We start from the raw sequence: 54743 nt of genomic DNA, 5'->3' as shown, positions 1-54743 counted from the left end.
AAACCAGCGATTTGGATACAGCCCCGTCACACCGGCGAGCAAGAAGGGCGTGATTACATACGCGACGAAGCCGATGCACTGATTGATGTTCGGCCTCACGTCGAACGCGCGTGCCATCCAGCGGACAAAGAAACCCATGATCACGGTGCCGGCGATGATGGTGAGGTACAGCAGCAAGCAGAGTTGCAACGCACTGCTGAAGTTGAGCCGCACCCGTTCCGCCTCTACCAGGCTCCATCCCACGAACGTGACACCGATGAACAGACACACAGCTGGAACAAGTGCCAGCAATAGCAGGTGCATAAGATAGTGAAGACTGTGGGCGTCTTCCTTTTGACGAATAGTTTCCCAGGCTCGGTCGGGGCGGGTGAATAAGCTGATGAATTCTGGCGTCATGGGGCCTCCTAATGCCGGTGCTTGAGCGCAGCGCTTGCTGGTATAGACGCTCAAGCGCGACAGGGATTCAAAACCACGATGCCGCAGGCAAAAGCGGGCCGACGCGGAGGCCACCGCGTCGGCCCGTTTCGAGGCTCGATCTAGCGAACGTAGATCGGTCCTACTCCCATGCCCCACATGATCACCGATAGCGCCAGAATGGCTACCAGGACGACCAGGCCGACGGCTAACACTGAGCTTGAGAACAGGAAACCCTCATCCGAGGGGATGCTCATGAACGTGGGCAAGCCGACATAGAGCAGATACGTCGTATAACAGATGGCTGCAGTGCCGACGATCATGCCGAGCCAGATATGAGGATAGAGTGCGGCTAGGCCCCCAACGAACAGCGGCGTAGCCGTGTAGGCGGCGAACACGACGCACTGCACGAGCGTCGGGTTGGCGTCGTAGGTGCGCGACATCCAATGGATGAATCCGCCCATGACCGCCACGCCTGCGAGCATCGCCAGGTAGGAGAGTATGGTCAGTGGCAGTGCGCTGCCTTCGGTGAGCTTGACCGCTTCGCCACCACCGATACTCCAGCCGACCTGGGTCGTCCCGATGAATGCCGAAATGGCAGGAATCGCCGCGAGTGCTGCCACTTCTCCAAGGTGGAGGCGGCCCACCCTGCGTTCCTCTCCTGTAATTTCCTGCCATTCTTGGCCCGGGTGCGCAAAGAGTCCCCAAACGTGATTGATCATGCCAGCGTCTCCTCAGTTTTGGAGGGTCGCTTCGCCTGGCGTTCCGTCGGTTGGACGGGCGTGCGACCTTAAGTCGCAGTATAGGGAGGCAGCGGCACGGCGCATCAGGGTGATTAGAGTAATTGGGAGCTAGTGTCTCAACGGTAATAGCGCTGCAGAATTTCCATCGCCAGATTGATTGACTGGATGCGAGTCGTACTGCCGCCACGGTCGGGATGATGAATGCTCACTAGCTGCCGATACCGGCGCTTGATCGCCTGCAAGCTGAGCGTTCGCTCTTCCTGATCAAGCTCGAACAGCTCCAGAGCCGCACGTTTTTGCTCCGGGTCCCAATTATCGTTCGGTGCGTGGGCATACTCGCCACGCATCCGAGCCCAGAAACTCGCCAGCAAACGTTCCACTTCTGCCTCGTCGGTATCTCGAAGGTTCGTCATGTCGAGGTAGTAATCGCGCAGCGGGTCCTTTTCGACAATGCCGCTGACCCCCGGTACGTAGGGTTGCAGCTGCACACATAACGGAGAAATCTGCACGGTGTGGGTCATCTCGCCCCAGAGTTGATCTCGCAAGCGGTACAGGGCGTTGAAGACAAGGAAATGGGTGCGGAACAGAACCAGCTTGTCGAGCAGCGGCAGGTTGGGGATGTGCGTGCTATGGCGGGCCTTGAGCTGCTGGATCAATGCGTATTCGCTACAGCCCTCGGGCTGCTCGCGCAGCATCACGAATATCTGCTCGGCCAAGTCCATTTCGGGTTCGAGATCGTCATTCATACCGGCAAGCCTAGCATAGCGCCAGCATCATGAAAGGCTGGATGGATGGGCTGGGGTGCAAGCACCGTTTACGCGTAAAATGCGCGCCTTTCGCATTTCACCGGACTCCTGACATGGGCAATCTCTCGGTCAACCAGAACAAACTGCAGAAGCGACTGCGCCGCCTTGCCGGCGAGGCGGTCACCGATTTCAACATGATCGAGGATGGCGATAAGGTCATGGTCTGCCTGTCCGGCGGCAAGGACAGCTATACGATGCTTGACGTACTGCTGTACCTGCAGAAGGTCGCACCGATCAAATTCGAAATCGTTGCCGTGAACATGGATCAGAAACAGCCAGGTTTTCCAGAGCACGTACTTCCCGAGTATTTGAAAGCCATCGGTGTCGAGTACCACATCGTCGAGAAGGACACCTACTCGGTGGTCAAAGAAAAGATCCCGGAAGGCAAGACCACCTGTTCGCTGTGCTCGCGTTTGCGTCGCGGCACGCTTTACACCTTCGCTGATGAAATCGGCGCGACCAAAATGGCGCTGGGACACCATCGCGACGACATTCTCGAAACGTTTTTCCTCAACATGTTCTACGGCGGCACCCTCAAAGCCATGCCGCCCAAGCTGCTTTCAGATGACGGCCGCAACGTGGTGATTCGCCCGTTGGCCTATTGCAGCGAGGCGGATATCGAAGCCTATGCGGTCATGAAGGAATTCCCGATCATCCCGTGCAACCTCTGCGGATCGCAGGAAAACCTGCAGCGCCAGGTCGTCAAGGAAATGTTGCAGGAGTGGGAGCGCAAATCGCCGGGCCGCGTGGAGATCATGTTCCGTGCTCTGCAGAATGTGGTGCCGTCACAACTGGCTGACCGTAACCTTTTCGACTTCACCAGCTTGCGTATCGATAACGACGCGACGCCGCGCTTCCTGGATGTGATGAGCCTGTAATCCTCCGAGGGCTGGTGGGCTGACGCGGAAAGGCGCCGGTCCACTCCGCTGCGACGGCCGGCTCCGGCTTTACCGTTTATAAACCACGTACCACGTCGGTGTGCCTTTGTTGGGTGTCTAAACGACTGAAGCTATCGCCTCGATGCGGTAATTGGTTGTTGCTGGCGCCCGGCGCGCTGCGGTAAGGTTCGGTCAACTAACGGAGTCAATCATGTCGTACAGCCTCGATCTTCATGCCCTCGCGAGAACCGGTGCCCAGCGCGCCAAGTTGTTGCGTGCGTCGTTGATCGCTGCTGCTGATTATTACTTCTATGGGTATTGGTTTAGCCAAAGGCGCGCCTGATACCCCACAGGCGGCCTAGCAAGCAGGGTCGCCACCAGACAGTTTTCGAACCCCCGGTCGGCCACCCGACCGGGGGTTTTTCTTTTTTGGCCTGAGAAGGCTCGCATACCGAGGGCAGCACCATGTACAACCACAGCACCGCTTACCGCACCTACCGCTATGACTGGCGATTTAGCCGCTTCCCTGCAGCCGCATCCAAACACTTAGACCGAACACATCGCTAGCGCCGGCGCGGCCATAGACGCCGCGTCGGCCAAAGGACCGCCAGTCATGAATGCACCTCTCAACGCCTCCGCTACAACCTGCAACCCTGCTTCCGCTCTGCCCAGACGTAGCGCCCATCCGCTACCGAGCCCCGCTTTATTGCGCCAGCGCCTGCCTCTCTGCGCATCGCTTGCCGAGCGTGTCAGAGACGATCGGCAAGCCATTCGCGCCGTACTCAACGGTGGCGACCCGCGCCTGCTCGTGGTGGTGGGTCCCTGTTCACTGCACGATCCAGCCTCGGCGCTGGAGTTCGCTGAGCGCTTGGCTGAGTTGTCTCCCCAGGTCAGCGATCAACTGCTGCTGGTGATGCGTGCCTACGTTGAAAAACCGCGTACAACGGTCGGTTGGAAGGGGCTGGTTTACGATCCGCATCTTGACGGCAGCGGTGACATGGCCGAAGGGTTGCACGTATCGCGTCGGTTGATGCTGGATATATTGTCGCGCGGTCTGCCGATCGCTACCGAGCTCCTCCAGCCTTTGGCGGTGGGCTACTTCGATGATCTATTGGGCTGGGCAGCAATCGGAGCGCGGACCAGCGAATCACAGATTCATCGCGAGATGGTCAGCGGGCTCGATCTGCCGGTGGGTTTCAAGAACGGCACCGATGGCAGTTTCGGCATCGCGTGCGATGCAATGCGGTCAGCGGCACACCCGCATCAGCACTTTGGTATCGATGACCTGGGGCATTCAGCGCTGCTAAGCACCAGCGGTAATCCTGACACCCATCTGGTGTTGAGAGGCGGGCACGTCGGGCCGAACTACGACGAGAGCAGCGTTGCCCAGGCTCGGGAAACGCTGCTGCGACAGGGTCTTGCCGCGCGCATCATGGTCGATTGCAGCCATGCAAACAGCGGCAAAAATCCACTGCGCCAGCCTGCGGTGCTGCAGAGCGTGATCAGTCAGCGACTGGCCGGCGACACCTGTTTGCGCGGTGTGATGCTTGAAAGTCACCTATTCGAGGGTTGCCAGGCGCTGACCGGCGATCTGCGCTATGGCGTATCCATTACTGACAGCTGTCTTGGCTGGAACTCCACGGAGCAGATGCTGCTGCTCGCGGCGGAAACGCTGCGCAGCTGAAGCTTGCTGGCCCGGCCGCGACGGTCGGGCTTGCGACGGCAGTTTGCCAAGGGCACCCTGTGCCGCTCGTTTCGATTGATGATTCAGGACCTGCATGCGCGACTACCAATGGCTGCACGAATACTGCCTAAATCGTTTCGGTTCGGCGGCTGCACTTGAGAGCCGGCTACCACGTCCCAGCAGTCCCGATCAGCTTCGTGCCATCCCGGATGACCGCTACCTTTCTCTGATCAGCCTCAGAATCTTCCGGGCGGGGCTCAAGCACAGCCTGGTCGACGCCAAGTGGCCCGTATTCGAAGAAGTATTCTTCCGTTTCGATCCGGAAAAGGTGGTGCTGATGGGCGGGGAGCATATCGAGCGGCTGATGCAGGACGCGCGCATCATTCGCCACTTGGGCAAGCTCAAGAGCGTGCCACGCAATGCGCAGTTCGTGCTCGATGTGGCGAAGGAGAAGGGGAGATTCGGCAACCTGATCGCTGACTGGCCGGTAACGGATATCGTCGGCCTATGGCGTTACTTGTCAAAACAGGGTTGTCAGCTCGGCGGGCTATCGGCGCCACGTTTGCTGCGCATGGCGGGCAAGGACACCTTTATTCCCAGCAACGATGTTGTCGCTGCGCTCAAGGCGCAGAAGGTGGTTGACAAAGTCCCGAGCAGCCAGCGCGATCAGGCCGTTGTCCAGGCGCTATTCAATGATTGGCATGGCCAGAGCGGCCGTCCGATGTGTCAGCTTTCCGCAATGCTTGCTTTCACGGTGAACCACTGAACGCGGTCGCATCAAGGCCGACAATCATAGTTAGCCATACGAATCTTGGCGCTGAGGTAGCGAAGGAGGACATATGAACGAGCCGATGATGCGAGTTGCTGATGCGTTGTGCCGGGCTGACCGAGTGCTGGTTATCACCGGTGCTGGGCTTTCGGCGGACTCGGGGCTGCCTACTTATCGAGGCGTTGGCGGTTTGTACAACCGCCCTACCGAAGATGGGGTGCCAATCGAGACAGCATTGTCGGGACCCATGTTGCGCGTCGATCCTGCGCTGTGCTGGAAGTATCTAGCGGAAATTGACCGTGCCTGTGTTGCAGCTGAGCCCAACAGTGCGCATCGGGCTATTGCTGAGTTGCAGCGACACAAGCCAGGCTGCTGGGTATTGACGCAGAACATCGACGGTTTTCACCAAGCGGCAGGAAGCCCCCCCGAGCGGCTAATCGAGATTCACGGCACTCTTTCTCCGCTGTTCTGCATGGGGTGCGGTCGCGCAAGCGAGGATCGATTTGAGTATCTTTCGCGACCTTTACCGCCGCGCTGTGATGCATGCGGCGGCGTGATGCGGCCATCGGTCGTGCTGTTTGAAGAAATGTTGCCGGAGTCGGCGCTGCACAGGTTGCGAGCTCAACTAACACAAGGCTTTGACGCTGCGATCGCCATCGGCACATCGGCTAGCTTCGGCTACATCGTCGAGCCAATCCAGAGGGTGCGCCAGGCCGGCGGGTTCACAGCACAAATCGACCCCGCTGCCGGAGAGTTGTCGCTGTTGGTCGATGTTCATATTGCCGAGGGCGCGTCAGACGTTTTGCCGCAGCTAATCCGTCACATTTTTCCTAATTGAATTTGCCCATCAATCAATCAGGAGGCATAGTCTCGGCACTTTCGGCTTCTGACATGACTGTGCCATGCACAAGCGCCTCGCATCCTTGTTGCCTTTCGCTTTGGTTTCGCTGCTGACCGCTTGCGCCTCGCAGCCGGAGCAGGCGGAAACGCCACACCCGCTACAGGGCTTTCAGTTCGACCTTCGCACCGATTCAGTCGAACTGGATGGTGAACCCCAGCTGACCACTGACGAGCCGAGCGAGCAGCCGTTTCGATCGCTCGCGGACGGCCAGAGTTATGAACTACCCGCGCTGGCAGATAGCGTCGTCGAGCGTGGCTTCACACTGGTTGGTACCCCGTACCGCTACGGTGGCAACTCCACGAAAACAGGATTCGACTGCAGTGGCTTTGTCAGTTTCCTGTTCCGCAAGGAAGCCGGCATCGAGCTGCCACGCTCGACCCACGAAATGATCAATCTGGATGCACCGAAGATCCAACGCAGCGATCTCGAGCCTGGGGATGTCCTGTTCTTCAACAATCGCGGCCGCGGGCGTGTCAGTCACGCGGGTATCTATATTGGCGACGACCAGTTCATCCATTCCTCAAGCAGCCGTAGCGGCGGTGTGCGTGTGGATAGCTTGGATGACAAATACTGGCGCTCCAGCTTCATGCAAGCCAAGCGTGTCTTGGCTCTCGCTCACAACTCAAGTGCCAGACATCAGTGAATGTCGAAATAGCCCGGCGCTGGGCTTGCATCCAATAGCGCATGCCGGCAGAGTGATGGCTCATATGTCTGGACTGCTTTGCCATGCCTCTTCTGGCTCGATCCACAGCCATACTGCTGGCCGCCCTGGTGCTCGCCGCTTGTTCCAGCCCAGCGCCAGTCCAGCCTGTGGTCGTCGCGCCTTCGCCATCGCCCCAACAGTTTCCTGGCGCAGCCGAGGAAGTGCTCTTCACAGCTCTGGGGCTGGTCGGTACACCGTATCGCTACGGCGGTAACACTCCCGAAGGTGGCTTCGATTGCAGTGGGCTGATCAATTATGTCTACCGAGGCGCGGCCGGTGTCGCTTTGCCGCGTACGACTCGGGAGATGAACGCCATGCGAGGCGCGTCCATAAAGCGTGATGCGCTGAAAGCGGGCGATCTTCTGTTCTTCGCCACGAGCGGCGGTCGCCGTGTCAGTCACGCAGCCATCTATGTGGGCGAAGGGCGTTTCGTCCATGCGCCCTCGACCGGCGGAACGGTGCGCCTGGACAGCCTTTCGAATACTTACTGGCAGAAAAACTACCTCAGCGCCAAACGCGTACTCGACAATGAGCGTCTCGCTCAAAACCCGTAACGGATGCATGCTGGCTAGAGCCGCCCCTGGCAGGAGCTATCGATACCTCCTCTATACCCAGCCCCATCTTTCGGCGGGGGCGCTGCGACTGGAGCCGTTGGATGAAGCCTCTCCTGCGTTTGCCCGATCCGCCTGAAGCCTGCGAACTCTGCCGGCGGCAGGCGCCGCTGACCCGGCACCATCTGATTCCCAAGGCGTTGCACGGCAAGAGCTATGTGCGAAAACGCTTCGGGCGAGAAGAGCGGATCACCGCAACACTCTGGGTCTGTCGGCCTTGCCACAATCAGATTCATCGCCTGTTCAGCGAGAAGGAGCTGGCGCTCAATTTCAATAACCGCGACGCTTTGTTGGCCGATCCTCGCCTGCAAACGTTCGTCGACTGGCTGTCGACCAAGCCGGCCGGGTTCGTGCCTCGTCACTAGTTTTAACGAGACGTAGCTAATCCGGCGGAATAATTCGAAATACTCTCCGGTTTGACATTTGTCAGGTGTCGGATTGTCGCAGTTTAGCTATGATCGGCGCCCCAACTTCTCGGGTGCGCGCCCGCGCACATACCGTCCCTCCTTATGCGTTAGGTGTCCCATGGCTGAAATACTTCAGTACGTGCTGATCGGTCTTGCCGTGGCCGCTCTGCTCGGTGTCGTTCTGGAAGAATTAACCCACATCAACAAAGCGAAGGTCACGTTGTTCTTCGGAACCTTGGCCTGGATGCTGTTATTCGTATTTTCGCCACAGGGCGCGGAGCGAGATCTGGTACTGGCCAGTCTCAACGAGAACATCGCGGAGATCGCCGGGTTGTGGATCTTCCTTGTGGCTGCGATGACATTCGTCGCCTATCTGAACAAGAAGGGCCTCATTGAGAACCTGATTTATCTTGTACTGCCCAGCCGGATAAGCGAGCGGGCATTGATGTTTCTTACTGCCACGTTCTGCTTCGTGTTCTCGTCGCTGGCAGACAACATCACCGCGACGCTGGTGTCCATCACCCTGATCATGTCGCTTAAGCTCAGCGCCGAAAAAACGATCAAATATGCGGCGCTGGTGGTTTTTGCCGTCAACTCGGGTGGGGTGGCGCTGATTACCGGTGACGTAACCACGCTGATGATCTTTCTTGCCGGAAAAGTGCAGATTGTTCAGTTACTGCTGTTAGCGCTTCCCGCGTTCCTGGCAGTCATGCTTCTCGCAGCGATGCTTTCGTTCGGCATGAGCGGGCAGGTCGTGGTGGAAAGCCATCGCACCGATGTTCGTCGGGTCGACATTGCCATTGCGCTGATATTCCTCGGCACAATCCTGTCCACCATCGTGGGCAACTTCTTCTTCCAGATTCCGCCCGTTCTGACTTTCCTGACCGGTCTGTCGATCATGTTCCTGGTGGCTCGATTCTTCAGCGATGACATTGAAACCGATCCGATTCTGGAGTACGTCCGTCAGGTCGAGTTCGAAACCTTACTGTTTTTCCTCGGGATCCTGCTGCTGGTTGGCATGCTCAAGGAAATCCATGTGCTGGACGGGCTGGTACGTATATACGATCAGGTCCCTGCAGTTGGCGCCAACTATCTGATGGGTCTCTTGTCTGCCGCGATCGACAACGTACCCCTGACGGCTGCGCTGCTCAAATCCGGACTCGAGATGGGTATTGCCGAGTGGATGGTGCTGACCTATGCCGTAGGCGTTGGTGGTTCGCTGCTCGTCATCGGCTCTGCTGCGGGTATCGTCGCCATGAGCAAGGTGCCGGGGCTGACTTTTGGCAGCTATCTAAGGTACAGCCTCTATCTGTTCGTTGCCTTCAACCTAGGCTTCGCCGGGGTGTATCTGATCGGTCTGGCGGTGGCAGGCGCGTTGGGCTGAGTCGCGAAGGCAGGCGGCACCCTATGCCCTGGGGTGCCGCCGCGCTTACCAATGAAGGTTGAAGTGCGATCCGAGCACGAACTGGTCATCGAGCAGATCCCAGCGCTCGACACAGACCTTCTTGTCGGCACCAGGGTGCAGCTTCATACGATTGAACGAATTCGGCGACGTGCCGCGTACGCGTGACGAGAGCGTGGTCCCCGCCTGAACCATCCAGATCTCACGCGAGAGCTCGGTGTACTGCTTGGACAAGGGCAGCACATAGGGCAGATGGATGTGGCCGCCCATCACCAGGTCCAATCCATCATCGGCCCAGCGGTGCAAGGCGGTCTCTGCGTTGTGTTGCAGGTTGCTCAGGTCGCTCAGCACCATCGCGCCAAATGGCTGATGAGCCACAACGATACGTACCTTGTCGGGATCGCTCTGCTTGAGTCTTCGCGAAACGGCTTCAACCTGTTCGTCCGTCACCAGCCCATCCTTGTGCCTTCTTGGGTGGGTGGTGTTGAGGCCGATCACCAGAACCTCGTCGTTCTCGAAAGTCGGCTCGAGGTCGTTGCCAAAGTGGCGCCGATAGTTGCGGTAGGGCATCAGAAAGCGAGCGAACACGTTATACAGCGGGATGTCATGATTACCCGGTATGACGAGCGCTTCCGGGATGCCGTGGCCGTGCAGGCGCTGGACGAACGCTTGGGCGTCGGCGAATTGTCCGGCCTTGGCGCGCTGCGTGATATCGCCTGAAAATATCAGCAGATCCGCGCCGTGCTCGCGCACGTGCTCCTCCATTGCGTGCACGACGGCGGCTTGCTCAGTACCGAAGTGGGTGTCGGAAATCTGCACGATGCTGGTCATTGGCGGTTGTCTTCTCGTCTGGATGGCTGAGTGACGGGCATTGTTACATTCGAAGCCGATCAGCGGTGGGCGTTCCGGTAAATCGCGAGCAAAGGCTTCGAAAGCTGTTGCCGCTTTGGTCGTGATCGCTTTCGGTTGCGCTGTGCTGGGCCTTGAACTACCCTCCGCGCTGCTTCAGGTGCCCCTGGCATACAGCCAGCTGGGTGAAACAGGGAAGCCGGTTCATTCGATGAAGACTCCGGCGCTGCCCCCGCAACGGTAGGTGAGACAGGGTACCGCTGATTGCCACTGTGCCAAAGGCATGGGAAGGCTGCGGCCCGGGATGCAAGACATCCGCTCGCAAGCCCGGAGACCGGCCTGTCGCATTCCACGGCAGTGCGGCGGGCGCTGATCGGGGTGCGGCTGCTTGCCCCCGCGCTCCTTTCTCAACCTCCGTATTGCCCTTATCGACTGATGTCGTGCGGCGGGCACGACGGAGACCTGACCTTGATCTGCAAGACCTTCAACACCTCAGCGGCGTGTCTGCTGCTTGGTTATGCTTCGCTTTCCCATGCCCAGGCGGTCCAGCCGCTGAGCCTCGATGAAGAGGTGGTCACGGCCACGCGTACCGAGCAGATGCTCAGCCCTATCGCCTCCACAAGCGTCATCACTCGCGAACAGATTGTACGCAGCCAGATTCGAAGCGTTCCCGAGCTGTTGCGTGGCCTCGCCGGCGTCAACATCGCTTCCAATGGCGGCCGCGGCAAAACGTCTGCTGTTTATGTGCGAGGGACCAGCAGCCAGCATCTGTTGGTTCTGGTCGACGGGGTGAAGATCGGTTCGGCTACATCAGGCGGCGCATCGCTGGAGAACATTCCAGTCGAGCAGATCGAGCGTATCGAATTGGTCCGCGGCCCGCGCTCCAGCCTGTACGGCTCGGAAGCGGTGAGTGGGGTCATGCAGATCTTCACTCGGCGAGGCGAAGGTGCCGGATTCAAACCTTATTTCTCCACGGGCGCGGGCAGCCGTTCCAGCTTTGACGGGACCGCTGGCATTTCCGGGAGTCAGGGTGCCGGGTGGTTCAATCTCGGCGTGGCGAGTGCTTCCACTGACGGCATCAACTCGCGGGCTTACCGGCCCGCGGCGCCACGCGCTTACGAACCCGATGCCGATGGCTATCGCGAGTTATCAGGCGCATTGCGTGGTGGTTATCGCCTCGACAACGGGCTGCAACTGGACGGCAGTTGGCTGTATGTCGATACACACAGCGACTACGACTCCCGATCCACTTCAGGCGCAACTGGCCGCTTCGCCTACAGCGACGGTAGTCAGCAGGTCATCAGCGCAAGGGCACGGTTCACGCCGCTCGATCCTTGGCTGGTAACGCTGCAGGCCGGCCACAGCGAAGACAACACAGATAACTTCCGCGACGGTCGCTTCTATTCACGTTTCGACACCAAGCGCGACTCCTTCGGTTGGCAGAACGACTTCGACGTGGCCGACGATCAGCTGCTCACCCTTGGATTCGACTATCAGGAAGACCGCATCGACGTCACGGACGACTATGCAGTAAACGCACGCGACAACAAGGGCGCCTACCTGCAGTATCAGGGCCGCTTCGGCCGTCATGGCGTGTTGGCTGGCCTGCGCCGGGATAACAACGAGCAGTTCGGTAACCATGACACTGGCAATCTCGGTTGGAGTTACGATCTGCGAGATAATCTCGTGTTGAGCGCGTCCTATGGCACCGCCTTCAAAGCGCCCACTTTTAACGACCTCTACGCGCCGGACACGGGGTTCACGGCTGGCAATCCCGACCTGGAGCCGGAAGAGTCGCAAAGCTATGAGCTGGGCCTGAAGGGCGAGCAATCGTGGGGTGGGTGGAGCCTCAACGCATTCGAGAACCAGATCGAAGAAATGATCATCTGGGCGGGCAACAGCCCCATGCAGCCGCAAAATGTCCAGGTTGCGCGTATCCGCGGTATCGAAGGCGTCGTCGAAACTGAGCTCATGGGCTGGGATGTCGTCACATCGATGACCTTCCTCGATCCGCAGGACCGCAGCAAGGCCAATCACGGGAATCTACTGCCACGGCGCGCCAAACGTTCGCTCAATGTCGGGCTGGACCGCGCCATCGGCCGTTTTGCTGTCGGCACTACGCTATACGCAGCCAGCGAGCGCTTTGACAAACCCAGCAATACCGAAGCCGAGCGCTTACCGGGCTACACGCTGGTAGACCTGCGCGGGGAATACCGGCTTGATAATGCCTGGCGACTGCAAGCGAAGCTGAGCAACCTGTTCGACCGCAATTACGAAACCGCTCAAACCTATGAACAGCCTGGTCGGGCGATCCATTTCACGGTTCGCTACCAAGCCCTTTGATGTCCCTTCGCCCAAGGAGAACACCGATGATCAACGTCTCCCCAAGAGCCCAACTGGCTGTCGGCATAGCACTGTCGGTGCTGATGGCAATGACCCGCGGTCAGCATTTCGCTTCGGTGAACCTGCCAAGCGCATCCTGGGCGGTGTTTTTCCTGGCAGGCGTGCTGCTGGCGCCGCGCTGGGTGTTCCCGGCTTTGTTTGTCGAAGCGTCGCTGCTGGATTTCGCCGCGATCGAATGGCAGGGGGTCAGCAGCTATTGTCTATCACCCGCGTACTGGATGCTGGTGCCGGCCTACGGGGCCCTGTGGTTCGGAGGGCGCGTTTACGCACGGTTGCATCGGGACCAACTGACGAGCCTGGCGCTGCTTGCAGGCTGCATGATGCTGAGTGCGTTCGTATGCTATTTATTTTCCGGCGGTGGTTTCCTGTTTTTCTCCGGCCGGTATCCAGATCCGAGCCTGGCGCAGCTTTCCGAGCGCATCGGCACCTACTATCCGCAGTATCTCACCAACCTGACGCTGTATGTCGGTATCGCCGCGTGTGTCTATATCAGGCTGCGCGCATGGACCGTAGGGCGTGAGGGGGCTCGCGCATGAGCGAGTCCAATGAGCGCGACGCCCGTCATAAGGCACGCATGCAGCGTAAGAAGGCTGTGGTTGATGAGAAGATTGCCGAAGCGCAGGACGAGTACGGCCTGTTACTTCTGCACACCGGCAACGGCAAAGGCAAGAGCAGTTCCGCATTCGGCATGGTTGCTCGAGCGCTCGGCCACGGCATGAAGGTGGGTGTTGTGCAGTTCATCAAGGGCGCAGCCAGCACAGGTGAGGAGCGCTTCTTTCGCCGCTTTTCCGATGAGGTCAGCTATCACGTGATGGGGGAGGGGTTCACCTGGGAAACCCAAGACCGCCAGCGTGACATCGCCAAAGCGAAGCAAGCGTGGGGCGTCGCTGCGCAGCTGTTGGCCGATCCTGAGATTGGTCTGGTAGTGCTGGACGAGCTCAATATCGCGCTCAAGTACGGCTATCTGGAGCTCGACCCGGTTCTGGCCGACATCGAATCCCGACCGCTCTTGCAGCATGTGGTCGTCACCGGCCGCGGCGCTCCGCCGGGCTTGATCGAAGCGGCAGACACGGTGACAGAAATGTCCCTGGTCAAACATGCCTTCAAGGCTGGCGTGAAAGCGCAGAAGGGAATCGAGTATTAATGTCTGCGATTGATTCACATGGTGCTGCTGAGACCGTCGAGCGCACTGAAACGCCGCATCACTGCCCAGCGCTGCTGATTGCCGCGCCCGCGTCGGGCCAGGGTAAAACGACCGTGACCGCTGGCTTGGCTCGACTGCACACACGCCAAGGCAAGCGGGTGCGCGTGTTCAAATGCGGGCCTGACTTCCTCGATCCCATGGTGCTGGCCCGGGCCAGCGGCAACCCGGTTTATCAACTCGATCTGTGGATGGTTGGCGAGTCCGAAAGCCGCCGGATGCTTTGGGAAGCGGCGCGCGAGGCTGATCTGATCCTCATTGAAGGCGTGATGGGGCTGTTCGATGGCACACCCTCAGCCGCTGATCTGGCGCGCCAGTTTGGTGTGCCGGTACTGGCTGTAGTCGACGGCTCGTCCATGGCGCAGACCTTCGGGGCGCTCGCTCACGGATTGGCCAGTTATCAGCCGGATCTGCCGTTTGCCGGTGTGTTGGCAAACCGGGTCGGTAGCAGCCGACACGGCGAAATCCTTCGGGACAGCCTACCGGCACACCTGGGGTGGTTTGGTGCGTTGCCGCGCGGTGAATCGGTGGGCCTGCCCAGCCGTCACCTGGGCCTCGTGCAGGCGCAGGAACTGGCAGATCTGGATGCCCGACTCGATGCGGCTGCAGATGCCTTGGCGGCGAGCGCTGAATATGCGCTGCCGGCTGCGGTCAGCTTCGCGCCAGCGGCATCCGAGACGCTGCCGAAACTATTGAAAGGGGTGCGCATCGGGGTGGCGCGTGACGCCGCCTTCTCCTTTGTCTATCAGGCCAACCTCGACCTGCTGCAAGCGCTCGGTGCGGAGCTGCTGTTTTTCTCGCCGCTGCGATTTTCCCGTCTGCCCGCCATAGACAGCCTGTACCTGCCTGGTGGTTACCCTGAGTTGCATCTGCGGGCGTTGAGCCGTAACCGCACGATGGCCGAGGCAATACGGGGCCACCACGAGGCGGGCAAACCGACGCTCGCCGAGTGCGGCGGCATGCTCTACCTGCTCGACGGTCTGACCGGCCAGGACGGGGTACGAGAAAGCATGCTTGGTCTGCTGCCTGGCGAAGCGCAAATGCAGAAGCGGTTTACCGCAATGGCGCTGCAGGAAGTGCAGTTGCCAGAAGGGCGTCTGCGCGGCCACACCTTCCATCACTCCTCGCTCGAATCGCCGATGCAGCCGCTGGCGCGGGGTGAGTGTCCGAACTATAAGCGGACGGCAGAGGCTGTTTACCGGCAGGGGCGCCTTACGGCTTCCTATATACATTTCTACTTGCCGTCCGATCCCCGCGCGGCTGCGGCGATGCTCTGCCCATGAGCGAATTTGCCTTTACCGACGAGCAACGTGCTGGTGTCTATAGAGCGATTGGTGAACGACGCGATATGCGCCATTTCAGCGGAGGCGAGGTCGCAGCCGAATTGCTGGCGCGCCTGCTCGAGGCTGCGCATCAGGCGCCCAGTGTTGGCTTGATGCAGCCTTGGCGGTTTCTCCGTATCAGCCGTCCCGAATTGCGCAGCGCCGTTGCCGAGCTGGTCGAGGAGGAGCGACTCCGGACTGCCGCAGCGCTGGGCGAGCGGGGCGACGCATTCATGAAGCTGAAGGTTGAAGGCATTCAGGACTGCGCCGAATTGCTGGTCGTCGCGTTGATGGATGGCCGAGATGCACATGTGTTCGGCCGTCGCACGCTGCCGGAAATGGACCTCGCTTCGGCCGCCTGTGCGATCCAGAATCTCTGGCTGGCAGCTCGGGCAGAGGGGCTGGGCATGGGCTGGGTATCATTGTTCGATCCTCAGGCGCTGGCCGATCTGCTGCAGATGCCCAACGGGGCCAAACCGGTTGCCGTGATCTGCCTCGGCCCGGTGGTCGAGTTCTACCCTGCACCCATGCTAGCGCTTGAAGGTTGGACCGAGCCGCGACCGCTGTCCGAGTTGCTGTTCGATAACACCTGGGGGCACCGGTCGTGAGCGTCGCGCTGAGTTGCCTGGCTGGGGTAGCGCTTGACGCGGTGCTTGGTGAGCCTCGTCGCGGTCACCCGCTGGTTGCGTTCGGCGAGCTGGCCGACCGGCTTGAGCGACATTTCAACGGGCCCGACGGCCGCGGTTGGCGCAGCCATGGCGTAACTGCCTGGTGCCTCGCAGTGCTGCCGCTGACGGGGGCGGCGTGGCTACTCGGCTCGTTACCGGGCATTGGCTGGCTGGTTGAGATCTGTTTGCTGTACATGGCGCTTGGGTTGCGCAGCCTTGGGGACCATGTGCTGCCGGTCGCCTGTGCTCTGCGCCGGGGTGACCTGCCCGAAGCGCGCCGGCGCGTTGGTTTCATCGTCAGCCGCGATACGCGCGAACTGGACGAGCAGGGCGTCGCCCGAGCGACGACCGAGTCGGTCCTGGAGAATGGTAGCGATGCGGTATTTGCCGCGCTGTTCTGGTTCGTTGTGGCGGGCGCGCCTGGAGTGGTGCTGTACCGACTGAGCAATACGCTTGATGCCATGTGGGGCTACCGCAATGAGCGCTTCGAACGATTCGGCTGGGCTGCGGCGCGTATCGATGATGTGCTGAATTTCATTCCCGCCAGGCTGGTTGCGCTGACGTATGCGCTATCAGGCCAGACGCGCCGTGCCTGGCATTGCTGGCGCACGCAGGCCCCGCTATGGGACAGCCCCAACGCCGGGCCTGTAATGGCTGCCGGTGCGGGCGCATTGGGCGTGGCGCTGGGTGGTCCGGCTGTCTACAACGGCGAGCTACATGACAGACCCATTCTTGGCGAAGGCGAAGCGCCTCAGGCTCGAGATATCGAGCGCGCGCTGGATCTGGTCTGGGCGGGGGTCGGTCTGTGGTTGTCGGCACTGTTGCTGGGGAGCTGGTTGAATGCTTGAGCACGGTGGACGGCTCCGTAGCGCGGCCGAGCATTTCGATATCCCGCTGCAGGATTGGCTGGATCTCTCCACAGGCATCGCTCCCTACGGTTTCGATCTGCCAGCCATTCCTGCCGAAGCCTGGCTGCGCCTGCCGGAAGCCGAAGACGAACTGGAGGACGCGGCACGAGCCTATTTCGGTGCCACCTCGCTGCTGCCAGTGGCTGGCTCCCAGGCCGCGATCCAGATGTTGCCGCGCTTGCGCAGAACCCTTCAGGTGGGAATCGTGTCGCCCTGTTATGCGGAGCACGCAGAGGCATGGCGCCGTGAAGGGCACCGCCTTAGCGAATTCAGCGAAGGCAGCGTGCCGCGGGCCATCGATGGGCTCGACGTGCTGGTGGTGGTCAACCCGAATAATCCTACGGGACGACGGCTGCCACCGGAACAGCTGCTTCACTGGCATCACCGTCTCGCCGAACGCGGCGGCTGGCTGATCGTCGACGAAGCCTTCATGGATCCAACCCCGATGCACAGCCTGGCCCCGCACAGCCATTTGCCAGGTCTGATTGTGCTGCGTTCGTTTGGCAAGTTTTTCGGCATGGCCGGAGCCCGGCTGGGCTTCGTGCTGGCGGAACCGAGCTTGCTGTCTGTGCTGAGTGATGCGCTTGGGCCATGGCCGATTGCCGGGCCGTCACGTTTCATAGGTACGGTACTGCTTGCTGATCATGAGGGGCAGCGTCGACAACGCGAGCGATTGCGAGTCGATAGTGCGCGTCTGGAGCAGCTCCTGTCGGAGCACGGGTTGCCACCCACCGGCGGCTGCGGGCTTTTCCATTGGGTTGTGACGGAGGATGCGACCATGCTTCGTGAGTTTCTGGCCTGCCAGGGCATCCTGGTGCGCCGCTTTCTCTATCCGCCAAGCGTGCGCTTCGGGCTGCCCGCGGACGAAGCGGGATGGGCTCGGCTGACGCGTGCCCTGACTCACTATCAGGCGTTGCGCACATGAGCACCTTGATGGTCCAGGGGACGACGTCAGACGCTGGCAAGAGCACGCTGGTGACCGCACTTTGTCGCTGGTTCAAGCGCCGGGGCGTTACCGTCGTGCCGTTCAAACCGCAGAATATGGCGCTTAACAGCGCGGTTACTGCCGACGGCGGCGAGATTGGCCGTGCCCAAGCAGTGCAGGCCCAGGCTGCAGGCTTGGCGCCACAGACTGACATGAATCCCATCCTGCTCAAGCCCAACAGCGATGTGGGCGCTCAAGTGATCATTCATGGACGCGCCGTCGGCAACATGGACGCAGCGGCCTATCACGACTACAAACGCGTGGCGATGGACGCGGTGCTGGCCTCGCACCGGCGCCTGAGCGATGCCTATCAGGTTGTAATGGTCGAAGGCGCGGGCTCGCCCGCCGAGATCAATCTGCGCGCCAATGACATCGCCAATATGGGTTTTGCCGAAAAAGCCGACTGCCCGGTGATCCTCATTGCAGATATCGACAAGGGCGGTGTGTTCGCGCACCTGGTCGGCACGCTGGAATTGCTCAGCCCAAGCGAGCAGGCGCGCGTCAAAGGCTTCGTAATCAACCGCTTTCGTGGCGATATTTCGCTGCTGCAGCCGGGTCTAGATTGGCTTGAACAGCGCACGGGAAAACCCGTTCTCGGTGTGCTGCCGTACCTTACGGACTTTCATCTCGAAGCAGAGGACGCCGTAGATGCGCGCCAATCGGCGAAGAGCGCGCAGACTCTGAAAGTGGTGGTGCCGGTCTTGCCGCGTATCAGCAATCACACCGATTTCGACCCGCTGCGTTTGCATCCACAGGTTGATCTGCGCTTTATCGGGCCCAGGCAAGCTGTCCCGCCGGCGGATCTGATTGTCCTTCCGGGATCGAAAAGCGTTCGTGCAGACCTAGCATGGCTGCGTGAGCAAAGCTGGGAACCGGCGATCCAGCGGCATCTGCGCTACGGTGGCAAGTTACTGGGAATCTGTGGAGGACTGCAGATGCTTGGCGACAGCATTGACGACCCGCTGGGTCTGGAAGGGCCGGCTGGGCAGAGCGTCGGGCTGGGATTATTGCGATTCACTACCACGCTGGCTGCGCACAAGCAGCTGCGGAACGTCCATGGTCGGCTGGGGATCGATGACGTCGAGATCAGTGGTTATGAGATTCACGCTGGCATTAGTGACGGACCGGCCCTGGAACGTGCTGCTGTACGGCTCGACGATGGCCGCCGTGACGGGGCGATAAGCGAGGATGGTCAGGTGCTCGGTACCTACCTTCACGGTCTTTTCGAAACTCCAGGTGCCTGCGAGTCGCTATTGCGCTGGGCAGGGCTGGAGAGGGTCCAGCGGGTCGATTATCAGGCATTGCGTGAACGCGATATCGAGCGACTGGCAGATCTGGTGGACAGCCATCTGGACGTCTCGCAGCTGCTGGCGCTATGCGGGCTGTCAAAGGAAGCGGGCATATGATCGAACTGATTCTCGGCGGGGCGCGGTCCGGCAAGAGCCGGTTGGCTGAGCGGCTTGCCGTCGATAGCGGTCTCGCCGTGATCTATATCGCCACCAGTCAGCCCCTGGACGGCGAAATGGGCGAGCGCATCGCCCACCACCGTGCTCGGCGCCCCGCTACCTGGGCGTTGATCGAGGAACCGCTGGCGCTTGCCTCTGTACTGCGAGAACACGCCCGTGCCGATCGCTGCATACTGGTGGACTGCCTGACGCTATGGCTGACCAATCTGCTGATGCTGGACGACCAGGCTCGCCTGATTGAAGAGCGCGATGCCTTGCTTGAATGCCTCGAAGAACTGCAGGGGCGAGTCCTGTTGGTGAGTAATGAGACCGGGTTAGGCGTGGTGCCGCTGGGTGAGTTGACCCGCCGTTATGTCGATGAAACAGGCCTGTTGCACCAGGCCCTCGCCGAGCATTGTCATCGGGTGGTACTCACCGTGGCGGGTTTGCCAATGACCCTGAAAGGAGCGGCACTGTGAGCAAACAATGGTGGCTGGAGCCCTGTCGTACGCCAGACGAGGAGGCGCGCCAGGCCGTACTTCAGCGCGATGCCCGTTTGACCAAACCGGAGGGTGCGCTGGGGCGTATCGAAGCGGTCGTGCCACAGCTGGCGGCTCTGCAGGGGCGTGATCGGCCGGCGGTGGAGCAGATCTGGATTGCGATTTTTGCCGGAGATCACGGCGTTGCCGCTGAAGGTGTCTCGGCCTTTCCGCAATCGGTCACCGGCCAGATGCTTGCCAATTTCATTAACGGCGGCGCAGCGATCAGTGTACTCGCCAAGGAGCTGAAGGCGACCTTGGAGGTGATTGATCTGGGAACAGTGGTTCCGTTGTCGCTGCCCCGGGTGCGCCATCTTTCGCTGGGGCCGGGCACCGCTAATTTCACCCACGAAGCGGCCATGAGTGCCGAGACTTGCGAGCTCTCGATGCAGGCTGGGCGCGACAGTGTGCAGCGGGCCTTGCAGCAACGGAGCGAGCTGTTCATTGGCGGCGAAATGGGCATCGGCAATACCACCACTGCGGCGGCGCTGGCCTGCGCCTTGCTCGCCTGCGCGCCTCATGATCTGGCAGGGCCGGGCACTGGCTTGGACGCGGCCGGTGTTGCACACAAGCGTGCAGTCATCGAGCGCGCATTGGCGCTGCACGCGGGATCGCACGATACCTTCGGTTGGATGCAACGGGTCGGTGGTTTCGAACTGGCTGCGCTCACTGGCGCTTACATCGCCTGCGCACAGCACGGCATCCCCGCGCTGGTCGACGGTTTCATCTGCAGTGTGGCGGCGCTGTGCGCAGTGCGTCTGAACCCGCCCTGTCGTGACTGGCTGCTGTTCGCCCACCGCTCGGCTGAGCCGGGCCACTCCGCTGTTCACGCAGCATTGGAGGCACGGCCGCTTTTGGATCTTGGCCTACGGCTGGGCGAAGGCAGTGGTGCGGCGCTTGCGGTTCCGCTGCTCCGGCTGGCCTGCGCACTTCATAACGGCATGGCGACCTTCGACGAAGCCGCAGTCGCGGCGAAGCAGGCATGAGCGTGCAGCTGGAGTTGCTGCGTCATGGTGAGACCGAATCCGGTGGCGGTTTTCGTGGGCGGCTGGATGATGCCCTCACCGCCAAGGGTTGGCAGCAGTTGCGTGCAACCGTTGTCGACGCCGGGCCGTGGGACCGAATCATCAGTTCACCCCTGCGCCGCTGCGCGGATTTTGCGGCTGAGCTCGCCGAACAACGTTCCATTGAGCTAGAACTCGAACCTGACCTGCGTGAACTGGACTTCGGCGACTGGGAAGGGCGCACTGCTGCGGATCTAATGATCGATCAGAGCGAAGCCCTAGGCCGCTTCTGGAACGATCCGTACAGCTTCACTCCGCCTAATGCCGAGCCCGTCGCAGCCTTCGAGGATCGTGTGCTGGCTGCAATCGAGAGGCTGACGGATCGATGTGCGGGCGAACGCGTACTGCTCATCACCCACGGCGGTGTGATGCGGCTATTGCTGGCGCAGGCGCGCGGGCTGCCACGCGAATGTTTGTTGCAGGTCCAGGTCAATCATGGCGAGTTGTTCGGGCTGAGAACTGGTTTTGCTGATGCCACCCTCTGGCTGGAAGAACGATGCAGCCCTTTTTGATTGCGCTGCAGTTTTTGACCTGCCTCCCGGTACGCCTACGTAGCATGCCTGAGCCGCAGCAGATCGGCAGGTCCTTGCTCTATTACCCGCTGGTGGGGTTGCTGCTGGGCAGCATGCTCTGGGTGCTGGGGATGGTACTTGGCGATGCGGCCCCGCCGCTGACGGCCGCGCTAGTGTTAGCCGCGTGGGTCGGGCTGACCGGTGCGCTGCACCTCGACGGCCTGGCCGATAGCGCGGACGCCTGGCTGGGCGGCTTCGGCGATAGGGAACGAACCCTGGCGATCATGAAAGACCCGAGCAGCGGTCCGGTTGCAGTCGCCGTGCTGGTGTTGTTGCTATTGCTGAAGTTCGCCGCGATATGGACGCTGCTTGAACGAGACAACCTGCTGCTAATACTGGCGGTACCGCTACTTGGGCGAAGCGCAATGTTGGGGTTGTTTCTCACCACGCCCTATGTGCGACCGGGCGGCTTGGGACAGGCCTTGGCCGAATATTTGCCGAGATCGGAAGCTCGGGTGATGCTGGGACTGATCGCACTCGCTGGCGTGCTGATGGGGCCCAGTGGTTGGGTTGCGCTGGCGACCGCGGCGGGTGTCGGGATGCTGGTGCGCCGTAGCCTGGTTCAGCGTCTGGGCGGTACCACGGGCGATACGGCCGGTGCGTTGCTGGAACTGGTGGAGTGTGGGGTGCTGGTCGGCCTGGCCCTGCTGGTCTAGCGCGGCAGCTCAGCCCAGCAGTGCGACGGCCTTGATCTGAGCCCAGAGCGCTTTACCCTTGGTAACGTTCAGCTGGTCGGCAGAGCGCCGCGTAATTCGAGCCAGCAGGGGCGTGCCTTGTGCGTCCAGACGAACCAGGACATGGGCCGGCGTATCGGCGGAGGCCACTTCATCGACCCGCACCGGTAGCAGGTTGCTGATGCTGGTGCCTTGTGCACGTTCCAGCGTCAGGCTTACATCCCGTGCATGGACGCGAAAGCGCAGCCGGTGACCAATGGCTTCGCTCCTTTGCGCCACCAGTACATTGCCGCCTTGAAACGATAAGCGGGTGAGGTGGTAATCCGTGTCGTGCCCGGCGATCTCCGATTCGATGACCACGCCTGCATCGTCTTCGAATGCAATAGGCAGATCCAGACGCGAAAGCGTTTCGTGCAGTGTGCCCTGCGCGACGACGCGGCCTTCCTCAAGAAGGACCAGGTGATCGGCCAGTCGCGCCACTTCGTCCGGAGCATGACTGACATATAGGACAGGGATATCCAGCTCATCATGCAGACGTTCGAGGTAAGGCAGGATTTCCTGTTTGCGCTTCACATCCAGAGCCGCCAGAGGCTCGTCCATCAGCAGCAGGCGTGGGCTCGTAAGCAGGGCGCGCGCGATCCCGACCCGCTGGCGTTCACCACCGGAAAGTCGCCCCGGCAAGCGCTCCAGAAGATGTTCGATACCAAGCAGCTCGACAGCTTGGCCCCAGGCAACACGTCGATCCTGTGTCGGGATGCGCTTCATGCCGAATTCGAGGTTGCCCCTGACCGACAAATGGGCGAACAGATTGGCGTCCTGGAACACGTAGCCTATTGCGCGCCGGTGCGGTGGCATGAACCACTGGCGGCTCGAGTCTTGCCAACATTCGCCGTTTACCACCAGCGCTCCGGTACTGCTGCGTTCGAGTCCGGCAATGCAGCGCAGACAACTGGTCTTGCCCGAGCCTGAGGGGCCGAACAGGGCGGTAACACCTCGCCCAGGTAGTTCGACATCCAGGTCCAACGTGAAGCCTGGATGGGCCAGATGCAGCCGTGCGTGAATGCCGCTCGTGTTGGTGCTCATCCGCGCCACCCCTGTCGTAAAGGACTCGCATAGAGCGTGAGCAGTACCAGAAAGGAGAACAGCAGCATCCCGCTGGCAAGCCAATGTGCCTGGGTGTATTCCAAGGCTTCGACGTGATCGTAGATCTGTACGGACAACACGCGCGTTCTCTCGGGAATGTTTCCGCCGATCATCAGTACTACACCGAACTCACCCACCGTATGCGCGAAGCCGAGAATGCTGGCCGTCACGAAGCCAGGCCGTGCCAGCGGCAACGCGACGGTGAAGAAGGCGTCCAGCGGACCCGCTCGCAAGGTCATTGCCGCTTCGAGGGGCCGTTCGCCTATCGCTTCGAAGGCATTCTGCAGCGGTTGCACGACGAAGGGCATCGAGTAGAAAACCGATCCGACAACCAGGCCGGCAAAGGTGAAGGGCAATACACCCAGGCCGAGTGATTGAGTCAGCTGCCCAACGGGACCATTGGGGCCCATTACTACCAGCAAATAGAAGCCGAGGACACTGGGGGGGAGCACAAGAGGCAGCGCTACCACCGCGCCAATCGGCCCCTTCAAGCGCGAGCGGGTCCGCGCCAACCACCAAGCGATGGGCGTTCCGAGTAGCAGCAGCAGAACGGTTGTGATGCTGGCGAGTTTGAGCGTCAGCCAGATGGCCGAAATGCTGGCGTCATCCAAGTCGGGCATTCCCATTGCCTACTGATGGTAACCGTAGGCGCGCATCACTTCGGTTGCCTCAGCGCTTCGGAGGTAATCGAGCAATGCTTGCGCTGCTGGGTTGTTGCGCCCCTTGTTCAGCAGCAACGCGTCCTGGCGGATCGGTGGATGATAAGTAGCAGGCACTACCCAGCCCGACCCCTGTTGAATCACGCCATCTTTGGCGACTTGGGAGAGAGCGACAAAGCCGAGATCGGCGTTACCGCTCGCGACGAACTGATGGGTTTGCGCAATATTTTCACCCTGTACCAATTCGTCCTTTACCGAGTCCGCCAGGCCAAGCTTTGTCAACGTCGCCATCGCCGCGGCGCCATAGGGTGCGGTGTTAGGGTTAGCGATGGCCAGGTGGCGAAACGGCTTGTCGTCCAGCACCTTAGCCTGGCCATTGATGTAATCCTCCTTGGCTGACCACAACACCAGCGTGCCAATGGCGTAGGTGAAGCGGCTTCCAGCCACGCCCAGCCCTTCACGTTCCAGTTTGGCTGGGATCTGTTCATCCGCCGCCAGCAGTACCGAGAACGGCGCGCCGTTACGGATCTGTGCGTAGAGTTTTCCGGTCGAGCCAAAGGCCAGCAGCACCTTATGGCCGGTGTCGCGTTCGAACCGTTCGGCGATGACGCGCATCGGAGCGGTGAAATTCGACGCGACCGCAACCTGAACTTCGCTGGCAAGGCCGATCAAAGGTGTGAGTGCGGCCAGCACCGCTAAGAGGGATGTACAGATGCGGTTCATCATGTTTCTCAATCCACTGCGATGATTACGTGCGAGGCCTTGATCAGTGCCGTACAGGACTGGCCGACGACCAGTCCGAGCGCCTCGGTGCTTTCGTTTGTGATCACCGCACCTAGGGTACGATTGCCTGGAAGCAGCAGTTTGACGTCGCAGCTGACTGCACCGGGCGTGATCGCGCCTATCGTTCCGGTCAGACGGTTGCGAGCGCTGATCTTCACGTTCGGGTCAGGCGACAGTAGGACGAAGCTGGCCTTGACCAGGGCCATTGCGATCTTGCCCGTCGCTAGCTGTAGCTCGTCGATGCTCTCATTGGTCAGGGTCGCGGTCATGGTCTGCCCATCACCGATATCGAGGCTGACACTGCCGTTCACCGCGCCTCTTTCGACCTCGGTGATGCGGCCCCGAAACTGATTGCGCGCACTGGTTTTCATGGCGATCGCCCGAAGCAGTTTGTCGATGTCTTCAAATCCATCTATGCCCTTTGAGACCTGGGCCAGGAAGCGTTCGTACTCGTGTCGCATGCGTTGCCAGACATGCAGCATTTCGCGACCAAAGTCAGTCAGTTGCGTTCCGCCGCCCTTCGCACCGCCAGCGTTGCGCATCACCAGTGGCCGTTCGGAGAGGTTGTTCATCGTATCCACCGCATCCCACGCAGCCTTGTAGCTGAGTTTGATGGCCTTGGCGGCGCGGCTGATGGACCCGGTCGCCTCGATCTGTTCGAGTAGTTCGATGCGTTTGCCGCCGAGATAGCCTTTCTCGCCACGGTTGAACCAAAGCTGGCCATCAATGCGCAACGGCTGGGTTTGTTTTGATTCGTTCATTTTGGCTCCGCGTAGATGCCTACATTCTGGCAATCGTTATATAGATTTGTATATAGCGTTTTGCGTGAGGCTTTAGTGATGAGCGAAGCCGTTGCTCCGAGCGCAGCTGAGGGAGTAGCGTTGCTTCGATTTCTCTGGAGGTTCGTCATGAAACAGAATGGGTTGCCGCTTCACTCGCACTGCTTTTGCTGGCTGGGCCCGTAGCGGCCGAGCAGTGCCCAGCGTTACTGCAGCATGAGCTCCCTGCGCTGAGATCGAAGGAAACCATTGATCTGTGCGAGGCGTTTCAGGGCAAGGCCTTGGTGGTGGTCAACACCGCCAGCTTTTGTGGCTTCGCCCCGCAGTTCAAGGGGCTGGAGGCGTTGTATCAGCGCTACAAGGGCGACGGGCTGGTGATCCTTGGCGTGCCGTCCGATGACTTCTTTCAGGAGTCTGACGATGCGGCTGAAACGGCGGAGGTCTGCTACGTCAATTACGGGGTCACGTTTCCCATGGCGGAGACGCAGCCTGTGCGGGGTAGCAACGCAATACCGCTATTTCGAGAACTGGCCGAGCAAGCCGGCGGCGCACCTCGCTGGAATTTCTATAAGTATGTGGTCGATCGCAACGGCAAGGTAGTCGACTATTTTTCGAGTAAAGTCGAGCCGGACGATCCGGAGCTGATAGCTGCAGTAGAAAAGGCGTTAGCCAAGTAGCGGAAGGGGTGCCCCGACCGGTCGGTCGGGGCGGGGTGCATCAGAAGCGGTAGGTCATGGCAGCGCCAAAACCGTGAGCGCTGTTCTCGTAGGTAGCGTTGTAGGTGTCTTGATCGATTTTAGTGTCTTCTTCCCACAGATACGAGTAAGCCAGGTCGACCGTCATATCGTCGTTCGGATTCCAGGCGAGGCCAAAGCTAACGGCCGTCCGGTCACCAGTGGGGATGCGTGGCGAACGATGAGTGTTGTTGGTGGGGCTTTGGTCGAGAGCTACACCGGTACGCAAGGTCCACTGCTTGTTCAGCTTGTACGCTGCTCCCAAGGCATAAGACCACGTGTCATGCCAATCCTGCTCTTCTTCGATTGTGCCGAATGCAGCAGATGCCGGTCCTGCAGCAACACCTTCATTTTCCACGATGATCGACTCGAGTCGGCTCCAGCGCGTGAGCATGGCTCCGCCGTAGATCGTCCACTGATCATTCAGATCATGGGTGATGGACATGTCAATTGATTCTGGCGTCTCTAAATCGAGTGAGGCATCGTATTGGCCATACGCTCCGACGGACCCGAGGATAAGATCGTTGCCCGATACACGCGTATCGCCTTCAAGTGTGTAATCCACTTTCGACCGATAGGTCACTCCCGCGCGGGTATGAGGGGTAAACTCATAGAGCATGCCGATATTGAAGCCCAGCGCAGTATCGTCGCCCTTGATCTTCACTCGGCTATCGGCTGTTGCGCCAGGTGTAAAGGGAGGTACTGCACTTTCCAGCTTCCCATCGATCCGGTTGATGGTGGGACCGAAGCCGACAGATAGCTTTTCATTAAAGCGATAGCTGACGGTGGGCTGAACCGTGATGACACGAACTTCACTATAGTCGCCTTCATAACGACCCGAGAAGCCGCTTTCGTAGTCAGTAATAAGGCCAAAAGGCACGTAAACACCTACACCAACGGCCCACTTGTCGTCCAAGGGTTTAACGTAATAGCCCATCGGGACGGCGGTGAACGGAACCATATCGCCGTCATTCGTACCGGCTGCACCGCTAGCATTCGTGATATCGGTTTTGGCATTGATCGCTGCCATTCCGAAGCTGGCCTGCTCTCGCTCGAGGCGGGACATACCAGCAGGGTTGCCGAATAGAGTTGTGGCGTCATCGGCAGAAGAGGAGCGACCGGCGAATGAGGTGCCCATGCCGCTGATGCTTTGTTCGTTAAGCGCGAAGCCGGCAGCCATGGCCTGAGTTGAAAGGGCGCCTACGGCTACTACAATCGCGGTCTTCAACCATGTTTTTTTCATTGTTGTACTCCAGGGGAAAAAGCGGCTCGGACCCTACCAAGCTCCTCTGATTTCTCGCAAACGAAAGAGTGCAATTTTTCGTAAAGCACGACGACCGGCGCCGATAAGAAGTCGAAAAGCCGATAAAAAACCTGTCGCGCTATTCTTGACCAGGCAGTCGGAGATGGCGCTATCATGCAACGGGTCGATGAGGGTCAGTAATCCACTCGCTCCAGGAGCCTGCGTAAAGTTTAGCCAAGGGGTAGCCTGCGAGGCACAAAGCGAAGAGGTTATGACAAGCCGTCACACCCGAGCCGCAGTAGGCCACCAGGGTATCCGGAGTTTGACCTTCCGACTGTTCGTTAAATCGCGCGCGCAGCTTATCAGGAGCAAGGAAGCGTCCATTAGCATCCAGGTTTTCGGTAAACGGCACGCAGCGAGCGCCCGGGATGTGCCCCGCGACGGGGTCGATGGGTTCCTGCTCACCGAGAAATCGAGGCAAAGCACGGGCGTCTAGTAGCGTCAGGCCGGGCTGACCTAAACGTGCAATGAGTTGCTGGGCTGAGATCAGCAGGTCGTTATCTGGCGTGCCGTCGAACTGGCCGGGCAGATAGTCAGTCACCCCATTGGTTACGGCGCCTCCGGCATCCCGCCAGGCTTTCAACCCGCCGTCCAGAAGATATACGCCGTTGCGCTTACCGAGCCATGTCAGTAGCCACCACGCCCGTGCGGCAAACGCACCGGGGCCGTCGTCGTAGAGTATGACTTCGCTGTCGTCGTTCAAGCCCGCGGCGCGAAGGCGCTCAAGCAACCGCTCCGGTTGCGGCAGTGGATGTCGTCCTGTTTGGCCGGGTGCCACCGGGCCCGAGAGATCTTTTTCCAGGTCCATAAACAGTGCCCCGGGGATATGGCCTTGCTGGTAGCTACGACTTCCGTAACCTGGGTCTTCGAGTGCGAACCGACAATCGAAGATACGCACATTCGGCTGCGCCAGTCGTGCGGTCAGTTGGGTGGTATCAATTAGTTGAGCAAGCGGCATGGCAGGGCTCCCTTCGGATTTCGGTAGGAAATTATCACGCGACGTCGACGGTGCCGATCAATGCGCTGCGAATGCCGAGACGCGATATATACTGCGCGACTGTTCGCTCGCTTGCGGATGAAAATCGACCAACAAGGAGGGCCTAGTGGCCATCGAAACTCAATGGGTGCTAGATGATGCGCATTTGGCCCGTCTGTGTGCCGAGTGGCGCCAGCTGCCTTACGTAGCGGTGGATACAGAGTTCATGCGGGTCGATACCTTCTACCCGATCGCGGCCTTGCTGCAAGTGGGCGACGGCCGGTGCGCCTATCTGATTGACCCATTGTTGATCACCGATTGGACTGCGTTTGCCAGTCTGCTTACCGACCAGTCGGTGGTGAAGGTCTTACATGCCTGCAGCGAAGATCTGGAGGTGCTCTGGCGGCTGACCGGTAGCCTGCCGATGCCGTTGTTCGATACGCAACTTGCTGCTGGCTATCTGAATATTGGCTTCTCGATGGGCTATTCGCGCCTGGTGCAGAGCGTGCTGAACATTGAATTGCCCAAAGGTGAGACGCGTTCCGACTGGCTGCAGCGACCCTTGAGCGAGATGCAGGTGCGCTACGCCGCTGAAGATGCGCAGCATCTTGCCGAACTCTACGAAGCACTCGTGCCCAAGCTGTCTGATGAGAAGCGGGCCTGGGTCATTGAAGACGGCGCCGAGCTGGTTGCCAATCTTCAGCGGGAAACCGATCCTGATGAAGCGTACCGTGAGGTCAAGCAGGCCTGGCGTTTGAAGCCGCGTCAGCTTGCGGTTTTACGCACGTTGACGGCCTGGCGGGAGCGGCAGGCGAGAGCACGTAATCAGCCTCGCAACCGCGTATTGCGTGAGCACAGCCTTTGGCCAATGGCGCGTACGCAGCCAACTGATCTCGCGGGCCTGGCGCGTATCGACGACATGCATCCGCGTACAGTGCGTCAGGATGGTGAGACCTTGATCGAGCTGATTCGCACCGCTGCCGCTACACCTGAGCAGGACTGGCCGGAGCCATTACCAGAGCCATTGCCGCTCGAAGCATCGACACAGCTCAAGAAATTGCGTTCTGTCGGGCAGAAGCAGGCCCAAATCATGGACATTGCCCCGGAACTGATGCTGCGCAAGAAAGTACTCGAAGCTCTTTTGAGGTCCGGATATCCCGATGGTCCCTATGAGCTGCCTGATACGCTGCGAGGTTGGCGTCGCGAACGCATGGGGCAGGCCCTACTCGACGTGCTGGAAGAGAAATCATGAAACGCATCTGTTCGATCTTTAGAAGCCCGCGCAAAAACGGAATGTACCTCTACGTCGAGCGCAGTGACGCGCTGGCCAGGGTTCCTGAAGCCCTGCTTGCGGCGTTCGGTCCGCCGCAGCTCGCCTTTGACATCATCCTGACGCCTGAGCGCAAGCTGGCGCAGGAGGACATCGCTACGGTCCTGGAAAACCTTGAGAAACAGGGTTACCACCTGCAGATGCCACCGCCTGAGGACGACTATATCGAGCACCTGCCCGAGGAGTTGCTGCGTCGCAACGACCCGGTTTGAGTTACGGGCGGTCAGTGCCCGGCGGTCGATCACCGACTGCGACGATGCTTTAAACTCCACCGCGCTTGGCCAGTTTTGTGGCTATGGCTAGACTCCTGAATTACTTCGAGACAGCTCTTTCATGGCGGCAAAAGTCGAACCCTTCTGGATGCGCAAGACGCTGGCCGAGCTGGACTCGGCCGAGTGGGAGTCGCTTTGCGATGGTTGCGGCTTGTGCTGCCTGCAAAAGCTTGAGGATGAAGAGGATGGCAGCGTTTACTACACCCGTATCGCCTGCAAGTTGCTCGATCTGAAAAGCTGCCGCTGCACCGATTATCCCAATCGCCGCGCCAGCGTCCCGGACTGCGTGCAACTGACCGCGGCGGATGCCGCTCAATTCAAATGGTTGCCGCCTACCTGTGGGTATCGTCTCGTGGCGGAAGGCAAGGATCTGCCGCTTTGGCATCATCTGGTATGTGGCGATCCAGACGCCGTGCATGCCGAGCGTATCTCCCAGTCGGGCCGAATGATCGCTGAGGGTTCTGTGGCTGATGATGACTGGGAAGATCATTTGATTTTCCGAGCCGGTTGAATCTACCTCAGCCCCCACCGTCATAGGTCTGAACCCAATTCGGAGCCGCACGATGTCCCGCCTTCAGTTACCGCTGCTAGTCGTCCTGTTGCTTTCGTTCATCGCACCACTTCAGGCGGCCAAGCGGGTTGATCTCGACTACACCGTCAAGTTCGTTCCCAATGAGGACGTGGCTGAGGTTGAGCTCATGCTGGAGGACGGGAGTGCAGTTCAATTCCTGGACCTGAATCTGGGTCGTCACGGACGTTACAGCGATTTCAAAACGGATGCCGAAAGTGACTGGGTCGAGGAGGGTAATCGTGGTGTCTGGCGGCCTGCGCCTGGCGAAGCGCGGTTGAGCTATCGGGTCAAGATCAGCCATCAACGCAAAAACGGTCGCTTCGATGCTCGTATGACGGACGACTGGGCGTTACTGCGCGGTGACGATCTGGTGCCTGCCGGTCGCCTGGCTCAGCAGGACGGGGTAAGGCTTGTGTCCAGGCTACAGTTCGAGCTTCCGGCAGGCTGGAAAAGTGTCGAGACAGGCTGGCCGCGTATCGGCAAGAATCGTTTCCGCGTCGATAATCCAGAGCGCCTGTTCGACCGTCCGACCGGATGGATAGTCGCTGGCAAGCTTGGCAGCCGTCGGGCTCGGCTTGGTGAAACCGACGTTACGGTTTCAGGGCCGTTGCACGAAGGTGTACGCAGGATGGATATCCTGACATTGCTGACGTTCGTCTGGCCTGAGATGCAGAACGTGTTTCCGCGGGACCCTGAAAAGCTCTTGATTGTGGGTGCCGGCGATCCGATGTGGCGGGGCGGGCTCTCTGGGCCGAACTCCTTTTTCATGCACGCCGACCGGCCCCTGGTCAGTGAGAATGGCACCAGCTCCTTGCTGCATGAGCTTGTTCATGTGTTCAGCCGAATCTCAGATGCAGACCGCAGTGATTGGATCAGCGAGGGCTTGGCCGAGTATTACGCGATCGAATTGATGCGGCGCGCTGGTGGCATGAGCGAGGACCGCTACCAGGCAGTTCGTGAACACCTGAGCGAATGGAGCCGCAAGGTCGACAGCTTGCGAACCGAACGATCCAGCGGCCCGATAACCGCCAGGGCTGTGTTGCTTTTGCAGGAGCTCGACCGTGAGATACGCCAGCGCAGCGAGGGGCGCCACTCGCTTGATGACGTTGCCCGCGGTCTGATGCGTCTGGATCGGGTGACCACTGATGATTTCATCAATATCACCGAAACCATGTTGGGTGGGGATTCGGAAGTGCTGGATAGTCGGCTGCTGCGCTAGTCCTTCAAGACGGTGCGCTTCAGTTAAATGATTGTATTCGCGCAAGGGGTTGTAGATGAGCTTGATTGATCTTCGTAGTGATACGGTGACTCAGCCGACGCCAGGCATGCGCGAGGCCATGCTGACAGCTGTCACGGGCGATGATGTTTATGGTGAGGACCCGACCGTCCGTGAACTGGAGCAGAAGCTGGCGGAACAGCTCGGTTTGCAGGCCGGATTGTTTGTGCCCAGCGGCACCATGAGCAACCTGCTGGCGCTAATGGCGCACTGTGATCGGGGTGATGAGTACATTGCAGGTCAGCTGGCGCACGCCTACAAGTACGAAGCGGGCGGCGCTGCGGTGCTCGGGTCGATCCAGCCGCAGCCTATCGAGATGGAGGCTGATGGGTCACTGGACCTGCAGCGCGTCGCGGCGGCGATCAAGCCGGACGACTTCCACTTCGCGCGTACCCGCCTGCTGGCGCTGGAAAACACCATGCACGGTAAAGTCTTACCGCTTGCCTATCTGGCTGAGGCCAGAGCGTTCACCCATGAGCGTGGACTTGCGCTTCATCTGGATGGGGCCCGATTGTTCAACGCGGTGGTCAAGTTGGGCTGTTCCGCCGAAGACATCGGTCGCCATTTCGATTCGGTATCTGTGTGTCTGTCCAAGGGCCTGGGTGCGCCAGTCGGTTCGGTGCTCTGCGGTGACGAGTCCTTTATCGCCAAGGCACGGCGGTTGCGCAAAATGGTCGGCGGTGGCATGCGTCAGGCTGGAGTGCTGGCGGCGGCGGGCCTCTACGCGCTTGATCATCAGGTACGGCGCCTTGCCGACGATCACCAGCGTGCCCTTGATATCGCCAAGGGCCTGGAATCGCTTGGCTATCGCGTCGAGCCCGTTCAGACCAACATGGTCTACCTCGATATCGGAGATCGCGCGGCATCACTCAAAGCGTTCTGTGCTGAGCGCGGCATTCTCCTGACGGCAGCGCCTCGGTTGCGGTTGGTGACGCATCTGGACGTAATGCCAGAGCATGTCGATCCGATTCTGGAAAGCTTCTCCGCTTTTTTGAAAGCATAGGTTCGAATCGCTGTCGAATAGCTTGATTCAATCTTATTTATCCTCTATGCGCGCGGCACAGGGCCGATATAATGCGGCCCTTTGCCGGCTATCCGTTTGGATAGCTGTGAACCGGCTCCCGGTGCCGCCTCGCCGCGTCGTTTTGCAGCCGTTCGGCCGCAGTCCTCTGGAAGAGATCTATGAAAAGCGCAGAAATCCGTGAAGCCTTCCTCCGCTTCTTCGAAGAGAAGGGCCACGCTCGTGTGGCCTCCAGTTCGCTGATTCCCGCGAACGATCCCACCCTGTTGTTCACAAACGCCGGCATGAATCAGTTCAAGGACTGCTTTCTCGGGCTGGAGAAGCGCGCCTATACGCGTGCCACTACGAGCCAGAAATGCGTACGCGCCGGCGGCAAACACAACGATCTGGAGAACGTCGGCTACACTGCGCGGCACCATACTTTTTTTGAAATGCTCGGCAATTTCAGCTTTGGCGATTATTTCAAGCGCGACGCGATCACCTTCGCCTGGGAATTCCTAACGTCCGATAAATGGCTGAACCTGCCGAAAGAAAAGCTCTGGGTCACCGTTTACGCCAGCGATGACGAAGCCTATGAGATCTGGACAAAGGACGTGGGCGTGCCGGCCGAGCGCATGGTTCGCATCGGCGACAACAAGGGGGCGCCTTATGCCTCTGATAACTTCTGGGCAATGGGTGATACCGGGCCTTGCGGCCCATGCACCGAAATCTTTTTCGATCACGGCGAACATATCTGGGGCGGCCCACCGGGTTCGCCAGAAGAAGATGGCGACCGTTACATCGAGATCTGGAACAACGTATTCATGCAGTTCAATCGCACCGCCGACGGTGTGATGCATCCGCTGCCGGCTCCGAGTGTCGACACCGGAATGGGGCTGGAACGTATCAGTGCTGTGCTCCAGCACGTCAACTCGAATTACGAGATCGACCTTTTCCAGAGTCTTCTGAACGCCGCTGCCCAGGCCATCGGCTGCAGCAACGAGGGGCAGGCTTCGCTCAAGGTTGTCGCTGACCATATCCGTTCCTGCGGCTTCCTGATTGCCGATGGCGTGACGCCGTCCAATGAAGGCCGTGGCTATGTGCTGCGCCGTATCGTTCGTCGTGCTTGCCGTCATGGCAACAAGCTTGGCGCCAAGGGTAGTTTCTTCTACCGGATCGTCGCGGCGTTGGTCGCAGAGATGGGTGACGCCTTCCCGGAATTGAAAGCTCAGCAGGCTCACATCGAGCGGGTGCTCAAGGCCGAAGAAGAGCAGTTCGCGAAGACGTTGGAGCAGGGGCTCAAGATTCTCGAACAGGATCTGGCTGACCTGCAGGGCTCCGTGATTCCAGGCGAAGTCATCTTCAAGCTTTATGACACCTATGGTTTTCCGGTCGACCTGACTGGCGACATTGCTCGCGAACGTGAATTGACGCTCGACGAAGAAGGGTTCGAGCGCGAGATGGAAGCGCAGCGTGAGCGGGCACGTTCGGCCAGTGCCTTTGGTATGGATTACAACAATCTGGTCAAGGTCGAGGGCGAGACCCGCTTCACCGGCTATTTGGGTACTTCCGGCAGCGGCAAGGTGCTGGCGCTGTTCAAGGAAGGCATGGCCGTGCAGAGCCTGTCGGCTGGCGAGGAGGGCGTGGTCGTGCTTGACCAGACTCCGTTCTACGCCGAGTCCGGTGGGCAGGTGGGCGATTGCGGTTACCTTTCGGCGGACGGTCTGCGCTTCGATGTGCGTGACACCAGCAAGGCTGGCGGTGCGTTCCTGCACCACGGCATTCTGGACAGCGGCAGCCTGCAGGTTGGCGCGGCCGTCGAAGCCACGGTCGATGCCTCGGTGCGTCAGTCCACTGCGCTGAACCACTCTGCGACTCACCTCCTGCACGCGGCGTTGCGGCAGATCCTCGGAGAACACGTCAGTCAGAAAGGATCACTGGTCGACAGCCAGCGGCTACGCTTCGATTTCAGTCATTTCGAGGCGATCAAGCCTGAGCAGCTCAAGGCCCTCGAAGACAAGGTCAACGCCGAAATCCGCGGCAACACGGCGGTCGAGATTGAGGAAACCGACATCGAAACGGCGAAGAGCAAAGGCGCCATGGCCTTGTTCGGCGAAAAGTATGGTGATCAGGTGCGCGTGTTGACCATGGGCGATGGGTTCTCTGTCGAGCTGTGTGGCGGGACACATGTCAAGCGTACCGGCGATATCGGTCTGTTCAAGATCGTCAGTGAGGGCGGCGTAGCGGCTGGTGTTCGACGTATCGAGGCGGTCACTGGCGAGCAGGCGCTTGTCTATCTGAACAAGGCCGAGGAACAGCTTAAAGAGGCTGCCGGCCTCGTAAAAGCTACCCGCGAAAACCTGCTCGACAAGCTGGGCGCGGTGATCGAGCGCAATCGCCAACTGGAGAAAGAGCTCGAGCAGCTCAAGGCAAAAGCTGCCAGTGCTACCGGTGACGATCTTGCTGGCTCCGCTGTTGAAGTGAACGGGGTAAAAACCCTGGCCGCGCGCGTGGACGGATTGGATGGCAAGGCGATGCTGGCGCTGGCCGATCAGCTGAAGAACAAGCTTGGAAACGGCGTCGTTCTGCTTGGCGGCGTGCTGGACGAAAAAGTTGTGCTTGTAGCGGGTGTCACACAGGATCTTACCGGTCGTTTCAAGGCTGGTGAGTTGATGAAGCAGGCCGCTGCGATCGTTGGTGGTAAAGGCGGTGGCAGGCCGGATATGGCTCAGGGTGGCGGCATCGACGCGGCTCGTCTGGACGAGGCGCTTGCTATTGCCCAGCGTTTCGTAGAGCAGAGCGCGTAGCTGGGGCGCTCGGGATCGACACATCGCGTTTAAGCCGGTAGTTGCAACCGGACTTACTCGTGAGTTGCGTGCGGATCCTGGGTGAGTCTTGCGGTGCTGGAAGAATGATTAAGAAGCGCCCGTGACGGGCTTAGGCGGCTATAGATGGCTTTGATCGTACAGAAGTTTGGTGGCACCTCTGTGGGCTCGGTAGAGCGCATCGAGCAAGTGGCGGCAAAGGTCAAGAGATTCCGCGATAACGGGGACGATATCGTGGTGGTGGTATCGGCTATGAGCGGTGAGACAAATCGCCTTATCGATCTCGCCAAACAGATCAGCGACCAGCCAGTTACCCGTGAGTTGGACGTAATGGTCTCGACGGGCGAACAGGTCACCATCGCACTGCTGGCCATGGCATTGATAAAGATTGGTGTGCCAGCCGTGTCCTATACCGGCGGCCAGGTTCGCATCCTGACTGACAGCGCTCACACCAAGGCGCGCATCCTGCAAATTGATTCGCAGCAGATCAACAAGGAATTGAAGGCCGGGCGGGTCGTTGTAGTCGCCGGATTCCAGGGTGTCGACGAAGACGGCAACATCACTACGCTCGGTCGGGGCGGCTCGGACACCACGGGTGTGGCGCTCGCTGCTGCGCTGAAGGCTGACGAGTGCCAGATCTATACAGATGTCGATGGCGTTTACACCACCGATCCTCGCGTCGTTTCCAAAGCGCAGCGCCTGGACAAGATCACGTTCGAAGAGATGCTCGAGATGGCAAGTCTCGGCTCGAAGGTGCTGCAGATCCGTGCCGTGGAGTTCGCTGGCAAATACAGTGTCCCGTTGCGCGTATTACATAGCTTTCAGGAGGGTCCGGGAACCCTCATTACCCTAGATGAAGAGGAATCCATGGAACAGCCCATCATATCCGGCATCGCTTTCAATCGTGACGAAGCCAAGCTGACCATTCGTGGCGTGCCGGATACCCCAGGGGTGGCCTTCAAGATTCTCGGCCCGGTCAGCGCGGCGAATGTCGAAGTGGACATGATCGTGCAGAACGTGGCTCACGATAACACCACCGATTTCACCTTCACCGTTCACCGCAATGACTACCAAAATGCGTTGCAGGTGCTCGAGGGCATCGCCCGCGACATGGGCGCTCGTGAAGTCATTGGTGATACCAATATCGCCAAGGTATCGATCGTTGGCGTAGGTATGCGTTCCCACGCAGGCGTGGCCAGTCGTATGTTCGAAGCGCTGGCGAAGGAAAACATCAATATTCAGATGATTTCTACATCCGAGATCAAAGTGTCCGTGGTCATCGAGGAAAAATACCTTGAGCTAGCCGTCCGGGCGCTGCACACCGCTTTCGAGCTAGATGCACCGGCTGGCAAGGGAGAATAGCTTCGCTGCAGCCCGACGGATTCGCGCCTTCCGTCGATTTCGCTGGGGCCCAAGGAACTTTAGAGTCGTTTTTGCTGGTCAATAGCTGGTGAAAAGGCTCTAGATCGATGTTTCACGGAACATTATCCGTTTTTATCTTTGCAGACTGTTTACTGAATTGAATCCGTTTTAAGGAGAAAGGAATGCTGATTCTGACTCGCCGGGTCGGAGAGACCCTGATGGTGGGTGACGATGTGACTGTCACTGTGCTGGGTGTCAAAGGAAATCAAGTGCGCATTGGAGTGAACGCACCCAAAGAGGTTGCTGTCCATCGCGAGGAGATCTACCAGCGGATCCAGAAAGAAAAAGATCAAGAACCAAGCCATTAATATTTATGTGATTTTTGGCTTTGCAAGCGGGGCGAACATGGGTATCATGCGCCCCGTGTTGCGGAGAGGTGGCCGAGTGGCCGAAGGCGCTCCCCTGCTAAGGGAGTACATCTCAAAAGGGTGTCGGGGGTTCGAATCCCCCCCTCTCCGCCATTTTGCATCGTTCGTTTGTGAGTTGGTTTTGCGTTGCGGTTCGATAGTAAATCATTGAGCTAAAAGAGCTTGACCAGCAAATCCACAAACTTATAATGCGCACCCTCAGCGCACTCATAGCTCAGCTGGATAGAGTACTCGGCTACGAACCGAGCGGTCGGAGGTTCGAATCCTCCTGAGTGCGCCACATTGACGGACCACAGCGATGTGGTACGTTTTATAACCAGCGGTGATCTGGTATATCAAGCACTTTTGCACTCATAGCTCAGCTGGATAGAGTACTCGGCTACGAACCGAGCGGTCGGAGGTTCGAATCCTCCTGAGTGCACCAATTAAAAAGGGTCTGCAGCAATGCAGGCCCTTTTTGCTTTTTGCGGCATTATTTTTTGCCTCGAACGCAGCCGTTTTCGTCGAAGTTGATGGTCCGGGTCCGGCCTTGTTTGCCGTTGTAACGGTAGCGCACCTGACCGTCGCGGCTGGTTACTGTGTCGGGCGTGCCGAACGTGCTTTCGATATCCTTGCGGGTCATGCCTGAGCGAACCTGTTGCTTGATCAAGGCGTCTCGCCTTGCGCTCCCGGTTATGCGGTTGCCGCATCCATCGTCTGGTGCGCCCACGACGGTAAGTGTTCTAACTGTCTCGTTGTTGCGTGGCTTGCGCGGTGTCGCTGGATTGGCCAGGGGCACCGCTTTGCCGGAACCGGGGGTAGGGTTCTTCGCGTTCTGGGTGCGAGCGGTTTGATCGATGGCGCAGCCTTGCTGGGTGAAGGTAAGGTTGCCTTCGGCATCGCTGCAGCGATAGATCGTGGTCGCCAGCGTTGGTGTGGTTGAGAGTATTAGCGCGCAGCAGCTTCCTGCTAAAAGTCTGTTCATGGTCGTCCTCCTTGACGATTGGGCATCCCCAGCCTAGCGAATGATTTCTTTGCTCGCAGTGGTGTCTTCCTGCAACGTGAAAGCGTCGACATCGTAGGCGAATAACTCTGACGCTTCTCGCAAGCTTTTGTATTAGCTGCATTTCGCGGTCGTGCTTCGCGGTTGTGATGGTATTATCGCGTGGTCTGCCCGTTCGGGCTTCTGGATCCCTCTCATGGATTTGCCCAGTAGTCGTATACAAATTTCGTTAGCCAATCACGTATTCAATGATTGATCCCCTGGCGAGCTCCGACCGCTGGGGTGGAGTGCGCCATGACCGAAGTAGAAGCAAAAAAGCCGCAGGAAAGTCTCCAGGATCGTCTGGCGCAAGTCGTCGAGTTGCTCCATCGCCATAGGATCGTTGAAGATCTGGCGCATCGTCAAAGCCAGGACGGGCACCATCAGGATCTGGTTGATAATCTGGTGCATCGCCAGAACCTCGTCGAACTACAGCGCAAGCTGGAAGCCCTGCACCCTGCCGATATCGCTCATATCCTCGAAGCATTGCCTCTCGATGACCGCCTGACGGTCTGGCAGCTGGTCAAATCGGATCGAGATGGCGACATCCTGCTCGAAGTTTCCGACGCGGTCCGCGAAACGCTGATTGCCGACATGGACGATCACGAGCTGCTTGCCGCGGCTAAGGAAATGAACGCCGACGAGCTGGCGGACCTGGCGGCCGAGTTGCCCCGTGACGTCGTACACGAACTGATGGAGACGCTCGACGCGCAGCAGCGTGAGCGTGTCCGCTCAGCGTTGTCCTACGAGGAGGATCAGGTTGGCGCCCTGATGGACTTTGAGATGGTCACGATTCGCGAGGATGTCAGCCTCGAGGTCGTGCTGCGCTACCTGCGTCGGTTGAAGGAGCTGCCGGGTCATACCGATAAGTTGTTCGTCGTCGACTATGACGGCGTACTTAAAGGTGTACTTCCCATCAAGCGGCTATTGGTGAATGACCCGGAGCGTCACGTTGCCGAGGTGATGGCCAGTGACCCGGTGACATTTCATCCGGACGAGGATGCCTATGAGGCTGCGCAGGCATTCGAGCGCTACGACCTGGTTTCGACGCCGGTTGTGGACAAGGGAGGCAAGCTCATCGGCCGACTGACTATCGATGAGATGGTCGACCTGATCCGTGAAGAGAGCGAGAGCGAAGTACTCAACATGGCGGGCCTACGCGAAGAAGAAGATATCTTCGCCTCGGTCTGGAAATCGCTGCGCAACCGTTGGGCCTGGCTCGCAATTAATCTCGTCACGGCTTTTGTGGCATCGCGTGTCATAGGACTGTTCGACGGCTCTATCGAAAAGTTGGTTGCGTTGGCCGCGCTGATGCCGATAGTTGCGGGAATAGGTGGCAACTCCGGCAATCAAACCATCACGATGATTGTCCGGGCGATGGCGCTTGACCAGATGGGGGCGGGCACAAGTGCTCGTTTGCTGCGCAAGGAAGCGGGAGTAGGTCTGCTGAACGGCCTGATATGGGGTGGGGTTATTGGTATCGTAGTGTATTGGCTCTATGGGAGCTGGTCGCTAGGTGTAGTGATGACTGCAGCGATGACTCTGAATCTTTTGTTAGCGGCTTTGATGGGCGTCCTGATTCCGGTGACTTTGGCGCGAATGGGTCGAGACCCGGCGATGGGTGCCAGCGTCATGATTACGGCTGTAACCGACAGCGGTGGTTTCTTCATCTTTCTCGGGTTGGCGACTATTTTTCTCCTCTGATTCCTTCCGTCTGCGTCGACCTGACGTTTGCCTTGCGCCTGTTGTTCGGGCTACTGTTCGGAGGCTTCGCGCTAGCGAAGCCTCCGAATCGAAGCGAATAACAAGCGGCCCGAGCTGCTGATTGAAAGGGAATCCCGATGACCCCCAGCGAACTCCTGCTCGAAGGCGTCGAACTTATGCTGTTCGGCTTAGGTTCCGTTTTTATCTTCCTCGTTTTGTTGATTGTCTGCATTCGCCTGATGTCTTCCATGATTGGCCGCTTCGACAATGCGCCAACTGCTCAGCCGGCCCTCAGCCAGGCCGCTGATGCCGAAATGGACGCAGATATCGTTGCGGCGATCCAGGCCGCTATTCATCAGCACCGCGCTCGTCGTGGTTGATCTATAACAGGGAGTTCTCGCCATGACCTCTGCCAAACAGCCGCTCGGCATTACCGATGTGGTGCTTCGTGATGCTCACCAATCCATTTTGGCCACTCGCGTGCGGCTCGAAGACATGCTCCCCATCGCAAGCAAGCTGGATCAGGTCGGGTTCTGGTCTGTCGAGTCCTGGGGTGGCGCGACCTTCGATGCATGCATCCGCTATCTTGGCGAAGATCCATGGGAGCGAATCCGTGAGCTGAAGAAGGCGATGCCCAATACCCGCCAGCAGATGCTTCTGCGGGGCCAGAACCTGCTGGGTTACCGGCATTACGCCGACGATGTGGTGGAAAAATTCGTCGAGCGGGCGGCGGTCAATGGTGTCGATGTGTTCCGCGTCTTCGATGCAATGAATGATCCCCGTAATCTTGAAACCGCGCTAAGAGCAGTGAAGCAGCAGGGCAAGCATGCCCAGGGTACGATTTCCTATACGACCAGCCCTGTACATACGTTGGAAATGTGGATCGACCTGGCCAAGCAGATCGAAGACATGGGCGCCGACTCGGTAGCGATCAAGGATATGGCAGGTATCCTGGTACCCTATACAGCTTATGAGCTCGTTTCTCGCCTGAAAGCCAGCTTGGCCATTCCGATTCACATGCAGTGTCATGCGACGGCGGGCCTGTCGACGGCTGCGATTCTCAAGGCGGTGGAGGCTGGTATCGACAATGTCGATACCGCTATCTCCTCGCTATCGATGACGTACGGTCATTCTCCGACTGAATCGGTCGTGGCTATCTTCCAGGGCACCGAGCGTGACACCGGGCTCGATCTGAAGTTGCTCGAGGAAATCGCTGCGTACTTTCGTGAAGTGCGCAAAAAATACGCTAAGTTCGAGGGCACGCTCAAGGGCGTCGATTCACGGATACTCGTAGCGCAGGTGCCGGGCGGCATGCTGACCAACATGGAAGGCCAGCTGAAGGAGCAGGGCGCTCTGGGCAAGTTCGATCAGGTTCTGGCGGAGATTCCTCGTGTCCGAGAAGACCTGGGCTTCATTCCACTGGTCACGCCGACCTCACAGATCGTTGGGACTCAAGCGGTAATCAACGTGCTCACGGGCGAGCGCTACAAGTCCATCACAAAGGAAACCGCTGGCATCCTGAAGGGCGAATATGGCTCCGCGCCGGCCCCGTTCAATCCTCAGTTGCAGCAGCGCGTGCTCGAGGGTGCGGAGGTCATCACTTGCCGTCCCGCGGATTTGCTACAGCCGGAAATGGATAAGCTGACCGCTGAGTTGAAAGCACTGGCTGAAGAAAAGCGCATCAAGCTGGCCGAGAACGAAATTGATGACGTTCTCACCTATGCCTTGTTTCCGCAAATTGGTCTGAAATTCCTCGAAAATCGCGGCAATCCGTCAGCTTTCGAACAGGTACCGACCGGCAAGGAGCAGGCGCCGCGTGAAGCGAACGCATCTGAGATCTATACCGTAGAAGTCAACGGAAAGTCATTTGTCGTTCGGGTCAACGAAGGCGGCGACGTCGAAGGGATAAGGCCGGTAGAGGGAACGCCAGGCGCAGCGCCTGCGGCCGCTTCTGCGCCGGCAACCGGGAAAGGCGAGCTTCAGGCGGCCCCGTTAGCCGGCAATATCTTCAAGGTATTGGTACAACCTGGGCAGGTGGTTCAGGAGGGCGATCTGGTGATCATCCTTGAAGCGATGAAAATGGAAACGGAGATCCGTGCATTCAAAGCTGGAACCATCGCAGCTGTGAACGTAAAGGTCGGCGATGCGGTGTCGGTAGGCGATAGCCTGCTGATTATCGCTTGAGGAGCGCTAATGGATAAGTTGCTCAAGCTGTGGCATAGCACCGGTCTCTATCACATCGAACCCGGCCAACTCCTGATGATTGTGGTGTGCCTGGCGCTCATCTATCTGGCAATTCGCAAGGGGTTCGAGCCCTTGTTGCTGATCCCGATTGGGTTTGGCGGTGTACTCGCCAACATCCCGGTCGCCAATATGGCCGAGGGTGCCGGCATCCTGAACCTGTTTTATGAAGTTGGTTTGCCGACCAGTGTGTTTCCGCTGTTGATCTTCATGGGTGTCGGGGCCATGACGGACTTCGGGCCAATGCTGGCGAACCCCAAGACACTGCTGCTTGGCGCCGCTGCGCAATTCGGCATCTTCGCTACCTTGCTTGGCGCATTGTCGCTCGCGGCGATGGGCATTCCGGGAATGGAGTTCACCCTTAGCGAAGCCGCATCGATTGCTATCATTGGTGGAGCAGACGGCCCGACATCTATCTTCGTTACCGCCAAGCTCGCGCCGCATCTGTTGGGTCCGATTGCCGTGGCGGCCTATTCGTATATGGCGCTAGTGCCCCTCATACAGCCGCCTATCATGCGAGCGCTGACTACCAAGGAAGAGCGCGCTATTGTCATGACGCAGCTTCGTCATGTGGGGCAGGCAGAAAAGACCGTCTTTCCACTCATGCTTGCGTTATTGGTCGGGTTGCTGCTGCCTGATGCCGCGCCGCTGGTTGGCATGTTTGCTTTCGGTAACCTGTTGCGTGAATGCGGGGTTGTGGATCGTCTGGCAGACACCTCGCGTAATGCGCTGATCAACATCGTGACCATTGCTCTGGGGTTGACTGTCGGTTCCAAGCTTTCCGCTGAAGCATTCCTCCAGGTCAAGACGCTTGGAATACTCCTGCTTGGCATGGTTGCGTTCTGCGGCGGAACGGCTGCAGGGGTTTTGATGGCGAAGGTGATGAATATGTTCAGCGCGAACAAGATCAACCCACTTATCGGCTCGGCAGGCGTATCGGCAGTGCCAATGGCGGCCCGTGTGTCCAACAAGGTTGGACTTGAGGCGAACCCACAAAACTTCCTGCTGATGCACGCTATGGGGCCGAACGTGGCCGGTGTGATCGGGTCAGCCGTTGCGGCGGGGGTTCTGCTTAGTTTCGTGGGCTAGCTGCGCTGGGAGCCAGCGAAACAGCGCATCGACCCGGTCCTGTTTGGGCGCCTGTGTCCATGTCATGGATGCAGGCGTTTCGGTGGGTTCTTGCGAGCCGACCATCCTTTATGAGACACGAATATCGGCACGAGCCGTTACTCGCCAAGCGGCCTCGCCCCGACATCTATCGGAGCGATGGCTCATCGCTAGCAGCAGGGGTAGAGCTCACTCGTCGTCTTTTGCAGCTTCAGTATCCTGAGCAATGAGTGCGATCAGAGCATTTTGCTGCCGATGCGCTAGCTGGCGGAAGCGCTGTAGCAGTTCGCGCTCGTGCAGTGTCAGTTCAGGGCTGTCGAGGCGCATGGCCGAATCATCATCGAGCGCGCCTTCTTGCAGGAGACTCTGCTCCAGGCGGGCGATGATTTCCGAGTTCATGCTGCGGTGATGGTTGCGTGCAACCTCAGCGATACGCTCCCGCATTCCGTCTGGGAGCCTGACCACAAATTTGTCAGCCGTGCGGCTGGAATAAACTGCCTGCTTCATTGGGCGCATAATAAACCGGATAGTCAGTGGGCGATGGTGGCTTATTGCCGTTCTAGTCACCGGTCTGACACCAAACAGCACATGCTGTTCCACAACCCGGGAAAAAGATACTAGGCGGCTTAATGGCGTCAATTGTACGACGACAAAAGCGATAGTAAAGGCGGGGGTGGTGGCATATCGCCTGTATTGTGATCTGCCGCTTATCTTGACGCGCTGGGGCGCTAGCGCAGTATCGGGTCGAACTTGATTCGCCGACCAACCACTAATGAAACCGTGAACAAGACCGCGAAGAGGGCTACACCGCCTTTAGCCAGAGTGCTCCATGCCTCAGGAAGGCTCGTTCCGATGCTCAAGGCGCCGCATAGCAGACCCATCACGAAAAATACGTATCCATATACTGACATCTTCTATCTCCTATAGAACGAGTAGGCGTCACAGCCAGTCGTTAAAAAACCCAACGTTGGGGCTGTACAGGTTGGATTGGTGCGCTCCCGCTGATTGTCTTAGGCGCAACAAGGACTTGGTGGGTAGTCACGTGGGTCTGATGACGATCGGTCTTTTCCGGGGATGCCTTTGGCATGTCGTTCAAAAGCGGGATCGCAACAGCAGCCAGCAGTGCAGTGCTGAAAAGATGAGCTGGGCGTAGCATCGGCGTCTCCTTCGCGTAACGTGTCACTACTTAAGCATCTCCCATGCCATTGCTGGCGTGCAAAAAATGTCTTAAATATCAGCAGGTTAGATGGTTTGTCGATAGCTCGCTCATGCGGATTGCAAGATTGCACGCATCTCGGTCATGCAAAACGCAATGGTGCCTGTTTGGCGCTTAACCCTGGCGGCTTGCCAGGTTGCGGTAGGTCAGCATGACAAACGGATCAATGCCCGCTAACATGCTGCCGCCTCAACGTCCCAGTAGCTCAATTGGATAGAGCATCCCCCTCCTAAGGGGAAGGTTGTGAGTTCGAACCTCGCCTGGGACACCATCCTTGCCCGGCTGACCTCGTCGCCAGGTTTCAGCACCGGTTTCGTTACTCTTCTCTCCCTCCATACCTCGCTGGGTTGGCGTTGATGCCAGTGCCGTTAATGCATGGGCTTTGTTTCAAGCTCCGTTGGGTTTGTCAGCGCAAAAGCCACGAATGAAATACAGGTATGGCAAAGGTCTATTGCGTCACCATCGGCACTTAGCCAAGGGGGAGGAGCGCAGGGTTTCGGGATAGGTTTAGGGCGTAGAAGTCCCGGCTGAATGTAGCCATCGCCATTGTTCATCAGGGCTGATCCGAAACCAGCCGATGGGCGATTTTCGCTTCGACGAACGAGCCAGGCGGTCAGTGTGTGCGCTGATCGTCGGAGCCCAGCGTCCACTCTTTGCTGAGATGGACGCTGGCCTTACTGGCTACACAAACAATTGTGGCAGTTCACCCCGCGGAAGCCGGTTACGGCCCTGTAGCTGTTCCAGGCGAAGCCTCCACTCGGCCCGAGGCAAAGCGCTGCGAAAAGGTCCCTCGCTTTCAGGTGTTGTCGCTGCGGCTTTATGTATTTTTGCTGCGGCCCTTAGCTCAGCCAGGGTCGGTGTTTTCTGCATCGGTTCTCTGGCCTGCTTTTCTACGGAGCGGCGACAGAGTTTGCATGTCACATGCTCGATTTCTTTAGCGCTACTTATGCTGGCGCCGGTGCGCCCACATGCAACATTACTTTGGGACGCTAGATAGTGGATGACCAACGTTTGTCTCCTGCGTTTTCGGGCGCGGGATTCTACACAGTCATCAAAAACGAAGGTGGGAAAATGATCCGGGCAGAGTGAATCGGGCTGTCGCAGTACTTCTCCGTCAGGGTAATGCCCGCAGCTTGTGCTTGATCCGCTCTGCTAATGGTTGCGACTAATGCCAATCCAGCCGTTTTGTCGATGAGGCTATGGCGGGAGGCAGCCTCACCAGACGACACTCGACGCGTGCGGAAGGCTTGCTGCTCGAAACTGACTGATTTTGCCGCACAATCCCTGCCACCATTTTGTACGAGGACCGAGTCGATGCTGGAAGTGCGCCGCTATGCCCCGCAGGACTTGTATAACGTCATCGATGTGTTCATCCAGGCAATCCGCCAGATTGCCAGCGCCGATTATGATCCCGAACAAATCGAGGCTTGGAGCCAGGCAGATCCGGATGTCTGGTCGCAACGCTGCGAAAGCCGTCCGACATGGGTGGCTGTAATCAACCAGATTGTTGTTGGTTTCACTGAGTTCGAGCAGGACGGTCATCTCGCCATGATGTACGTCCACCCGCGTTACGCCGGGCAGGGCGTGGCGAAAACCCTGCTTAGAACCGTAGAAGCCTACGCTAGAGACGCGGTAATTTCTTGCATCTTCGCGGAAGCCAGCATCACGGCGCGTCCATTTTTCGAACGCAACGGTTTTGAACTCGTCGAGCGCGAGCAAGTAATGCGAAACGGGCAGCTTTTTGATCGATTCAAAATGCGCAAGCAGTTCCCAGACGGGGCGCGTGATTTAGCACCACAACTCAGCGCCGATGTCTGCGAAGCGCATCGCGTTGCAGCCATGCCTTTAGCAAACCGCGTGAAATTAGAAGAGAGTGTCATCCTGGCTGATGATTGGTCTGTACTCAGAAAAAACACTTTCAGCTATCTGCGCAACGATGGCACGTGGCAACGCCAGAGCCGCGAAACCTACGATCGCGGCAACGGCGCAACGATGCTGCTGTACGACCTTGACCGGCGTACCGTGCTGCTGACCAAGCAATTCCGTTACGCGGCGTTCGTCAATGGACACGACGACCTGCTTATCGAGACCCCTGCAGGCTTGTTGGATGCCGCTAGCCCGGAATCCCGTATCAGAGCCGAAGTTGAGGAGGAAACGGGATACAAGGTTAAAGAGGTGCGCCAGATCTTCGACGTGTTCATGAGTCCAGGGTCAGTGACGGAGCGGCTGTACTTCTTCGTTGGCGCCTATTCTGCAGGCGACCAGGTTGCCGAGGGCGGTGGCATCGTTGAGGAAGGAGAGGACATCGAGCGGCTCGAGCTTACGATCGACGAGGCGCTGAACATGATAGAGAAGGGCCAGATCAAGGACGGCAAAACGATTATGCTTTTGCAATACGCAGCGCTGTACCTATTCAAGAGCTAGCGGGCTGAGCTTGAACAGGACTGGAATAAAAACCGAGTTGCCATGTTCAGGATCGGTTGGCAATGGCTTGTCGTGTCAGGTAAAGCGACCACCAGTTTGGTCGCGGCGCGCCTCACGTTGCAACTGATAGACAAACCGTTCGATTTGCCGTTGCGTCAGTCCGCTGATGCGATAAAAGCGCATTCCGCAGAAGGTAAGATCAAGTTTCTCATCGAACACGACGTGTCGTAGCTCGGCGGCGGTTGTCACAACGCCGAAAGGTAACTCCAGGCGAAGCTGATCATAAACCTGCCCTGACTGGAGGCTGGCTTGAAAGTTGCCTCGAAAGCTCAGTTTGCAGCCAGTGGCCGACATGTCCAGCACGTTGCCAACCAGCTGTTTCTTGATCGCCTTGCCGCTCAGTCCGGCAGCAATGGGCTGTCCATTGAGTGTTGCGCGATAGGCGTTGCGCCGCTGGTGATAGAGGATCTCGTTGGGCAATGGAATCCAATAACAGCGTGCGTCGTTCAGTTCGCCAAGATGCACCGGGTGGGTATTGTTCCAGGCGATGCGCGCGCCTTCGTAGAAACATTCAACCTGAAACGATTCGCCAGATGCGATTAGGCGCTCGCCATCGTTAGGTATCAGCTCGTCTAGCGCCAGCCAGCCTTTCTCGCGGTTAATTTCTACCAGAAAGGTCTGGTAGCGTTGAGCGCGGTCGGCAAAACGAACCAGCAGTGGCGTGTGATTTTCCAGCAGTGGTCGTAGATTTGCTTGGACTTCAGCGGCAGTCTTGAGTAACTGGGGAGGCTGAGGGCCTTCACCCTCGGCGAACGGACTGGACACTTGGCGTTGCTCTCCGGCATATGACGACGTCAGCTGAATAATAGCATTTTGACATCATCGAGCTGCGTATGTCAGGCCTGGCTGAGCGGGCGATTATTGCTGCTTTTGGCGGCGCTTCCGCGACGGTCATACAAGTCGGGGGTCTGATTGCTACCCTGCAGTATCTTCAGCATGCTTCCCACAGCACTCTGATTAGCTCGGATAAGCTTGCCGTTACGATCATTAGCTTTGCGGCAGTCAGCAAGAATATCGTCCAACTGTTCCGCCTGGAGCAGAATGTCTTGGCCCACAGCCGAACCCGCAGCAAACGTAGCCAAACCTTCACGGTCGGCGCCGAGCTGTGCTTTGGCAAGGGTCTGGGTGCGCAAGGCGCTGTGTTGACCCAGCAGCGCCAATAACGCCTGCTTTTGATTGAGCAGACGTTCCAGCTCACCCAGGTTGCGTTCGGCAAGCGCCTGGTATTCCGCGTCGGTTAGTTCTCGTAACGCTCGGGCGGTGCCGATGTCGTCAACGAGCTGCTGGAGCAATTCGGTATCCTGCATGGTGCCCTCTGCTGCACTCTGGCCTGCGCAACTAAAGCCAGTTTTAGCGTTGACTTTCGAACGCCAACAACTTCGACGCAACTCGCTGACTGTCGACCTGGTAGCTGCCGTCGGCAATTGCCTGCTTGATCTGAGCTACGCGTTCCTGGTCGACGACGGGCTGTTGGCCAAGCTTCTCGGTGGTCTGCTGAAGGCGCTGGGCTTCCGCGCTTAGTTGAACGCTTTCGCCAGATGCCGGTGTACTGCCAATGCTTTTAACTTCGTCAGCGCGCGGAGCCTGTGCTGCCGGCCGCTCAGTATTTTGAACGTTGCTGCTACGCCCGGTGCTCGGTGTATTGACGGCGCTATTGGGCCGATTGAAATCGATAGCCATGATCGAAACCTCGAATAAGTCAGGACGCTTGCCTGCTTTTCGGCAAATCCCTATGAAACTTTAGCTTTTTTTTCATCGCAAGCGCATCAGCGATGCTTCTGGCTCTACATCGCGACTTCTACATGGCCGGGGCCGATAACGCGAGCCTTGATGGTACGTCCGGAGCGTTGATTTTTGACTCGGATCTGACTGCCGAGTGCGCCGTCGGACAATGCCTCGCCTGGCATTCTTACATTTATCGTGGAATTTTTCGCGGTAATTACCACCTGGTCGCCTTTGCGAATTATTTCCGCAGCAGAGAGATAGGTTGGCGGTAATACCTGGTCGGGCAGGACGTTGCGTGTGATCTTGTTTCCTAGCACTTGATCGAATGCCGTCAGGTAGCCCTGGGTCAACAGGCTGACGTCGCGCTCGGCAAGGGTAACGTCATCTTGCTCGACTACGCTTCCGCGGGAGAGGGGGCGTCGCGCGACGATGACTTCCCGGAACATGTGCACTTGTGCCGGTACGAACACAGACCATGGCGAACTGCCTTCACAACTGACCCGTACAGTAGTGCGGCCGACTGGCTGTGCCGGGCTTTCGAGCTTGGTACTTAAAGCACGATCACATGGAGCGAGTCGAAGGCGCGGATCGAGTCTGTTGATCTGAATTTCATGGCGCGCTGCGATTTGGCTACGCTGTAAATAGGCCGTTACTTCGCGCTCAAGAAAAGCCCGGGTTGCGTCGATAAGCTGTTCAGGGCTCGTCATGCTTGCCGAGTTAGCGACTTGGCTCAGCCCGCACAGGGTGAATAACAGAAGCGCCTGGCGTAGCGCTTTCCACGGATGCCGGAAAAAAGTCGTCTGTTTGTTCATGCATTGGACGAAGCAAGGGGCGTGCCGTAACGTGCGGTCAGAATGTTGCTTGATGCAGGCGTGGCGAGATTCCAGACCAAACCGAATCTATGTGCAATGAATGAATACTAACGCAGTAGGCCAACTCCCTCGTTTTGCGGGCTTATCAATTCGAACTGCAACCCTTGGCGACCATCTTATAAGCAAGAGGAAACTGGCATGGCCGGTATTCTAGATTCGGTAAACCAGCGTACCCAGCTGGTGGGACAGAACCGTTTGGAGTTGTTGCTGTTCAGATTGGACGGCAAGCAGCTCTACGGAATCAACGTATTCAAGGTCAAAGAGGTGCTGCAGTGCCCGAGGCTTACCGTCATGCCACGGTCGAGTCCCGTAGTGCGTGGCGTTGCGAACATCCGAGGCAGCACGCTTTCGATTCTGGACCTCTCTGCTGCTACCGGGAAACCGATGCTCCAGGACCTGCCCAACAGTTTCGCGATCATTGTCGAATACAATACGAAAGTGCTGGGTTTTCTAGTCCGGTCGGTTGAGCGGATCGTCAACATGAATTGGGAAGACATCCTCCCGCCACCGAAGGGTGTTGGCCGTGATCATTATCTGACGGCCGTAACGCATGTCGATCAGCACATGGTGGAAATCATCGATGTTGAGAAGGTCCTCGCTGAGGTGGCGCCTGTTTCTGAGGTGTTGTCTGTCAGCATTGCGGATGAGGAAACCAGCAGCAAGGCGTCCAGCAGCAGGGTATTGATCGTCGACGACTCATCGGTTGCTCGAAAGCAGATTATTCGTTGTCTACAGAATCTCGGGATTGACGTTGTGGCACACAACGATGGTCGACAAGCGCTTACTTATCTTAAGAATCTTGTCGCTGAGGGAAAGAAGCCAACCGAAGAATTCGTCATGATGATTTCAGATATCGAAATGCCGGAGATGGATGGCTACACCCTGACGACTGAGGTGCGACAGGACCCAGCGATGCGCGATATGCACATTCTGCTGCATACTTCGCTCTCGGGTGTATTCAACCAGAGCATGGTCAAGCGAGTCGGCGCGAACGATTTTCTCGCCAAGTTCCAGGCGGATGATCTGGCCAACCGGGTGATAGAGCGGATCCGTACTTCGGATAAGAAATGAGGCCTCGTCCTCGCAATACGACTGGTGGGCATTATTAGTGTCAGGTGATCCGGATTTCGATCAGTTCCGAATATTCCTCGAAAAGACGTGCGGCATTCTGCTGGGCAGCAATAAGCAGTACCTGGTGTCCAGTAGGCTGAACAAGCTGATGGAGCAGCAGGGGATCAAGACGCTAGGCGATCTGGTCAGGAAGATTCAGGCCCAGCCGCGTAGCGGCCTGCGCGAGCAGGTCGTGGACGCGATGACAACCAACGAAACGCTCTGGTTTCGTGATACCTATCCGTTCGAGGTGTTGAGAAGCCGGGTTCTGCCAGAGCTCTTGAAAAACGCTCCCGGGCAGCGTTTGCGTATATGGTCGGCGGCTTGTTCGTCGGGACAAGAGCCATATTCGCTATCAATGACCATCGACGAGTATGAGCGTCTCAGCCCTGGCCAGCCGAAAACGGCCGTGCAGATCGTGGCTACTGAATTGTCCGGGGCCATGCTTGCTGCATCCAAGGCGGCTGAGTATGACAGTCTGGCGATCGCTCGAGGCCTATCCAGTGAGCGGTTGCAACGGTATTTTGACGTGAAGAGCCCTGGACGTTGGGTGGTCAAGTCAACTGTTCGCAGCCGTGTCGAATTTCGTGTACAGAACCTGCTGGATAGCTATGCGGTGCTCGGTAAGTTCGATGTTGTGTTTTGCCGGAACGTGTTGATCTATTTTTCCGCTGATGTAAAGAAAGACATCCTCAAGCGAATTCACGCGACGCTGAAGCCTGGCGGATATCTGTTTCTTGGTGCCTCCGAAGCCCTGAATGGGCTTCCCGAGCTGTATCAGATGGTGCAATGCAGCCCAGGCATCATTTACAAGGCTAAGTAGCCTCTCTATCCGTGGCGAATCGGCGGCAGGATTCTGTCGCCAGGCGCCGGAGAAGCGGCAAAAGCATGGTCACGCTTTGCCGCTTTTGACGCGCAAACCGCGCCCTCCGTTATAAAACACTTATAGATCAGCCGTTTACTTAGATGGCATGGCCTTTGCTGGTGGTTTGCTAAGCAGACTTGTATCCGGCAAAGGGCTAGATCATGAGCATCAGTTTCGACAAGGCACTTGGCATCCATGAAAAGGCGCTCGGCTTTCGCGCCCAGCGTGCCGAGGTGCTTGCCAACAACATTGCCAACGCCGACACCCCTAACTACAAAGCACGCGATCTGGATTTCAGCTCAGTTCTTGCTGCACAGAACAGCAAGAACCAGGGCGGATTCGGTGTGACCGTGACCAGCAGCAAGCATATCGCCGCCGAGGGCATGGAAATCGCCGATCCAGGCTTGCGTTTCCGCACGCCGGCGCACGCTTCGCTCGATCAAAACACCGTTGATGCCCAGGTAGAGCAGGCAGCCTATGCCGAGAATGCTATCGACTTTCAAGCAAGTTTCACCTTGCTCAACAGTAAGTTCAGGGGGCTGATGAGCGCCCTGCGCGGCGAATAAGGAGCGAAAGCCATGTCCCTCAGCAGCGTATTCAATATTGCCGGCAGCGGCATGAGTGCCCAAAGCACTCGCTTGAACACCATTTCGAGCAACATCGCCAACGCCGAAACGGTGTCGTCTAGCGTCGACCAGACCTACCGCGCGCGCCATCCAGTGTTTGCCACCATGCTTCAGCAGGCCAACGGGCAGCAGGATCAATCGCTGTTCGCCGAACAGGATCAGGCGGGGGCAGGGGTTCAAGTGCTGGGCATAGTAGAGGACCAGAGCGAGCTTCAGGCGCGCTATGAGCCCAATCATCCGGCGGCCAACGAAGAGGGTTATGTGTATTACCCGAACGTGAACGTCGTGGAAGAAATGGCGGACATGATCTCGGCGAGCCGTTCATTCCAGACCAATGCTGAGCTGATGAACACGGCTAAGACCATGCTGCAAAAAGTTTTGACCCTGGGCCAGTAACCCTAACGAGAGATTGCCATGAGCACGACAGGCGGCGTCAGCGGTACCGGTTCGGTACTGGACCAATACCAGATCAAAGATCGCGAAGTTAAAAGCAACGACCTCGGCAAGAACGAGTTTCTCGAGTTGCTGGTCACTCAGCTGAATAACCAGAACCCGCTGGCACCTCAGGAGAACGGTGAATTCATTGCGCAGCTGGCGCAGTTCAGTACCGTCGAAGGCGTGGAAAAACTGAACTCAAGCATGGAAACCATGCTGTCCGGCTATCAGTCATCCCAGGCGCTGCAAGCCTCTTCGCTGGTGGGTCGCAAGGTGATTGTGCCGACCGATAAAGCTGTTGTGGATACCAGCGAAACGTTCAAGGCCAGCATCGTTCTCCCTACAACCAGCAGCAACGTTGCGGTCAACGTCTACGACAGCGCGGGCACGGTGGTGAATCGGATCAACATGGGGCAGCAGGAAGCCGGCAATGTTTCGTTCATGTGGGATGGCAAGGATTCCAGCGGCAAAACATTGCCACCAGGTACTTATCGATTCGAAGCGCAAGCCACTTATCAAGGTGAGACGAAGGGGTTGTACACCATGCTTCCCGCTAACGTAGACAGCGTCACGCTCGGACAAAACGGCGGAGAGCTGCAGCTCAATCTGGCCGGTGTGGGCAGTATCGGACTGTCAAAAGTTCAGGTCATAGGTCAGTAACTGCCGGCACGTCCGGTCACAGGAGCTATTCATGTCGTTCAATATCGGCCTTAGCGGCATGCGTGCCGCCAGCAAGGACCTCAATGTCACAGGTAACAACATTGCCAACGCTGGCACGGCGGGCTTCAAGCAGTCCCGTGCAGAGTTTGCGGATGTCTATGCGTCGTCGGTGCTTGGCACTGGCAAAAACCCGCAGGGCAGCGGGGTGCTGCTTGCAAACGTGTCGCAGCAGTTCAACCAGGGCAACATCAACTACACCCAGAACGCGCTCGATCTCGCTATCAACGGCAATGGCTTTTTCCAGGTTAGCAACAACGGTGCGTTGAGTTACACCCGCGCCGGCTATTTTGGCACGGACAAGGAAGGGAATCTGGTCGACAACTTCGGCTACAACCTTCAGGGCTATTCGGTTGATGACAATGGCAACATCAAGACCGGCCAAGTGAGTGACCTGAAGATCCAGACCACTAGCCAGGAACCCAAGGCCACCACGAAAGTTGTCCAAGGGTTCAACCTGAACTCTACAAACGTCCAGCCGGTAAACACGCCGTTCAACCCGGCTGACCCGCTGAGCTATAACTCGTCCACCTCGACCAATATTTATGACCAGCAGGGTAATGCGCACGTGATGACGCAATACTTTGTGAAAACCCCGACTGATGGTGCTACTCCGCCTACCGACACGCCGAATACCTGGACGATGCATGTCCTTATCGATGGCCGAAACCCTCAGCAGCCAGCTGACGCGGATCCGGTGGTTGCTACAACACCCAGCTCCACTCAGCTGACTTTTACTCCGTCCGGGGCGCTGCTCACTCCCACCGGAGGGATTACGCCTTTGAACGGCTGGCAGCCTGCAGTTAAAAATACTGATGGTACTTGGGCGCTCAACAATGCTGCGCCGGCTGGCGGCCTCGACGTGTCTCTCGACATGCGTGGATCTACGCAATATGCCAGCGCCTTCGCCGTCAACAGCGTCAGCCAGGATGGTTATACAACGGGTGAGCTGGCGGGCCTGGAGATCAGCGAAACCGGTGCCATCTTTGCTCGCTATACGAATGGCCAGTCCAAGGTGCAGGGACAGATCATCCTGGCCAACTTTGCCAACGTTCAGGGTCTGACGCCCGTTGGCAAGACGCAGTGGGTCCAGTCGTTCGAATCGGGCGAGCCTGTGCGCAACCCACCAGGCAGCGGCACCCTTGGTTCGCTGCAAGCGGGCGCACTTGAAGATTCAAACGTCGAGCTTTCGGACCAGCTCGTCAACCTGATCGTGGCGCAGCGTAATTAC

General features: G+C 58.5%; 58 protein-coding genes, 4 tRNA genes and 1 riboswitch (2 of these 63 running past the window's edge). Of the genes, 45 read left to right on the top strand and 17 right to left on the bottom strand.

The window, feature by feature from the left end; all coding sequences use genetic code 11:
- From JQR87_RS12770 to JQR87_RS12760, 3 genes are all read right to left on the bottom strand, one after another.
- Positions 1–396, bottom strand: partial view of a Yip1 family protein gene (locus JQR87_RS12770; RefSeq protein WP_407296588.1) — the 5' portion only. It extends 306 nt beyond the left edge of the window; the window shows 396 of its 702 coding nt (coding positions 1–396); the start codon lies at positions 394–396; its stop codon lies off the left edge, out of view.
- Positions 397–536: 140 nt separating this feature from the next.
- Entirely contained in the window at positions 537–1136 is a 600-nt protein-coding gene (locus tag JQR87_RS12765; RefSeq protein WP_407296590.1) for a Yip1 family protein, read from the bottom strand.
- A gap of 137 nt (positions 1137–1273) precedes the next feature.
- On the bottom strand, positions 1274–1903 hold the full coding sequence (locus JQR87_RS12760; RefSeq protein WP_407296593.1) for a DNA-J related domain-containing protein: 630 nt from the start codon (positions 1901–1903) through the stop codon (positions 1274–1276).
- Positions 1904–2016: 113 nt separating this feature from the next.
- On the opposite strand from JQR87_RS12760, the gene ttcA reads away from it, so the two are divergent.
- The 9 genes from ttcA to nhaD all read left to right on the top strand — a co-directional run bounded on the left by ttcA (position 2017) and on the right by nhaD (position 9300).
- Complete coding sequence (gene ttcA / locus JQR87_RS12755; RefSeq protein ID WP_407296596.1) at positions 2017–2841, top strand: tRNA 2-thiocytidine(32) synthetase TtcA; 825 nt, start codon at positions 2017–2019, stop codon at positions 2839–2841.
- 211 nt (positions 2842–3052) lie between these two features.
- Positions 3053–3184: a hypothetical protein gene (locus tag JQR87_RS12750; RefSeq protein WP_407296598.1), complete on the top strand. Its 132-nt coding sequence runs from the start codon at positions 3053–3055 to the stop codon at positions 3182–3184.
- 270 nt (positions 3185–3454) lie between these two features.
- Positions 3455–4525: a 3-deoxy-7-phosphoheptulonate synthase gene (locus JQR87_RS12745; RefSeq protein ID WP_407296600.1), complete on the top strand. Its 1071-nt coding sequence runs from the start codon at positions 3455–3457 to the stop codon at positions 4523–4525.
- Between the two features lie 94 nt (positions 4526–4619).
- The gene (locus JQR87_RS12740) at positions 4620–5291 is read left to right on the top strand and encodes a DNA-3-methyladenine glycosylase I (protein WP_407296602.1); all 672 of its coding nucleotides are present in this window, start codon (positions 4620–4622) and stop codon (positions 5289–5291) included.
- Between the two features lie 73 nt (positions 5292–5364).
- Positions 5365–6132, top strand: a complete 768-nt coding sequence (locus tag JQR87_RS12735; protein ID WP_407296606.1) for an NAD-dependent protein deacylase — start codon at positions 5365–5367, stop codon at positions 6130–6132.
- A 64-nt stretch (positions 6133–6196) separates the two neighbouring features.
- Positions 6197–6838: a C40 family peptidase gene (locus JQR87_RS12730; RefSeq protein ID WP_407296608.1), complete on the top strand. Its 642-nt coding sequence runs from the start codon at positions 6197–6199 to the stop codon at positions 6836–6838.
- 83 nt (positions 6839–6921) lie between these two features.
- Positions 6922–7452 carry a C40 family peptidase gene (locus JQR87_RS12725; protein WP_407296610.1) on the top strand — a complete coding sequence of 177 codons (531 nt, stop codon included), beginning with the start codon at positions 6922–6924 and terminating at the stop codon, positions 7450–7452.
- Between the two features lie 101 nt (positions 7453–7553).
- Positions 7554–7874, top strand: a complete 321-nt coding sequence (locus JQR87_RS12720) for a hypothetical protein (protein ID WP_407296613.1) — start codon at positions 7554–7556, stop codon at positions 7872–7874.
- Between the two features lie 160 nt (positions 7875–8034).
- Positions 8035–9300, top strand: coding sequence for a sodium:proton antiporter NhaD (gene nhaD, locus JQR87_RS12715; RefSeq protein ID WP_407296615.1), 1266 nt, complete (start codon positions 8035–8037; stop codon positions 9298–9300).
- Positions 9301–9345: 45 nt separating this feature from the next.
- Here nhaD and JQR87_RS12710 read toward each other — a convergent pair whose 3' ends face one another.
- Positions 9346–10149, bottom strand: coding sequence for a metallophosphoesterase family protein (locus JQR87_RS12710; protein WP_407296617.1), 804 nt, complete (start codon positions 10147–10149; stop codon positions 9346–9348).
- A 159-nt stretch (positions 10150–10308) separates the two neighbouring features.
- Positions 10309–10524, top strand: a riboswitch (cobalamin riboswitch).
- 114 nt (positions 10525–10638) lie between these two features.
- Between JQR87_RS12710 and btuB the strand changes: the two genes are divergently transcribed.
- From btuB to JQR87_RS12650, 12 genes are read left to right on the top strand one after another with little or no spacing between them, the layout of a single operon-like run.
- A complete protein-coding gene (gene btuB, locus JQR87_RS12705; RefSeq protein ID WP_407297713.1) occupies positions 10639–12510 on the top strand; it encodes a TonB-dependent vitamin B12 receptor in 1872 nt (623 codons plus the stop codon).
- A gap of 26 nt (positions 12511–12536) precedes the next feature.
- A complete protein-coding gene (locus JQR87_RS12700) occupies positions 12537–13106 on the top strand; it encodes a hypothetical protein (protein ID WP_407296618.1) in 570 nt (189 codons plus the stop codon).
- The gene (cobO, locus tag JQR87_RS12695; protein ID WP_407296620.1) at positions 13103–13714 is read left to right on the top strand and encodes a cob(I)yrinic acid a,c-diamide adenosyltransferase; all 612 of its coding nucleotides are present in this window, start codon (positions 13103–13105) and stop codon (positions 13712–13714) included. The genes JQR87_RS12700 and cobO overlap by 4 nt, the downstream gene beginning before the upstream one ends.
- Positions 13714–15054 (top strand): cobyrinate a,c-diamide synthase, encoded by a 1341-nt coding sequence (locus JQR87_RS12690; protein ID WP_407296623.1) that lies wholly within the window; start codon positions 13714–13716, stop codon positions 15052–15054. Before cobO ends, JQR87_RS12690 begins: the two co-directional genes overlap by 1 nt.
- Complete coding sequence (gene bluB / locus JQR87_RS12685; RefSeq protein WP_407296624.1) at positions 15051–15701, top strand: 5,6-dimethylbenzimidazole synthase; 651 nt, start codon at positions 15051–15053, stop codon at positions 15699–15701. The genes JQR87_RS12690 and bluB overlap by 4 nt, the downstream gene beginning before the upstream one ends.
- Positions 15698–16609 carry an adenosylcobinamide-phosphate synthase CbiB gene (gene cbiB / locus JQR87_RS12680; protein WP_407296626.1) on the top strand — a complete coding sequence of 304 codons (912 nt, stop codon included), beginning with the start codon at positions 15698–15700 and terminating at the stop codon, positions 16607–16609. The genes bluB and cbiB overlap by 4 nt, the downstream gene beginning before the upstream one ends.
- Positions 16602–17594 (top strand): threonine-phosphate decarboxylase CobD, encoded by a 993-nt coding sequence (gene cobD, locus JQR87_RS12675; protein WP_407296627.1) that lies wholly within the window; start codon positions 16602–16604, stop codon positions 17592–17594. Before cbiB ends, cobD begins: the two co-directional genes overlap by 8 nt.
- The gene (locus JQR87_RS12670) at positions 17591–19060 is read left to right on the top strand and encodes a cobyric acid synthase (RefSeq protein ID WP_407296630.1); all 1470 of its coding nucleotides are present in this window, start codon (positions 17591–17593) and stop codon (positions 19058–19060) included. The genes cobD and JQR87_RS12670 overlap by 4 nt, the downstream gene beginning before the upstream one ends.
- Positions 19057–19578, top strand: coding sequence for a bifunctional adenosylcobinamide kinase/adenosylcobinamide-phosphate guanylyltransferase (cobU, locus tag JQR87_RS12665; RefSeq protein WP_407296633.1), 522 nt, complete (start codon positions 19057–19059; stop codon positions 19576–19578). Before JQR87_RS12670 ends, cobU begins: the two co-directional genes overlap by 4 nt.
- Positions 19575–20624, top strand: coding sequence for a nicotinate-nucleotide--dimethylbenzimidazole phosphoribosyltransferase (cobT, locus tag JQR87_RS12660; RefSeq protein ID WP_407296634.1), 1050 nt, complete (start codon positions 19575–19577; stop codon positions 20622–20624). Before cobU ends, cobT begins: the two co-directional genes overlap by 4 nt.
- Complete coding sequence (gene cobC / locus JQR87_RS12655; RefSeq protein ID WP_407296636.1) at positions 20621–21214, top strand: alpha-ribazole phosphatase family protein; 594 nt, start codon at positions 20621–20623, stop codon at positions 21212–21214. The genes cobT and cobC overlap by 4 nt, the downstream gene beginning before the upstream one ends.
- Positions 21199–21930, top strand: coding sequence for an adenosylcobinamide-GDP ribazoletransferase (locus tag JQR87_RS12650; protein ID WP_407296639.1), 732 nt, complete (start codon positions 21199–21201; stop codon positions 21928–21930). Before cobC ends, JQR87_RS12650 begins: the two co-directional genes overlap by 16 nt.
- A 9-nt stretch (positions 21931–21939) precedes the next feature.
- On the opposite strand, the gene modC is transcribed toward JQR87_RS12650, so the two are convergent.
- The 4 genes from modC to JQR87_RS12630 are packed head-to-tail and all read right to left on the bottom strand — an operon-like array spanning position 21940 to position 25294.
- Positions 21940–23031, bottom strand: coding sequence for a molybdenum ABC transporter ATP-binding protein (gene modC / locus JQR87_RS12645; protein ID WP_407296641.1), 1092 nt, complete (start codon positions 23029–23031; stop codon positions 21940–21942).
- The gene (gene modB, locus JQR87_RS12640; RefSeq protein ID WP_407296643.1) at positions 23028–23717 is read right to left on the bottom strand and encodes a molybdate ABC transporter permease subunit; all 690 of its coding nucleotides are present in this window, start codon (positions 23715–23717) and stop codon (positions 23028–23030) included. The genes modC and modB overlap by 4 nt, the downstream gene beginning before the upstream one ends.
- 3 nt (positions 23718–23720) lie before the next feature.
- Complete coding sequence (gene modA / locus JQR87_RS12635; RefSeq protein ID WP_407297714.1) at positions 23721–24473, bottom strand: molybdate ABC transporter substrate-binding protein; 753 nt, start codon at positions 24471–24473, stop codon at positions 23721–23723.
- An 8-nt stretch (positions 24474–24481) separates the two neighbouring features.
- Positions 24482–25294, bottom strand: coding sequence for a TOBE domain-containing protein (locus JQR87_RS12630; protein WP_407296645.1), 813 nt, complete (start codon positions 25292–25294; stop codon positions 24482–24484).
- A gap of 179 nt (positions 25295–25473) precedes the next feature.
- On the opposite strand from JQR87_RS12630, the gene JQR87_RS12625 reads away from it, so the two are divergent.
- A complete protein-coding gene (locus JQR87_RS12625) occupies positions 25474–25989 on the top strand; it encodes a glutathione peroxidase (RefSeq protein WP_407297716.1) in 516 nt (171 codons plus the stop codon).
- Between the two features lie 40 nt (positions 25990–26029).
- Here JQR87_RS12625 and JQR87_RS12620 read toward each other — a convergent pair whose 3' ends face one another.
- Entirely contained in the window at positions 26030–27289 is a 1260-nt protein-coding gene (locus tag JQR87_RS12620; RefSeq protein ID WP_407296647.1) for an OmpP1/FadL family transporter, read from the bottom strand.
- Between the two features lie 172 nt (positions 27290–27461).
- Complete coding sequence (locus tag JQR87_RS12615) at positions 27462–28307, bottom strand: sulfurtransferase (RefSeq protein ID WP_407296649.1); 846 nt, start codon at positions 28305–28307, stop codon at positions 27462–27464.
- Between the two features lie 145 nt (positions 28308–28452).
- Between JQR87_RS12615 and rnd the strand changes: the two genes are divergently transcribed.
- The 11 genes from rnd to JQR87_RS12560 all read left to right on the top strand — a co-directional run bounded on the left by rnd (position 28453) and on the right by JQR87_RS12560 (position 37813).
- Positions 28453–29577 (top strand): ribonuclease D, encoded by a 1125-nt coding sequence (gene rnd, locus JQR87_RS12610; RefSeq protein WP_407296651.1) that lies wholly within the window; start codon positions 28453–28455, stop codon positions 29575–29577.
- On the top strand, positions 29574–29867 hold the full coding sequence (locus tag JQR87_RS12605) for a YcgL domain-containing protein (protein ID WP_407296653.1): 294 nt from the start codon (positions 29574–29576) through the stop codon (positions 29865–29867). Before rnd ends, JQR87_RS12605 begins: the two co-directional genes overlap by 4 nt.
- A 121-nt stretch (positions 29868–29988) precedes the next feature.
- Positions 29989–30438: a YcgN family cysteine cluster protein gene (locus JQR87_RS12600; RefSeq protein ID WP_407296655.1), complete on the top strand. Its 450-nt coding sequence runs from the start codon at positions 29989–29991 to the stop codon at positions 30436–30438.
- 52 nt (positions 30439–30490) lie between these two features.
- Positions 30491–31717: a hypothetical protein gene (locus JQR87_RS12595; protein WP_407296657.1), complete on the top strand. Its 1227-nt coding sequence runs from the start codon at positions 30491–30493 to the stop codon at positions 31715–31717.
- 55 nt (positions 31718–31772) lie between these two features.
- A complete protein-coding gene (ltaE, locus tag JQR87_RS12590) occupies positions 31773–32777 on the top strand; it encodes a low-specificity L-threonine aldolase (RefSeq protein WP_407296658.1) in 1005 nt (334 codons plus the stop codon).
- Between the two features lie 179 nt (positions 32778–32956).
- Positions 32957–35581 carry an alanine--tRNA ligase gene (gene alaS, locus JQR87_RS12585; protein WP_407296661.1) on the top strand — a complete coding sequence of 875 codons (2625 nt, stop codon included), beginning with the start codon at positions 32957–32959 and terminating at the stop codon, positions 35579–35581.
- A 144-nt stretch (positions 35582–35725) separates the two neighbouring features.
- Positions 35726–36961: an aspartate kinase gene (locus tag JQR87_RS12580; RefSeq protein ID WP_407296663.1), complete on the top strand. Its 1236-nt coding sequence runs from the start codon at positions 35726–35728 to the stop codon at positions 36959–36961.
- A 182-nt stretch (positions 36962–37143) separates the two neighbouring features.
- Complete coding sequence (csrA, locus tag JQR87_RS12575; protein WP_003283978.1) at positions 37144–37329, top strand: carbon storage regulator CsrA; 186 nt, start codon at positions 37144–37146, stop codon at positions 37327–37329.
- A 62-nt stretch (positions 37330–37391) separates the two neighbouring features.
- Positions 37392–37482 (top strand) — tRNA-Ser (locus JQR87_RS12570).
- 110 nt (positions 37483–37592) lie between these two features.
- Positions 37593–37669: transfer RNA gene (locus tag JQR87_RS12565), tRNA-Arg, on the top strand.
- Between the two features lie 67 nt (positions 37670–37736).
- A tRNA-Arg gene (locus tag JQR87_RS12560) sits at positions 37737–37813 on the top strand.
- Between the two features lie 48 nt (positions 37814–37861).
- Here JQR87_RS12560 and bamE read toward each other — a convergent pair.
- Complete coding sequence (bamE, locus tag JQR87_RS12555) at positions 37862–38353, bottom strand: outer membrane protein assembly factor BamE domain-containing protein (protein ID WP_407296668.1); 492 nt, start codon at positions 38351–38353, stop codon at positions 37862–37864.
- A gap of 312 nt (positions 38354–38665) precedes the next feature.
- Here bamE and mgtE point away from each other — a divergent pair, with 312 nt between their 5' ends.
- The 4 genes from mgtE (at position 38666) to JQR87_RS12535 (ending at position 43444) form a co-directional block, all read left to right on the top strand.
- The gene (gene mgtE, locus JQR87_RS12550) at positions 38666–40114 is read left to right on the top strand and encodes a magnesium transporter (RefSeq protein ID WP_407296672.1); all 1449 of its coding nucleotides are present in this window, start codon (positions 38666–38668) and stop codon (positions 40112–40114) included.
- A 137-nt stretch (positions 40115–40251) separates the two neighbouring features.
- On the top strand, positions 40252–40494 hold the full coding sequence (locus JQR87_RS12545; protein WP_407296675.1) for an OadG family protein: 243 nt from the start codon (positions 40252–40254) through the stop codon (positions 40492–40494).
- 22 nt (positions 40495–40516) lie between these two features.
- Positions 40517–42298, top strand: coding sequence for a sodium-extruding oxaloacetate decarboxylase subunit alpha (oadA, locus tag JQR87_RS12540; protein WP_407296676.1), 1782 nt, complete (start codon positions 40517–40519; stop codon positions 42296–42298).
- A 9-nt stretch (positions 42299–42307) separates the two neighbouring features.
- Positions 42308–43444 (top strand): sodium ion-translocating decarboxylase subunit beta, encoded by a 1137-nt coding sequence (locus JQR87_RS12535; RefSeq protein WP_407296679.1) that lies wholly within the window; start codon positions 42308–42310, stop codon positions 43442–43444.
- Between the two features lie 207 nt (positions 43445–43651).
- On the opposite strand, the gene JQR87_RS12530 is transcribed toward JQR87_RS12535, so the two are convergent.
- Entirely contained in the window at positions 43652–43978 is a 327-nt protein-coding gene (locus tag JQR87_RS12530; RefSeq protein ID WP_407297718.1) for an Arc family DNA-binding protein, read from the bottom strand.
- 212 nt (positions 43979–44190) lie between these two features.
- Positions 44191–44343 (bottom strand): PA3371 family protein, encoded by a 153-nt coding sequence (locus JQR87_RS12525; protein WP_434157908.1) that lies wholly within the window; start codon positions 44341–44343, stop codon positions 44191–44193.
- Between the two features lie 529 nt (positions 44344–44872).
- Between JQR87_RS12525 and JQR87_RS12520 the strand changes: the two genes are divergently transcribed.
- Together JQR87_RS12520 and JQR87_RS12515 are read left to right on the top strand one after the other, a co-directional pair.
- Positions 44873–44949 (top strand) — tRNA-Arg (locus tag JQR87_RS12520).
- A gap of 1043 nt (positions 44950–45992) precedes the next feature.
- Positions 45993–47102 carry a GNAT family N-acetyltransferase gene (locus tag JQR87_RS12515; RefSeq protein ID WP_407296684.1) on the top strand — a complete coding sequence of 370 codons (1110 nt, stop codon included), beginning with the start codon at positions 45993–45995 and terminating at the stop codon, positions 47100–47102.
- A gap of 75 nt (positions 47103–47177) precedes the next feature.
- On the opposite strand, the gene JQR87_RS12510 is transcribed toward JQR87_RS12515, so the two are convergent.
- The 4 genes from JQR87_RS12510 to flgA all read right to left on the bottom strand — a co-directional run bounded on the left by JQR87_RS12510 (position 47178) and on the right by flgA (position 49699).
- On the bottom strand, positions 47178–47927 hold the full coding sequence (locus JQR87_RS12510; protein WP_407296687.1) for a flagellar brake protein: 750 nt from the start codon (positions 47925–47927) through the stop codon (positions 47178–47180).
- 71 nt (positions 47928–47998) lie between these two features.
- Positions 47999–48469 (bottom strand): flagella synthesis protein FlgN, encoded by a 471-nt coding sequence (locus tag JQR87_RS12505; protein WP_407296690.1) that lies wholly within the window; start codon positions 48467–48469, stop codon positions 47999–48001.
- A gap of 43 nt (positions 48470–48512) precedes the next feature.
- Positions 48513–48842 (bottom strand): flagellar biosynthesis anti-sigma factor FlgM, encoded by a 330-nt coding sequence (flgM, locus tag JQR87_RS12500; RefSeq protein WP_407296692.1) that lies wholly within the window; start codon positions 48840–48842, stop codon positions 48513–48515.
- Between the two features lie 104 nt (positions 48843–48946).
- The gene (gene flgA / locus JQR87_RS12495) at positions 48947–49699 is read right to left on the bottom strand and encodes a flagellar basal body P-ring formation chaperone FlgA (protein ID WP_407296695.1); all 753 of its coding nucleotides are present in this window, start codon (positions 49697–49699) and stop codon (positions 48947–48949) included.
- A 198-nt stretch (positions 49700–49897) separates the two neighbouring features.
- Between flgA and JQR87_RS12490 the strand changes: the two genes are divergently transcribed.
- The 6 genes from JQR87_RS12490 to flgE form a co-directional block, all read left to right on the top strand.
- Positions 49898–50830 carry a chemotaxis protein CheV gene (locus JQR87_RS12490; RefSeq protein ID WP_407296697.1) on the top strand — a complete coding sequence of 311 codons (933 nt, stop codon included), beginning with the start codon at positions 49898–49900 and terminating at the stop codon, positions 50828–50830.
- Between the two features lie 37 nt (positions 50831–50867).
- Complete coding sequence (locus tag JQR87_RS12485) at positions 50868–51692, top strand: CheR family methyltransferase (protein ID WP_407296699.1); 825 nt, start codon at positions 50868–50870, stop codon at positions 51690–51692.
- Between the two features lie 203 nt (positions 51693–51895).
- Complete coding sequence (gene flgB, locus JQR87_RS12480; RefSeq protein WP_407296701.1) at positions 51896–52300, top strand: flagellar basal body rod protein FlgB; 405 nt, start codon at positions 51896–51898, stop codon at positions 52298–52300.
- Between the two features lie 12 nt (positions 52301–52312).
- Positions 52313–52756 carry a flagellar basal body rod protein FlgC gene (flgC, locus tag JQR87_RS12475; RefSeq protein WP_407296703.1) on the top strand — a complete coding sequence of 148 codons (444 nt, stop codon included), beginning with the start codon at positions 52313–52315 and terminating at the stop codon, positions 52754–52756.
- A gap of 18 nt (positions 52757–52774) precedes the next feature.
- Positions 52775–53455 (top strand): flagellar hook assembly protein FlgD, encoded by a 681-nt coding sequence (flgD, locus tag JQR87_RS12470; RefSeq protein ID WP_407296705.1) that lies wholly within the window; start codon positions 52775–52777, stop codon positions 53453–53455.
- A 31-nt stretch (positions 53456–53486) separates the two neighbouring features.
- Positions 53487–54743: the 5' portion of a flagellar hook protein FlgE gene (gene flgE / locus JQR87_RS12465; protein WP_407296707.1), read on the top strand. 66 nt of this gene lie beyond the right edge of the window; 1257 of the gene's 1323 nt are visible here — the first part of the coding sequence; it begins with the start codon at positions 53487–53489; its stop codon lies off the right edge, out of view.

Source organism: Stutzerimonas stutzeri, from assembly GCF_051028275.1.
Lineage (GTDB): Bacteria > Pseudomonadota > Gammaproteobacteria > Pseudomonadales > Pseudomonadaceae > Stutzerimonas > Stutzerimonas stutzeri_AS.
This window is presented reverse-complemented; position numbering and strand designations above follow the sequence as displayed.

Bases quoted from the DNA above. Each gene is read 5' to 3' on its own strand.
- JQR87_RS12765 (WP_407296590.1), bottom strand. From the start codon at position 1,136: ATGATCAATCACGTTTGGGGACTCTTTGCGCACCCGGGCCAAGAATGG.
- JQR87_RS12760 (WP_407296593.1), bottom strand. From the start codon at position 1,903: ATGAATGACGATCTCGAACCCGAAATGGACTTGGCCGAGCAGATATTC.
- ttcA (WP_407296596.1), top strand. From the start codon at position 2,017: ATGGGCAATCTCTCGGTCAACCAGAACAAACTGCAGAAGCGACTGCGC.
- JQR87_RS12750 (WP_407296598.1), top strand. From the start codon at position 3,053: ATGTCGTACAGCCTCGATCTTCATGCCCTCGCGAGAACCGGTGCCCAG.
- JQR87_RS12745 (WP_407296600.1), top strand. From the start codon at position 3,455: ATGAATGCACCTCTCAACGCCTCCGCTACAACCTGCAACCCTGCTTCC.
- JQR87_RS12740 (WP_407296602.1), top strand. From the start codon at position 4,620: ATGCGCGACTACCAATGGCTGCACGAATACTGCCTAAATCGTTTCGGT.
- JQR87_RS12735 (WP_407296606.1), top strand. From the start codon at position 5,365: ATGAACGAGCCGATGATGCGAGTTGCTGATGCGTTGTGCCGGGCTGAC.
- JQR87_RS12730 (WP_407296608.1), top strand. From the start codon at position 6,197: ATGCACAAGCGCCTCGCATCCTTGTTGCCTTTCGCTTTGGTTTCGCTG.
- JQR87_RS12725 (WP_407296610.1), top strand. From the start codon at position 6,922: ATGCCTCTTCTGGCTCGATCCACAGCCATACTGCTGGCCGCCCTGGTG.
- JQR87_RS12720 (WP_407296613.1), top strand. From the start codon at position 7,554: ATGAAGCCTCTCCTGCGTTTGCCCGATCCGCCTGAAGCCTGCGAACTC.
- nhaD (WP_407296615.1), top strand. From the start codon at position 8,035: ATGGCTGAAATACTTCAGTACGTGCTGATCGGTCTTGCCGTGGCCGCT.
- JQR87_RS12710 (WP_407296617.1), bottom strand. From the start codon at position 10,149: ATGACCAGCATCGTGCAGATTTCCGACACCCACTTCGGTACTGAGCAA.
- JQR87_RS12700 (WP_407296618.1), top strand. From the start codon at position 12,537: ATGATCAACGTCTCCCCAAGAGCCCAACTGGCTGTCGGCATAGCACTG.
- cobO (WP_407296620.1), top strand. From the start codon at position 13,103: ATGAGCGAGTCCAATGAGCGCGACGCCCGTCATAAGGCACGCATGCAG.
- JQR87_RS12690 (WP_407296623.1), top strand. From the start codon at position 13,714: ATGTCTGCGATTGATTCACATGGTGCTGCTGAGACCGTCGAGCGCACT.
- bluB (WP_407296624.1), top strand. From the start codon at position 15,051: ATGAGCGAATTTGCCTTTACCGACGAGCAACGTGCTGGTGTCTATAGA.
- cobD (WP_407296627.1), top strand. From the start codon at position 16,602: ATGCTTGAGCACGGTGGACGGCTCCGTAGCGCGGCCGAGCATTTCGAT.
- JQR87_RS12670 (WP_407296630.1), top strand. From the start codon at position 17,591: ATGAGCACCTTGATGGTCCAGGGGACGACGTCAGACGCTGGCAAGAGC.
- cobU (WP_407296633.1), top strand. From the start codon at position 19,057: ATGATCGAACTGATTCTCGGCGGGGCGCGGTCCGGCAAGAGCCGGTTG.
- cobC (WP_407296636.1), top strand. From the start codon at position 20,621: ATGAGCGTGCAGCTGGAGTTGCTGCGTCATGGTGAGACCGAATCCGGT.
- JQR87_RS12650 (WP_407296639.1), top strand. From the start codon at position 21,199: ATGCAGCCCTTTTTGATTGCGCTGCAGTTTTTGACCTGCCTCCCGGTA.
- modC (WP_407296641.1), bottom strand. From the start codon at position 23,031: ATGAGCACCAACACGAGCGGCATTCACGCACGGCTGCATCTGGCCCAT.
- modB (WP_407296643.1), bottom strand. From the start codon at position 23,717: ATGGGAATGCCCGACTTGGATGACGCCAGCATTTCGGCCATCTGGCTG.
- modA (WP_407297714.1), bottom strand. From the start codon at position 24,473: ATGAACCGCATCTGTACATCCCTCTTAGCGGTGCTGGCCGCACTCACA.
- JQR87_RS12630 (WP_407296645.1), bottom strand. From the start codon at position 25,294: ATGAACGAATCAAAACAAACCCAGCCGTTGCGCATTGATGGCCAGCTT.
- JQR87_RS12620 (WP_407296647.1), bottom strand. From the start codon at position 27,289: ATGAAAAAAACATGGTTGAAGACCGCGATTGTAGTAGCCGTAGGCGCC.
- JQR87_RS12615 (WP_407296649.1), bottom strand. From the start codon at position 28,307: ATGCCGCTTGCTCAACTAATTGATACCACCCAACTGACCGCACGACTG.
- JQR87_RS12605 (WP_407296653.1), top strand. From the start codon at position 29,574: ATGAAACGCATCTGTTCGATCTTTAGAAGCCCGCGCAAAAACGGAATG.
- JQR87_RS12600 (WP_407296655.1), top strand. From the start codon at position 29,989: ATGGCGGCAAAAGTCGAACCCTTCTGGATGCGCAAGACGCTGGCCGAG.
- JQR87_RS12595 (WP_407296657.1), top strand. From the start codon at position 30,491: ATGTCCCGCCTTCAGTTACCGCTGCTAGTCGTCCTGTTGCTTTCGTTC.
- ltaE (WP_407296658.1), top strand. From the start codon at position 31,773: ATGAGCTTGATTGATCTTCGTAGTGATACGGTGACTCAGCCGACGCCA.
- alaS (WP_407296661.1), top strand. From the start codon at position 32,957: ATGAAAAGCGCAGAAATCCGTGAAGCCTTCCTCCGCTTCTTCGAAGAG.
- JQR87_RS12580 (WP_407296663.1), top strand. From the start codon at position 35,726: ATGGCTTTGATCGTACAGAAGTTTGGTGGCACCTCTGTGGGCTCGGTA.
- csrA (WP_003283978.1), top strand. From the start codon at position 37,144: ATGCTGATTCTGACTCGCCGGGTCGGAGAGACCCTGATGGTGGGTGAC.
- bamE (WP_407296668.1), bottom strand. From the start codon at position 38,353: ATGAACAGACTTTTAGCAGGAAGCTGCTGCGCGCTAATACTCTCAACC.
- mgtE (WP_407296672.1), top strand. From the start codon at position 38,666: ATGACCGAAGTAGAAGCAAAAAAGCCGCAGGAAAGTCTCCAGGATCGT.
- JQR87_RS12545 (WP_407296675.1), top strand. From the start codon at position 40,252: ATGACCCCCAGCGAACTCCTGCTCGAAGGCGTCGAACTTATGCTGTTC.
- oadA (WP_407296676.1), top strand. From the start codon at position 40,517: ATGACCTCTGCCAAACAGCCGCTCGGCATTACCGATGTGGTGCTTCGT.
- JQR87_RS12535 (WP_407296679.1), top strand. From the start codon at position 42,308: ATGGATAAGTTGCTCAAGCTGTGGCATAGCACCGGTCTCTATCACATC.
- JQR87_RS12530 (WP_407297718.1), bottom strand. From the start codon at position 43,978: ATGCGCCCAATGAAGCAGGCAGTTTATTCCAGCCGCACGGCTGACAAA.
- JQR87_RS12525 (WP_434157908.1), bottom strand. From the start codon at position 44,343: ATGGGTCTGCTATGCGGCGCCTTGAGCATCGGAACGAGCCTTCCTGAG.
- JQR87_RS12515 (WP_407296684.1), top strand. From the start codon at position 45,993: ATGCTGGAAGTGCGCCGCTATGCCCCGCAGGACTTGTATAACGTCATC.
- JQR87_RS12505 (WP_407296690.1), bottom strand. From the start codon at position 48,469: ATGCAGGATACCGAATTGCTCCAGCAGCTCGTTGACGACATCGGCACC.
- flgM (WP_407296692.1), bottom strand. From the start codon at position 48,842: ATGGCTATCGATTTCAATCGGCCCAATAGCGCCGTCAATACACCGAGC.
- flgA (WP_407296695.1), bottom strand. From the start codon at position 49,699: ATGAACAAACAGACGACTTTTTTCCGGCATCCGTGGAAAGCGCTACGC.
- JQR87_RS12490 (WP_407296697.1), top strand. From the start codon at position 49,898: ATGGCCGGTATTCTAGATTCGGTAAACCAGCGTACCCAGCTGGTGGGA.
- flgB (WP_407296701.1), top strand. From the start codon at position 51,896: ATGAGCATCAGTTTCGACAAGGCACTTGGCATCCATGAAAAGGCGCTC.
- flgC (WP_407296703.1), top strand. From the start codon at position 52,313: ATGTCCCTCAGCAGCGTATTCAATATTGCCGGCAGCGGCATGAGTGCC.
- flgD (WP_407296705.1), top strand. From the start codon at position 52,775: ATGAGCACGACAGGCGGCGTCAGCGGTACCGGTTCGGTACTGGACCAA.